Source organism: Paenibacillus sp. LBL, from assembly GCF_029893715.1.
Lineage (GTDB): Bacteria > Bacillota > Bacilli > Paenibacillales > Paenibacillaceae > Paenibacillus_AQ > Paenibacillus_AQ glucanolyticus.
This window is the reverse complement of record NZ_JARXYU010000008.1, coordinates 173,015-224,954: the sequence shown is the minus strand read 5'-3', so window position 1 is coordinate 224,954 and position 51,940 is coordinate 173,015. Positions and strand designations below refer to the sequence as shown.

At 47.1% G+C, this 51,940-nt stretch carries 49 protein-coding genes (1 of these 49 only partly in view); 3 read left to right on the top strand and 46 right to left on the bottom strand.

Annotation, left to right across the window (positions count from 1 at the left end; translation table 11 throughout):
* Positions 1–16 precede the first annotated feature (16 nt).
* The 6 genes from M2277_RS18780 to M2277_RS18755 form a co-directional block, all read right to left on the bottom strand.
* On the bottom strand, positions 17–475 hold the full coding sequence (locus M2277_RS18780) for a helix-turn-helix domain-containing protein (RefSeq protein WP_280755340.1): 459 nt from the start codon (positions 473–475) through the stop codon (positions 17–19).
* 9 nt (positions 476–484) lie between these two features.
* Positions 485–1,123 carry a hypothetical protein gene (locus M2277_RS18775; RefSeq protein WP_280755339.1) on the bottom strand — a complete coding sequence of 213 codons (639 nt, stop codon included), beginning with the start codon at positions 1,121–1,123 and terminating at the stop codon, positions 485–487.
* Positions 1,113–1,781, bottom strand: coding sequence for a hypothetical protein (locus M2277_RS18770; protein ID WP_280755338.1), 669 nt, complete (start codon positions 1,779–1,781; stop codon positions 1,113–1,115). The genes M2277_RS18775 and M2277_RS18770 overlap by 11 nt, the downstream gene beginning before the upstream one ends.
* Before the next feature lie 97 nt (positions 1,782–1,878).
* Positions 1,879–2,688, bottom strand: a complete 810-nt coding sequence (locus tag M2277_RS18765) for a BRO-N domain-containing protein (RefSeq protein WP_280755337.1) — start codon at positions 2,686–2,688, stop codon at positions 1,879–1,881.
* Between the two features lie 17 nt (positions 2,689–2,705).
* Complete coding sequence (locus M2277_RS18760; RefSeq protein ID WP_280755336.1) at positions 2,706–3,068, bottom strand: DUF771 domain-containing protein; 363 nt, start codon at positions 3,066–3,068, stop codon at positions 2,706–2,708.
* Between the two features lie 83 nt (positions 3,069–3,151).
* Positions 3,152–3,343: a helix-turn-helix transcriptional regulator gene (locus M2277_RS18755; RefSeq protein WP_280755335.1), complete on the bottom strand. Its 192-nt coding sequence runs from the start codon at positions 3,341–3,343 to the stop codon at positions 3,152–3,154.
* A gap of 134 nt (positions 3,344–3,477) precedes the next feature.
* Here M2277_RS18755 and M2277_RS18750 point away from each other — a divergent pair, with 134 nt between their 5' ends.
* Genes M2277_RS18750 through M2277_RS18740 form a run of 3 tightly spaced genes read left to right on the top strand, consistent with a single transcriptional unit; the run spans position 3,478 to position 6,241 of the window.
* Positions 3,478–3,876 (top strand): helix-turn-helix domain-containing protein, encoded by a 399-nt coding sequence (locus tag M2277_RS18750; RefSeq protein ID WP_280755334.1) that lies wholly within the window; start codon positions 3,478–3,480, stop codon positions 3,874–3,876.
* Entirely contained in the window at positions 3,860–5,005 is a 1,146-nt protein-coding gene (locus M2277_RS18745; protein WP_280755333.1) for an ImmA/IrrE family metallo-endopeptidase, read from the top strand. Before M2277_RS18750 ends, M2277_RS18745 begins: the two co-directional genes overlap by 17 nt.
* A gap of 48 nt (positions 5,006–5,053) precedes the next feature.
* Positions 5,054–6,241, top strand: coding sequence for a site-specific integrase (locus M2277_RS18740; RefSeq protein ID WP_280755332.1), 1,188 nt, complete (start codon positions 5,054–5,056; stop codon positions 6,239–6,241).
* A 37-nt stretch (positions 6,242–6,278) separates the two neighbouring features.
* Here M2277_RS18740 and M2277_RS18735 read toward each other — a convergent pair whose 3' ends face one another.
* The 40 genes from M2277_RS18735 to M2277_RS18540 all read right to left on the bottom strand — a co-directional run.
* Positions 6,279–7,280: a hypothetical protein gene (locus tag M2277_RS18735; RefSeq protein WP_280755330.1), complete on the bottom strand. Its 1,002-nt coding sequence runs from the start codon at positions 7,278–7,280 to the stop codon at positions 6,279–6,281.
* 473 nt (positions 7,281–7,753) lie between these two features.
* On the bottom strand, positions 7,754–8,176 hold the full coding sequence (locus tag M2277_RS18730) for a hypothetical protein (RefSeq protein WP_280755329.1): 423 nt from the start codon (positions 8,174–8,176) through the stop codon (positions 7,754–7,756).
* Positions 8,177–8,421: 245 nt separating this feature from the next.
* Entirely contained in the window at positions 8,422–9,144 is a 723-nt protein-coding gene (locus M2277_RS18725) for a response regulator (RefSeq protein ID WP_006213063.1), read from the bottom strand.
* A 4-nt stretch (positions 9,145–9,148) separates the two neighbouring features.
* Positions 9,149–10,303, bottom strand: a complete 1,155-nt coding sequence (locus M2277_RS18720; protein WP_006213064.1) for a sensor histidine kinase — start codon at positions 10,301–10,303, stop codon at positions 9,149–9,151.
* A gap of 45 nt (positions 10,304–10,348) precedes the next feature.
* A complete protein-coding gene (locus tag M2277_RS18715) occupies positions 10,349–13,051 on the bottom strand; it encodes a stalk domain-containing protein (RefSeq protein WP_148248890.1) in 2,703 nt (900 codons plus the stop codon).
* A gap of 454 nt (positions 13,052–13,505) precedes the next feature.
* On the bottom strand, positions 13,506–14,711 hold the full coding sequence (gene metK, locus M2277_RS18710) for a methionine adenosyltransferase (protein ID WP_006213067.1): 1,206 nt from the start codon (positions 14,709–14,711) through the stop codon (positions 13,506–13,508).
* A gap of 225 nt (positions 14,712–14,936) precedes the next feature.
* Positions 14,937–15,224, bottom strand: coding sequence for an alpha/beta-type small acid-soluble spore protein (locus M2277_RS18705; RefSeq protein ID WP_280755328.1), 288 nt, complete (start codon positions 15,222–15,224; stop codon positions 14,937–14,939).
* Positions 15,225–15,418: 194 nt separating this feature from the next.
* Positions 15,419–15,877: a hypothetical protein gene (locus M2277_RS18700; RefSeq protein WP_481857778.1), complete on the bottom strand. Its 459-nt coding sequence runs from the start codon at positions 15,875–15,877 to the stop codon at positions 15,419–15,421.
* Between the two features lie 131 nt (positions 15,878–16,008).
* On the bottom strand, positions 16,009–19,038 hold the full coding sequence (locus M2277_RS18695; protein WP_280755326.1) for an S-layer homology domain-containing protein: 3,030 nt from the start codon (positions 19,036–19,038) through the stop codon (positions 16,009–16,011).
* 368 nt (positions 19,039–19,406) lie between these two features.
* Entirely contained in the window at positions 19,407–19,751 is a 345-nt protein-coding gene (locus tag M2277_RS18690) for a hypothetical protein (RefSeq protein WP_006213071.1), read from the bottom strand.
* A gap of 250 nt (positions 19,752–20,001) precedes the next feature.
* On the bottom strand, positions 20,002–23,640 hold the full coding sequence (locus M2277_RS18685; protein ID WP_006213072.1) for an S-layer homology domain-containing protein: 3,639 nt from the start codon (positions 23,638–23,640) through the stop codon (positions 20,002–20,004).
* Between the two features lie 216 nt (positions 23,641–23,856).
* Positions 23,857–24,981, bottom strand: coding sequence for a glycosyltransferase family 4 protein (locus M2277_RS18680; RefSeq protein WP_006213073.1), 1,125 nt, complete (start codon positions 24,979–24,981; stop codon positions 23,857–23,859).
* 113 nt (positions 24,982–25,094) lie between these two features.
* A complete protein-coding gene (locus M2277_RS18675; RefSeq protein WP_036639955.1) occupies positions 25,095–25,853 on the bottom strand; it encodes a WecB/TagA/CpsF family glycosyltransferase in 759 nt (252 codons plus the stop codon).
* Positions 25,854–25,858: 5 nt separating this feature from the next.
* Positions 25,859–27,343, bottom strand: a complete 1,485-nt coding sequence (locus M2277_RS18670) for a polysaccharide pyruvyl transferase family protein (RefSeq protein WP_280755325.1) — start codon at positions 27,341–27,343, stop codon at positions 25,859–25,861.
* Positions 27,319–29,337 (bottom strand): DUF5693 family protein, encoded by a 2,019-nt coding sequence (locus tag M2277_RS18665; RefSeq protein WP_280755324.1) that lies wholly within the window; start codon positions 29,335–29,337, stop codon positions 27,319–27,321. Before M2277_RS18665 ends, M2277_RS18670 begins: the two co-directional genes overlap by 25 nt.
* Positions 29,338–29,455: 118 nt before the next feature.
* Positions 29,456–31,174 carry a phospho-sugar mutase gene (locus M2277_RS18660; RefSeq protein ID WP_006213077.1) on the bottom strand — a complete coding sequence of 573 codons (1,719 nt, stop codon included), beginning with the start codon at positions 31,172–31,174 and terminating at the stop codon, positions 29,456–29,458.
* 45 nt (positions 31,175–31,219) lie between these two features.
* Entirely contained in the window at positions 31,220–31,651 is a 432-nt protein-coding gene (gene fabZ, locus M2277_RS18655; protein ID WP_006213078.1) for a 3-hydroxyacyl-ACP dehydratase FabZ, read from the bottom strand.
* Between the two features lie 433 nt (positions 31,652–32,084).
* The gene (locus tag M2277_RS18650) at positions 32,085–32,285 is read right to left on the bottom strand and encodes a DNA-directed RNA polymerase subunit beta (protein ID WP_036639963.1); all 201 of its coding nucleotides are present in this window, start codon (positions 32,283–32,285) and stop codon (positions 32,085–32,087) included.
* Between the two features lie 9 nt (positions 32,286–32,294).
* Entirely contained in the window at positions 32,295–33,119 is an 825-nt protein-coding gene (locus M2277_RS18645; protein ID WP_006213080.1) for a flagellar hook-basal body protein, read from the bottom strand.
* A gap of 69 nt (positions 33,120–33,188) precedes the next feature.
* Entirely contained in the window at positions 33,189–34,070 is an 882-nt protein-coding gene (locus tag M2277_RS18640; RefSeq protein WP_036639966.1) for a flagellar hook-basal body protein, read from the bottom strand.
* Positions 34,071–34,358: 288 nt separating this feature from the next.
* A complete protein-coding gene (gene mreB / locus M2277_RS18635; RefSeq protein WP_063479709.1) occupies positions 34,359–35,357 on the bottom strand; it encodes a rod shape-determining protein in 999 nt (332 codons plus the stop codon).
* A gap of 195 nt (positions 35,358–35,552) precedes the next feature.
* Positions 35,553–35,837, bottom strand: a complete 285-nt coding sequence (spoIIID, locus tag M2277_RS18630; protein ID WP_009594246.1) for a sporulation transcriptional regulator SpoIIID — start codon at positions 35,835–35,837, stop codon at positions 35,553–35,555.
* 262 nt (positions 35,838–36,099) lie between these two features.
* The gene (locus M2277_RS18625) at positions 36,100–36,834 is read right to left on the bottom strand and encodes a M23 family metallopeptidase (RefSeq protein WP_040681076.1); all 735 of its coding nucleotides are present in this window, start codon (positions 36,832–36,834) and stop codon (positions 36,100–36,102) included.
* Positions 36,835–36,894: 60 nt separating this feature from the next.
* Positions 36,895–37,890, bottom strand: coding sequence for a stage II sporulation protein D (spoIID, locus tag M2277_RS18620; protein WP_481857777.1), 996 nt, complete (start codon positions 37,888–37,890; stop codon positions 36,895–36,897).
* A gap of 896 nt (positions 37,891–38,786) precedes the next feature.
* Positions 38,787–40,133 (bottom strand): UDP-N-acetylglucosamine 1-carboxyvinyltransferase, encoded by a 1,347-nt coding sequence (gene murA / locus M2277_RS18615; RefSeq protein ID WP_006213088.1) that lies wholly within the window; start codon positions 40,131–40,133, stop codon positions 38,787–38,789.
* A 508-nt stretch (positions 40,134–40,641) separates the two neighbouring features.
* Positions 40,642–40,896, bottom strand: a complete 255-nt coding sequence (locus M2277_RS18610; RefSeq protein ID WP_006213089.1) for a DUF1146 family protein — start codon at positions 40,894–40,896, stop codon at positions 40,642–40,644.
* Between the two features lie 337 nt (positions 40,897–41,233).
* Positions 41,234–41,512, bottom strand: coding sequence for a hypothetical protein (locus M2277_RS18605; protein WP_006213090.1), 279 nt, complete (start codon positions 41,510–41,512; stop codon positions 41,234–41,236).
* A 194-nt stretch (positions 41,513–41,706) separates the two neighbouring features.
* Positions 41,707–42,108 (bottom strand): F0F1 ATP synthase subunit epsilon, encoded by a 402-nt coding sequence (locus tag M2277_RS18600; RefSeq protein WP_036639978.1) that lies wholly within the window; start codon positions 42,106–42,108, stop codon positions 41,707–41,709.
* Between the two features lie 99 nt (positions 42,109–42,207).
* A complete protein-coding gene (gene atpD, locus M2277_RS18595; protein WP_280755322.1) occupies positions 42,208–43,608 on the bottom strand; it encodes a F0F1 ATP synthase subunit beta in 1,401 nt (466 codons plus the stop codon).
* Between the two features lie 113 nt (positions 43,609–43,721).
* Positions 43,722–44,579, bottom strand: a complete 858-nt coding sequence (gene atpG / locus M2277_RS18590; RefSeq protein ID WP_063478005.1) for an ATP synthase F1 subunit gamma — start codon at positions 44,577–44,579, stop codon at positions 43,722–43,724.
* Between the two features lie 267 nt (positions 44,580–44,846).
* Positions 44,847–46,361, bottom strand: a complete 1,515-nt coding sequence (gene atpA / locus M2277_RS18585; protein WP_006213095.1) for a F0F1 ATP synthase subunit alpha — start codon at positions 46,359–46,361, stop codon at positions 44,847–44,849.
* An 18-nt stretch (positions 46,362–46,379) separates the two neighbouring features.
* Positions 46,380–46,925 carry a F0F1 ATP synthase subunit delta gene (locus M2277_RS18580; protein WP_063478006.1) on the bottom strand — a complete coding sequence of 182 codons (546 nt, stop codon included), beginning with the start codon at positions 46,923–46,925 and terminating at the stop codon, positions 46,380–46,382.
* Entirely contained in the window at positions 46,922–47,410 is a 489-nt protein-coding gene (gene atpF / locus M2277_RS18575) for a F0F1 ATP synthase subunit B (RefSeq protein ID WP_006213097.1), read from the bottom strand. The genes M2277_RS18580 and atpF overlap by 4 nt, the downstream gene beginning before the upstream one ends.
* 99 nt (positions 47,411–47,509) lie before the next feature.
* Entirely contained in the window at positions 47,510–47,722 is a 213-nt protein-coding gene (atpE, locus tag M2277_RS18570; RefSeq protein WP_006213098.1) for a F0F1 ATP synthase subunit C, read from the bottom strand.
* A 96-nt stretch (positions 47,723–47,818) separates the two neighbouring features.
* Positions 47,819–48,586 (bottom strand): F0F1 ATP synthase subunit A, encoded by a 768-nt coding sequence (gene atpB / locus M2277_RS18565; RefSeq protein ID WP_063478007.1) that lies wholly within the window; start codon positions 48,584–48,586, stop codon positions 47,819–47,821.
* A 34-nt stretch (positions 48,587–48,620) separates the two neighbouring features.
* Positions 48,621–49,001, bottom strand: coding sequence for an ATP synthase subunit I (locus M2277_RS18560; RefSeq protein ID WP_006213100.1), 381 nt, complete (start codon positions 48,999–49,001; stop codon positions 48,621–48,623).
* Positions 48,994–49,227, bottom strand: a complete 234-nt coding sequence (locus M2277_RS18555; protein ID WP_006213101.1) for an AtpZ/AtpI family protein — start codon at positions 49,225–49,227, stop codon at positions 48,994–48,996. The genes M2277_RS18560 and M2277_RS18555 overlap by 8 nt, the downstream gene beginning before the upstream one ends.
* Before the next feature lie 175 nt (positions 49,228–49,402).
* Positions 49,403–50,560 (bottom strand): non-hydrolyzing UDP-N-acetylglucosamine 2-epimerase, encoded by a 1,158-nt coding sequence (wecB, locus tag M2277_RS18550; protein WP_280755321.1) that lies wholly within the window; start codon positions 50,558–50,560, stop codon positions 49,403–49,405.
* Between the two features lie 74 nt (positions 50,561–50,634).
* The gene (upp, locus tag M2277_RS18545) at positions 50,635–51,264 is read right to left on the bottom strand and encodes a uracil phosphoribosyltransferase (protein WP_006213103.1); all 630 of its coding nucleotides are present in this window, start codon (positions 51,262–51,264) and stop codon (positions 50,635–50,637) included.
* Positions 51,265–51,598: 334 nt separating this feature from the next.
* On the bottom strand, positions 51,599–51,940 hold the 3' end of the coding sequence (locus M2277_RS18540) for a serine hydroxymethyltransferase (RefSeq protein ID WP_006213104.1). 909 nt of this gene lie beyond the right edge of the window; the window shows 342 of its 1,251 coding nt (coding positions 910–1,251); its start codon lies off the right edge, out of view — the gene reads right to left on this strand; its stop codon occupies positions 51,599–51,601.

Genomic DNA, 51,940 nt, shown 5'->3' with positions numbered 1-51,940 from the left:
TAATTGTTAGATCGCCTTAACGTCCCGCCAAAGACAAGTTAAGGTGATTTTCGCTTTTTATAGACACAATACCGGCTTCCAGTTCGTTCATGATTGCTTCCTCTTCGTGACCAACATCATTTAACAAATCAATAAGATCTTCCAAAAGGTTATTTTCGGAGTATTGTCCGTCGTCGGTGACCGATAACATGATGGTTGACAGATTTTTCTTCATTTCCAGCAGAAAGGTCAATCGTCTGGAAGGTAGATAAATCTTATGAGGTTCAGCCTTGTCAGATTTAGAGCAGAAGTCTACTTCGTTTAGCTTAATGCCATACAGTTTGCACAAAGCAATTGCTTCAAGGCCTTCGATCTCGCTGGGATTGTCTTCATACCATCCCATTTTTTCCCTCGTAATTCCTGCTGCAAGTGCAGCATCCCCCAACGTCATACCTGCTCTTTCTCTAGCTTCTTGAATTGATATTTTACTTGTCATTTCGCTAACCTACCTTTCACTTAATAAATTCATGATGTCTATGATTTCGCGGCTATCGCTGATATATCGTTTATATGTCTTTTCGATCCATGCTATTGCTTCATCCTTGGTCTTTCTTCTTACCTCCTGCTTAATTGCAGCAACTGTCTTACCGTACTTCCTCATTGCCAACAGTTTGTAATATTCGTTCATGAACTGGATCGCTTTGGGGTTTTTTTCGTCCACCATCTCGATGTAAGTCCACTTAACAAGACCACGTCCAGAAAACAGATACTCACCCGGCAATTCGTCATGTTCAATTACATCAACACCCTTTTCTAAAAGAGGACGGGTTACATTTTCCTTCTTTAACCGGCGCATAACAACGTTCGGTGCATCGATCTGAGCTTGATAGGAAATGAGTCTAACATCCCGTTCGAAGTTTACATCCTCACCATGTTTTTGGAGCTGCTCAAGAACTGTCTTAACACCTAATGCGGCAAACGAAATGTCTTTAGCTTCCGGATAAACATGGTACATCCCACCCCAAAAAACAACTACTGCATAAGGTGAATATGGTTCTTCCTCATGGATCGGAAAGCCGAAAATCCTCCCGCCTTGTTGTTCCCGTATAACCTTGGCTTTTTCGCGGATTAACTCATTGTTCATCAGATTGTCCCTCCGGGTAGATGTGAGAACGATAATCTGAATTTGCGTCAGCTAAACATTTAGATAACACGACTAATGAAGTGCTACGTTGCTGCCAACCATTTGCAATTTCGTATTCCTTTGTATTGATTTTTTTAGAAGCGTTTTTCTGAGCCTCTTTAGATGCATTTATCAATGCATCTTCTGCGTCCAATAGGTCCTCGAATTCCAGGGAACGAACACATTCAATCAGTCTTTGCTCATGTGAATTTACGTAGAGCGGCAAGAGTTCTTCCGAATCCTCGAAATCCTCTGTATAAGCTCTAGCCTCGGCAATCCCTTCTGGAGAAATAACTCCGCCATTAAAGAACGCTGAATATTTACCATCAGTGATGCATATATCAACCTGACAATCAGAGATGTGTTTAAAAAACGAGGTTCCGAAAATATCAAAACATAATTCCAATTCTCCAAGGTGAACAACTATAGCGTCGCCACTCTCATCGTTAAAACGTTCAATGTACTCTGCCTTTACTGGTTGCGAAGTGATTGCCATAAAGGGATCGGCCATACCCTCTTTATTTAACTCCAAGCTACTGACAATATTGTGCTTCTGAAAAACATCAAATAAGTGAATTGTTTCAGAAGGGTCAATTTCGATCATTTTAATAGGTTCCATATTTAATTAGCTCCTTTAGATTGTTTTTTGATATTTCGGATAATGATTGCATGTTGCATCGGGTTCCTAAACCATAAGCGAGCCAGTTCAGGCAGCGTCACGATAGTAATCCCACCCGTCTTAACAAATCTGGAAACCGTTCAGGATAATAATGTGGTGCCGTTTCTCGCGGATTAGCTGGACTAATGATGTTTTTTCCATATTCAAGACCAGAATCAGTTAGGGACTTGAAAGTTTTGATCCTCCCTTTGCTGGATGGCCGCTCTCTTTCCTCCAATATACCGCCATTCAGGAGTAACGCATTAAATACCTTAGTTTGCATACCGATACTGTGTTTTTTCAGAAGCTCTGTCGCAGATTCCGTAAGAGGTTCGTCAGCATAACCCGGTAAAGGAACCGTTAGACCATATTGCCGATTGAAGTCTCCAAGCAACTTTAATCGGCCAGTATCAGGCAGTCTCAATACATTTGCCGCAACTTCAACCATATAGGCTGCCTTTTTAAAGTGGAGCAAGTCCGATTCCGTCCCGGGTAATGTATATTGCCCAGTCATCTGTATCGTCGGTAACATGTCTTCATAAAGCCAGTCTTGAAATTTTTCAGCTTTTGGCTTCTCTGATTTCCCTAAAACACGGTTCAAGGAAAGATTGGATATGAATGTTTCCCCTGTGTTGTTCAATTTCCGAATTCGGTGAATCGCCGAAGACGAGATTTGATTGTTCTTCACCAAAAAGACATGCTCTTTTTTGCAGAACTTGGATATTTCCTCGGTTCTTGCATACTCAAGAGAATTGGCTACGTTTTTTGCAAGGATTAGGAAGTCACCTTTGAACTGAAAATTAACATCTTCCGGAAGAAGGATTGTGACCTCTTGCCCTTCAAATAAAATCAAACTGTTATTGCTCATGCTTTTTCTCCTTTCATTTATGAGATTTTTCCCGACTTCACGGATCGGTTCAGGTGATGGAAATGCTTGTCCAAAAAATCTTTCATCAGGATTGCTCTAAACATCCAACGTCCGCCCTCACAGCCATTTGTGATCTCCTCCATCTCAAGTTTGAATTTTGGATTTAACAGAACGTTTGAGATAAGCCAGTCACGTTTACGACAAGTCTCATGCTCAAGTCTCTTCATGTCCCACCAAGTACCAGCTTCATCAAGAATTTTACCCATCTCTTCTTTAGCCAACTTTCTTACGAACTCATGATCAACAATTACCTGGACTGTTGCAGATGGTTCTTCGCCTTTAAATCTCTTTTTTCTGCATGGTGTTACACTGTTACTCATGCATTCCCTCCTATTCTGGTTTTATGTACACGAAATGTGATAAACAAAAGAAAAATACATTGCAAATAATCACTATATGTGATTTAATGGGTATAGAAAAGCTCTTCTATACTTTGATTATAGAACCTAGACACTTTCACCTTAGTTAAATCGCTACCTTTTCGTTTTTGTGTTTCTAACATAGCTAACATGCCATGAGATATTCCTATTTCCTTAGCGGCTTCAGAAATTGTCAAGCCCATCTTTTTTCGAGCATTAACCAATGTTTGATTCATTTTAATCACCCCCTTATCCTCACTAAATGTGATTGGTAAATCCATCTTACTTCACTATTAGTGATTCGTCAACTCTTTTTATCACTTTAAGTGATTTTATTATTTGTAATTATTTATTTAGGAGTGAATTCAAATTGAGAAACCTTAAAATCCTTGGGCCGAGATTAGCAGAACTTCGAAATAAAAGAGGTATGACACAAGCTCAACTTGCAACAAAACTTAAAAAATCAACAAGCACCATTGCTATGTGGGAGACAGGAAATAGAGATCCTGATTCAGATATGATTGTAAAAATTGCCATTGTATTTGATGTATCAACTGACTATTTGCTGGGTCGTACTGATGATCCAGACAACGGCTTAAAATATTCAGCGGGCAAAAGTGATAAAAATTGGAGCGAAAACTATCATAAAATTGAACGTTTTGCCAGAAAAGTATCTGAACAAGACCTAGAAAAAGCTGTGAAAATTTTGGACGCAGCTTTCGATCGTGCTTTTAGTGAAGAGCATAAAGAGGATGATGATGATATCTAAACCCAATTTTAAAAGAGCTGAACAGGCTGCTTATACACTACTGAAACAAAACCACATTAATCAATTACCAATCAAAGTAAAAAAGCTAACTAGAGGATTTAAAAATCTTCGGATTATTACTTACTCTCGGTTTGCAGAAGAGAATAACATGACTACGGATGAAGTTATCGTTTTTGCTGGAAGTGAAGAAGGCTGTTGTTATTACCGAAAGTCTGAACACAAATATATGATCTTATACAACGACTTAATTCAAAACGAAGGTAGAAGACGATGGACCATTGCTCATGAAATAGGTCACTACCTTCTAAAACATAATGAAATAACAAATAAGACGATATTATCAAGGAGTTCACTTACCCAACATGAATACAAAATATTTGAACAGGAAGCTGATTGTTTTGCTCGCTCTCTTTTAGCACCCACCAGTGTACTTTTAGCCCTTAAAAAGTTCAACGCTAATGATTTAAGCAAGTGGTGCTCACTTTCTATCAATGCGTCCACAAACATTTTAAAGTTTTTTAATAAGGGGATTGATTTGGGACGAAGACTAGACCCAAATGATAAGTTAGTCAAACTCTTTCGAGATTATATTTTTAAGAAGAATACTGAATACCAGTGTCTTCGATGCAAGGTTGTTTTTTACAGAACCTCACCTAGTTATTGTCCAGTGTGCAGAAGCAAAAAAATTAGTGGAAGGTTAGGGGAGTCACATATGATATACGAAGGATATGCATTAGATGAAAACGGACGAGCAAACCGTTGCCCTAAATGTGATAATGAGGAAATTATTGAAGGGGAATTTTGTAAAGTCTGCGGTGAATTTATAATAAATAGATGTGACAATAGATACCACGATAGAGATGGAGATCTAATAATTGAATGTGCGCAAGTAGCAGATGGAAACGCTAGATACTGTTTTCTATGCGGTCATGAAACAACATTTTTTAAAAATGGGTTATTACAGCAGTGGAAGATAGACTATAAGGATATAAAAAAATCCGAACTCCGGAGTGAACTTGAAGCTCTTGATGAAGAAGTTGAAATAGAAATACAAGAAGAAAAAGCTGAGAGGGATCGGGAACGAACTAGAGCTTCTCAGGTTGCTTTAAGATCCTGGTTAGATTCCTAAAGGGGGTGAGATTTTTAGATTTTAAACAAAGAGAAAGGGGAGGATAACATGGCTAGTTTTCAAAAATACACCACTAAAGACGGCGTTCGATGGATGTACAAGTATTACTCCACAATCGATCCAGTAACCGGGAAAAAGAAACAATCGACAAAGCGAGGATTTAAAACTAAAAAAGAAGCGCAATTAGATGCTGCAACAGTGGAGATAGAATTAACAAATGGTACATTTGTAAAGGAGAAGAATACAACCTTTGCAGAATTTGCTCCTAGATGGTTAAGTCTCTACAGTAAGACCCAAAATGTTAAGGATTCTACGGTCGCATCAAGACAAGTCTCGATTAACAGAATGTTAAAGAGTTTCAAGTATATTATGCTGAAAGATATTACTAGAGAAATGTACCAAGATTACCTGCTAACACTAAAGAAAGATGGCTACTCTAAAGAAACGATCATCAGCACCCATGCAACAGCCAAAATGCTATTTAAAAAAGCCAAGCAGATGGAAATAATTAAAATTAATCCGACCGTTGATGCAATAGTACCAGCATTCAATCAAACAATTGATGAACTAGAAAATGAAACGGAACTACCCAAATACTTTGAAAAAGACGAATTAATCAGTTTTCTTGAAATAGCTGAAAAACATGGAATGGATAAAGATTATGTTGTTTTTTTGACTTTAGCTTATACCGGGATGCGTGTAGGCGAACTATGTGCACTTAAGTGGAAGGATATAAACTTCGAAGAAAAAAGCATCAGCATAACGAAAACATACTGGAATAAAACGAACAATACCAGAAATTACACCTTGAATACTCCTAAAACTAAATCATCGAAAAGATTAATCTTAGTGGATGATGAACTAATTAATGAATTAAAAAAATATAAGACTCTTCAAAAAGAAATCATGATGCGCTATCGAAATTCATATCATGATCAAGACTTTGTATTTCCGAAGCTTACACAATTCCACGGTTACCCAGAAAAACCGAAAGTGATTGAGAACCGCTTGAAGAGGCTTCTAAGGCTTTCTGGACTAAATATGAACCTTACCCCTCACTCCTTTAGACACACGCATACCTCGCTGCTTGCAGAGGCAGGAGCGGAGCTATTACAGATCATGGAGAGACTTGGCCAGAAAGATGAGAAAATAACTCGTAATGTCTATATGCATGTAACTAAGAAATTGAAGAAGGATACCGTTGATAAGTTCCGCAAACTCATGAACGGCATTTAATTTCGGATATAATATGGTCAAAATATGGTCACAAACTTTATTCGTCGTCTAAGACCCTAATAAAACCGGGTTTATTTAATATCAGAGGAAATACCATTTCGGTTTTTCCGGCCCCGGTCACCGCCCAGATGAGAAACCGGGCGAGCCCCGCGGAGCCCCCTGCGGGCGGCTCCGCCAAAAACTGCAGCGCAGCGCCAGCGGCGGCGCTCTGCGCTGCGCTAAGCCCCCACCGGCCCAATGCCGCGGTGGGGGAACCCCCGGCCGTGCCCCGCACGGCCGACCCTGCTGCACCATGCAGCAGCAGGGCACAAGCGCGGCTGCGCCCCATGGCGAGGCAGGCCTCGCAATAGGCGCAAGCCGCCGAGCAGCACGCGGCGCATGCCGTGCGGCTACGGGCCTCGCTGCCGCATCGCCGGCAGCGGGGGGCCACGGCCCGGCGGCGGAGCCAGCCGGGCGAATGGCGCGGGGCGGGCTGTGCCAGTCCCGCTTCCAAGCGCAGGCGGCCCAGCAGGACGCCGAGCTGGGCCGCGGAGCGCCAGTCGCCGGTGTCCTCCCCGGCGACCTCCGCCAACAGAGCCTCGACCTCGCCTGCAAGCAAGGCTCGTCCTTCCATACACTGAATCAGCAGCTCTGCCTGCTGCATCAACACAGCTCCATGTTCAACAGTGCTTCCCATCTCCATCAGAGACCTTATTCGAGCTCCATTCAACAACTGTATCTCTTTGAACAAAGCGCCCCACTGAGGCCTGCTGACTTCAGGCTCTTGAAGTAAAGACCCCCTTAATCCAAGGAATACATAGTTCTGCCACTCTCGTACACTCCACTCATTCATTTCATTGATGGATCGAAATTTCTCGCGAATTTCAACAGCCCAGCCTAGCGGCATCTGGGAGGACAACAATACAAATATCGGATTATTTGCACTCTCATCCAACCATCGCTTCTTTCCATACCACCACTGAAAATCCACCCGCAGATCTAAGGAGAGACGACATTCCCATTTCTCGGATGTGCGAATAGCATATATAGCAATCTGCACGGACATCAACTCCAATATCAAGAGATATAAAGTGGGTAAAGGTCATGTGACTGATACTGTACTAGTAAGTTTAAGAAAGCCCATGTACCTATTCATTTTTTTCATTGTTTCAATTTGCTTTCAATTGCTATCAGTAGAGAACTAAGTTAGACAACATATCTAATCCTATTAGAGAGAAACATGATCATGAAGATGGACAGCCGATATTCACTCGAACCACTCGGCCGTTTCATATCTACAGCTGCACCTCCGTGCCAGGATCGTCACATCATCAATAGCTCCCCTTTTCGATGTCCTTTGTCGAATCCTGTCACAATATGTTTTTTTATAACACCAACGCACAATCCTATCCTCTAACAACTTTTTTGAAAAAATGCAAAAAGCACACCTCTCACCTACGCGGTCGGAGTGTGCTTCACGCCTTCAACAATATGAATATGATCCTGGGAGCTGAAACAACAACTTTTTGATGTCTAACCCTGTACATAAGGAATCTGAACTGCCTCCATCGAATGCCTCAGATCGATCCGTATCACTTCATCTTCATTCGAATCTGCCTCGGGTTCCCGTGATGCCTGACCATCGGATCTCCATGTCCCGTACACCAGTTCGATTCCGGACAAATGAGTCAGTCTTTGGACAATCTTCAGCGTATCATCATAAGACTGGTCATCAAGGACGGTGACACGCACACGCGTCCCGCTCAGCAGGGCATACCATGAAAGGGCTCTTAAATACCATTCCACCTGCCGCTCATGGTTGGACGTGATCAGCACATAATGCCTGCGCCGCCCCGTGCCTTCACCGGCTCTTCTAAGATGACGGGCATGCACGATATGAACCAGAGCAACAGCGATCCCGTACACCGCGAGTATCCACAGCAATTGGGCAACCATGAGACTCACCTCCTTCTCTTATCAACAATATATGCTGATCAGGAGGGGACGGTGACAGTTATGTAACCAGAGCCCACACTAAACTTGACGGGAACGGCTCTAACACAAATACACAGTTAGAATGTTGTTTTTGTTGCAATTATTGAGCTCGCTGAAAACTTATATGCTCTATAATATAACAAAAAGGAACCGCCCTTGGCAGTTCCCTCCCTATGTAAGACGCGTCCGTGCATTCGGATCGGCGATTACAACGTCACCCAGCCATATTTGATCGAGTTGATAACCGCTTGCGTACGGTCGTCCACTTCCATCTTCTGCAAAATGCTGCTGACGTGGTTTTTTACAGTTTTTTCACTAATGAACAGGTATTCTCCAATCATCTTGTTGCTCTTGCCTTCGGCCATTAGTCTGAGCACTTCCGCTTCGCGCCTTGTCAATGGGTTATTCTCGCCTGCCACAAACTTGACTCCCGCTTCGCGCGTACCGCTTTCCGCCATAGCGCCTGCTTCGTTTACATAAGTCATCCGACGAAGCTGTTGAATCAGCTTGCCTGTTACTTTTGGATGGATAAATGCATATCCCTCATGTACCGAACGGATCGCGTTAATCAGTGACTCGGCTTCCATATCCTTCAGGAGGTAACCGTTAGCTCCTTTGCGGAGCGTTTCAAACACATAACTTTCGTCGTCATGAATCGACAGTATGATAACCTTGATCTCAGGAAACATTTCACGTAGTTTCTCGGTCGCTTGAACACCGTTCTCTGTTGGCATGTTAATATCCATCAGCACGATGTCCGGTTTCACTTCGTTACAGAATTCAAGCACTTGAATTCCATCACCGCATTCACCGATGACGTCAATGTCGTCCTCCATATTCAGTATCCGCTTCAGACCCTCCCTAAACAGCTGGTGGTCATCGGCTAATAATACTTTAATAATCGCGTTCTCTTTCTCCATATGTTCCATCCGATTACTCCTTTCTCTTTTCTACGTTCGTCGGGATATGAATCACGATCTTGGTTCCCTGGTTCTCGGCTGAATCGATCTCCATTCTCCCTTCGAGCAGTTCAACCCTCTCCCGCATGCCAATTAACCCAAAGTGGTCCCTGCTTTTCTGTTCCAGCAATTCGACATTGAATCCCAGGCCATTGTCCTGTACAACGATTTTGACCAATTGCGCCTGGTAAGTAATCTCAACAAGCACATAAGTCGGGTAAGCATGTTTTGCAGCATTCGAAAGTGCTTCCTGCACCAACCGGTAGATGGCCGCTTCCATCGCAGAAGAGAGACGATGCTCTTTCCCCCGTGTCTCGAAGATCGTGCGGATTTTCGATTTCTCTTCATAATCATGCACATATTTACGCAGTGTGGGGATTAATCCTAGATCATCGAGTGCCATTGGACGCAGATTGAAAATGACTTTTCGCATTTCCTCCAGGCTCGAGCGAACCTGGCCCTTCAAATCTACTATTTCGTCCTGCACCATCTTAAATTCCTGCTTCGCGAGCATTCTTTCTACAATTTCCGTCCTAAGAACCAGATTAGCCAGAAGTTGGGCAGGACCATCATGAATCTCTCGGGATATGCGTTTCCGTTCTTCCTCTTGTGCCAGAATAATCTTCAGGCCAATCACCTGTCTGTTTTTCGCAGATTCAATGATTCGGGAAACCTGGCCCAGTTCTCCGGACAAGTATTCGAGCACCACGCCCATCTGAGATCCAATCGATTCTGCACGCTCCACCGAGTTCTCTACATTACGAACCCGCTTCTGCAGCTCGTCTCGTCTTGCCTTCAGATACATTTCCTTCTCCCGGTAAATCATGAGGTCAAGCTGAAGCTGCGTTGCTTTCTCATACGCCTGCTTGATATCCTCTTCCTTGTACCGGACAAAATCCCGGCTAACCTCGGTCAGCCGGATCCGGGAACGGCGATAGTTCAGCTCTAGCTGATCTACCTTCTCTAAAGTTTCCGTCGTTTCTTTTAATGTCCGCTGCAGTTCATGATTGAGAGACGCGAGCTCCTGCCGCGACGCCTCCAATATTTCGAACATCTGGTATTTGCTGTCCTCCATCACTTTGATGGCGTTTTTTATGACACGGTCGATGGCATCGGCTTGATAATCCACGCACTCTACTCCATTTCTAACGTTTCATATACATATCATACCATATCATGATTCGATCGTAACGGTCTTCGTGTTCTTGTCCCATTTTACTTTAAGGCCTAATTGCTCGGAAACGAGACGAAGAGGGACCAAAGTCCTACCACCTTGAACCATCGGTGCGACAGCCGCCGAACTGCGCTTACCGTTCAGGATGAATTCCTTCTTGCCTACCGTCAGTTCCATGAGCATACCGCCTCTCAACACACCTACCCGCTGAGCGGATTGGTTCCATGTTGCTTGCCCGCCGAAGGCATCTAGAACATGCTTAATCGGAACGTAGGTGGTTCCATTTTTCAAGATTGGCGCCGAATCAATTGCCACTTTGGAACCATTCAGCACGAGTGATTTTTGCCCAATAGTCATGACTGCTTTTCCAGTTGGAAGTCCTTCATTCCCTGATTGGGAAGGCATCATGAACCTTATATCGTCAAAAGATACTGAACCCGTCAAAGCGCGCTCATCCTGACCTTCTTCCACGTTGACCACATACAGTCGCTTCATCTGCGCCGGGAATGCAATGTTATATCCACTCAGATCCATGCTCAGAGTCTTCCAGCCGCTCCAATCGATCGCTTTCGCCAGATCCACATATACGGTTTTTCCGTTATTGTCCTTCAGTTCAGCGCGCAGCCAGTTCAGACTATTATCTCCTTCCACATCAATCGTCATGGACGTTGCTTGTGCAGGAATGGATTTCCCGGCTGTGCCGTTCAATTCCGCGTATGCGTACATTTTCTGTCCTAATCCGCCTGTCATATCATAGGACAAATTCAAGACCTTCGAGTTTGCTTTTGTTCCGCTGCCATTTTTAATTGCTGCAGTACCGGTAACTGCTGGCACATTCGTGGTGAACTTCACAGGGTAACTCACGTTCTCGAAGTTCTCCCATGTGCTCTCTCCTGCAGCAGATAAAATAACAACTGTGCTAAAGCCGTCATATCGTGCGATAGCATAACCAACCTTCGTATTGCTGTTGACGGAGGATACCGTCAGACGTCCGTCTTTTACACTTCCTTTAAATCCGATGAACTCCCATTTCAGTGCGCTGCTCGGCACTTCCAGGCTCTGACCATTGTTCGTTACGGCCGTGACCGGCACGGAAACGCTCGTTCCTGCCTGCAATGGAGCACTCGACACGCCTGTGGTCAATGCGGCGATATCGTCCGCACCTAACACCTTAACTTGCATGGTAGCTTTTGTGCTGCCGCTTACTGCTGTCAGAGTAGTTGTGCCCGGCTTGGTTGCCTTGATGCTTTGTCCGTTGACGGCCAGATTGCCGTTGCTGGCTTTCCAGGTCGGCTTAATGGAGCCGGCTTCTATAGGGTTATAATAGGTATCATAGCCTTTCAGTTCATACGTACCCATCTGCCCGATGAGCAGGGTGTTGCTTCCGCTTACCGTCAGACCTTTCAAGCTGCCCTTGGGTGCCGTTGAGAACACCCCAAGCGAGTTTACAATGCTGCGCTGCGTCGTGCCATATTCCGTGTTGAAGGTAAGCTCGGTATTGGTCTCGGCCAGTGGACGGTTGACCATCGTCGTCGAGCCGCCCCCGTCAAGGTTCATTCCCTTCCATACGCCAATCTTGGTCATGAAATCCTGCAGCTGCTGAAGGGTCATCCCCTTGCTATTGTCATTGCTCTCCGTAGCAATCAGATAGGCGTAACGTCCGTCTTTGGAGTAACCCACAGCTGTACGTGCCCGGCTTCCTCCAATCGAATTCACGTTTCTTGAGAATGACGTCGCCTTGCCGTTATCAACCAGAATGGTATGACCGCCAATCATCATTTGAAGTGTAGTTGGGTCCAGTTCCTTACCTGATTTTTTGGACACCAGCGCATAATTCGCGTCCAGCTTTTGGCCGACAGCCAGATTTTTTTTCACGAACTCTGCCGCAGCTCCATGGGTTCGCAAAATAAAGCTACCTTCCGGTATCGCTGTGGGCAATCCCGCCATCACTGAAATATCCGTAATGACGCCGTCCGTTACCATAACCTCCGTTGGCGTCGTCGAGCTGTTCTTAGGACGCTCAACCGCCTTCCATGCACTAGTGTAGATATAAGCTGTATTCGCATGGCTATACGTTGATCCGGTGCCTTCAGGCGCATAGGAGACTTTGTTCATGCCCGCAAGCGGGAATGAAGCTCCATTCTCAGCCGTAACACTCCCCGAAAATGCAAACTCGTCCAGAATCGGCGTTCCATCGTTCGTTACACCAAAAGCGTACATACCTTTCAGATCAGATGGCGTTGACATCAACAAACCACTCGATATTTGAGCACCCATCGGAGCCCCTTCGCTGCCGGTATTAAAAAAATCACCGTTAATCGCAGCAACCGCGCCGTTCTCCTTCGCCATTCCGCCCGTGCTTTGTCTCGTTGTAAATTGATTTCCTTGCCCTGTCATGACATCCAGCTTCACGTATTTGTTATTGAGATCCACGCGGATGACATTGGCTAGCGATTTTCCCCCAGTGCTGTTAATATACTGATATTTCATCAGAACAGCACCGGAAGTAATGATTTCTTCACCTAGTTTCTTGGCTGACGCGGATGCCGCATGAGCTACAGATGAAGACGATAGATTCTCTATAACCGGTATTCCGTTGCTAAGCGCAGGGCCTACCCAGATAACCCCTGCCAGTGTAATAATCAACCATTTTTTTCCTACGCCTGATTTCTCAGTCTTCAGTGTTTTCCCCTGACTAACCATGTATTCGTAACTCTCCCATCTCTCGTTCAACACGGATGCCGAACATTTAAAGTCTCTAATTAATAGACTTCATTTTTGAGAAAAAGTTACGATTTTGTTATAAAAAAAACACTTTCGCGTATCTTACATCAAGTTCTAGCAAAAATGTAGTAGCATTTTTTGAGAGTGTATGTAATTCAACCCTATGTTACTATAATTTCATCTAAAAGTAACTAGTTTGTCATAAACTATATTCCTCTTTTTCCAATAAATTATTAAAAAAAGCTGATACCCATAATAGGCATCAGCTTTATAATTGTTTCATTTTTGTAATAAGTCTGCGTCGGTTAATAGAGTAATGCTCTATTAATAAACGAATTAGCAGATATATAAGCAGTCGCTGACCATGATTTACTCTTCGAAAAGATGCCAAGGTTCGTAACTCAGCAGTTTAAAACTTTTCCAGATACGAAACTTAGTTCGCTGCAGCTTGTTCCTTCAAAGCTTCCACTTTATCTACGCGCTCCCAAGGAAGATCCAGATCGGTTCGTCCAAAATGGCCGTAAGCAGCTGTTTGCTTGTAGATTGGACGGCGCAGATCAAGCATACGGATAATGCCAGCCGGACGCAGATCGAAGTTGCCCCGCACAAGCTCCACCAATTTCTCTTCACTTACTTTGCCCGTACCGTAAGTATCAACACTAATCGAAACTGGATTTGCTACACCGATAGCGTAAGCCAATTGGATTTCACACTTGTCCGCCAGACCCGCTGCAACCAAGTTCTTAGCCACGTAGCGAGCCGCGTAAGCAGCGGAACGGTCTACTTTTGTAGGATCCTTGCCGGAGAATGCACCGCCGCCATGACGAGCGTAGCCGCCGTAGGTGTCGACGATGATTTTACGTCCTGTCAGACCGGCATCCCCTTGAGGACCACCGATAACAAAACGACCTGTAGGATTAATGAAATATTTCGTTTCTGCGTCCAGCAGCTCAGCTGGTACCACAGGAAGAATGACTTGTTCTTTGATGTCCTTCTGGATTTGCTCCAGAGTTGCTTCTTCAGCATGCTGAGTCGATACAACAATCGTATCTACACGCACTGGTTTATTGCCATCATACTCAACCGTCACCTGGGTTTTACCATCAGGACGCAGGTATTCCAGCGTACCGTCTTTACGAACCTCAGACAAACGACGAGCAATACGGTGGGACAATGCGATTGGAAGAGGCATCAGTTCTGGCGTTTCGTTGGTTGCAAAACCAAACATCAAGCCTTGGTCGCCAGCACCGATGTTCTCGGTCTCCTTGTCCACTTGGGAAGGATCACGATTCTCCAGTGCAGCGTTTACCCCCTGTGCAATATCAGCAGATTGCTCATTCAGCGATGTCAGCACCGCGCATGTATTAGAATCAAAACCGTATTTTGCACGGGTATACCCGATTTCCTTCACGGTATTGCGTACGATGGATGGAATATCCACGTATTCTGATTTAGTGCTAATTTCTCCAATGACCAAAACAAGACCCGTTGCCACGGAGACTTCACAAGCTACGCGTGCGTTGGGATCGTTAGCCAAAAATGCATCGAGTACCGCATCGGAAATCTGGTCACAGATTTTATCCGGATGTCCTTCAGTTACGGACTCAGATGTAAATAAACGTCGCCCTGTTAAAGACATGAGATCAACCTCCCATATGAATAGTATATGATATATCAAGAGGTCCTACACAAAAAATGAACCTTTTCCGATAGGAAAAGGTTTGAAATGTACAATCCTCAACATGCATATTAACTTATTTGTTACCAGGTGTCAATCCAGTTAGTGAGCTGATTCTCAAGGATTTTCTTGGTTTTTCATATCGAAGTTATTCAAGAATAAGTTCTTACCGAAATTATGAAAAACCTACAGTCTTCCCAGAATGCTTTGCTCGGCGTTCTGAACCAAACGCTTGGTAATTTCCCCACCAACAGATCCGTTCTCACGGGATGTCAAATGGCCCCATCCAGCACGGCGATTAGAGAATCCCCCTCCGATGGCTCCAAGTTCTGAACCAAATTCCGTATCCGCTCCATTTGAGCCGCCGCCGTAACCAACATGCAATCCAAACTCAGCTGCGATCTCATATTTCATCTGTTTCAGCATTTCACGGCATTCGGGTACCACTTGACGATTTCTACTACTTCGTGCCATGTTCAAACACCTCCTGTAATGGTATTTACAGAAGTTATTATTTGTCGAGATTACAGCCTTCACACGTATAAAACGTTGTCACTAATGGCAATAATTATGAGTAGGACTATACTGAATTAAAATCCAAATTCTCTGACATGTCTCTTGAAGGATGAAGCAATATCAGCAGGTACCTAACGCACACTAGTCGTTCGCTATTTAATGGTGTAACCGCCGCGTACCATGACAATCAGATTGCTGGTCTGTCCTTCTTTCACCTGAATGCCTCGGCCTTCACGTGGGAACGAGAGCAGATGATTCTTAGGCGCAGCTTGTCCATTCAATAAATCCTTACCATCTGTAAGGTCTGCAACGCCACTGGAGACTTCAGTGTAAATCACAGCATTACCTGAACGCACAATAAATTCTGTTCCAGCATCGGCAATTAATATCTTGCCAGGCTTCAGAGCAACGTTCTTGACTTCATCAGCACCTTGCGATGGCTTAGTTGGATTCGTTGGGTTGGTATTCCCTCCACTACCTCCATTCAGTGCTTGTTGAATTTGCTGATCTACGTAGCTCTTGGTGACGACTGGGTCATCGGTGGTGCCTGGAGTGGTGCCCGCGCCGTCGGCGGGGGTGTTGAGGTTATTAAATACCCAAAGGCTACCCATTAATAAAACTGCAGTTATAGTAAACTTCAAACGATTTGAACGTTTCATTATTCCAACCCCCTGATTTATGTAATAAAAAAACCGAATCCCCTTAAGAGGATTCGGTTTTGCTAAACATTTATTCCGGATTATTAGTCAATGTTTGTGTATTGACTAGCGATACGGAATTCACCAACAGCATTTTTGTTATGGTCAACGATACCTTTTGCACTTGTGTTTCTAGCTCCATCGAATACTACAGATACGATTTCAGTAGCAGCAACCACATGATCCGTGGATACACGAACGATGATTGTGTCACCCGAAGTACCAGTTGTACCGTAGGAAACTTTTTCCACTTTAGCCTCTTTGCCATCAAATTTAACAGTGAAGAGACCATTTACGAACTCATCAGTAACTGTACTGTTTTTGCTGACAACTTCGGAAGCATCAAAAGTAATATCGTAATATGTTGCTGAACCCACAGAGCTTGGTGCACTGATACGAGCATTAGCACCATCAACTTCTGGAGCAACTTTGTCAACTACATTACCAGAAACTGGCTTAATAACAACACCAAAGTTATCACGTGAAGTTGGGTCAGCCGCGGAAATAGTAGCTCCTTGCAAATCAGTTGGAAGAGCATTGGAACCAGTGAACTTCAAAGTTACTGTAGTTCTGTCACTGCTAAGAACGTAAGTGTTAGGTTTATAGTTCTTACCACCAGCATTAACTGTGAAGTCATTAGGGTTGACGTAGTTCAAAGCACCGTCGAATACCAGTTTGACGGATTCCTTATCAGTAGCTTCGATAGCTTCGCCATCTTTCAGACCAATCTCAGTTTCAACTGCATCTTTTTCAAGAATGTAGTTACCATTTTGAGTAAAGTAGTTTCCATCTACGTCAGCAATAAGATTAGCTTTTACTTTTTCAACTGTGGTTCTGTTATCAAGCGTAATACGAACAGTATTCGGAGAATACAGAATTACACTTTCATTACTACCCAAAGTTCTGAAGTCAGCAGATCCTTGTTGTTTCACAGTGTATTTTTGCTTAGAAGTAGCATCACCTACACCGCTAGTTGCTACATTCTTGTTATATTGAACATAAACATAGCTTTGAGTATTACCAACTTCAGTTTGCCATACGCGAGCGATAGCTCCAGAAGTAGCAACATTAGCATTTACAGTTGTAGTGAAAGGAAGCATTTGGTTAGGAACCCATGCAACGTCACGTACACCGGATACTTCCAACGTGTATGTTGCATTGTCAAGTTTGCTAGCCAGATCAATTGTCACTGTACGTTTTACAGGATCATAAACTGGTTTGATTACTGGGTTACCTTTGCTGTCCAATCCTACAGCTTCAGCTGCTTTACCATCGCTTTTCTTCAGCGTATAGTTAGCACGAGCTTCTGCAGATGCAGTTTCAACATTCTCACTGAACTCAATTACGAGTTGGTGATTACCGTTGTCTTGTTGTTTCAGCTCAGTTTTTGTAACTTCTGGACGAACAGTATCCAGTGTTGGAGTCACTTTAGCATCGCGGTTAGCAACATTGTTACTGAAATCTCTTACGCCTTCGATGTAAATTGTGTTCTCACTTACATTCAATGGGTTAGGGAAGTTAACAATTACTTTATTGTCGCGAATTGTGTATGGTACAGATGCCGTGTTGCCAGTAGTGTTAGCGTAGACTTTATCCACACTCTTAACAGTTTCGCTAAACTCGATTTCAACTTGTCTCAAGTCGTTTGTTTTAACGGAAGCAACCGTAGGAGCTTCAGTATCTTGAACAACTGTGAAGGACTTTTCAACTGGAGCAACTTTCAGACCGGAATAGTCTTCAACATTGCTTACTGTAACTTTGTGATCGCCAACAGTAAGACCAGTTTCAACGATTGCAATGTTAGGGTATTGGAAAGTTACTGTCGCACCGATAACATTACCATCTACACGGTAGTTGTTAGTAATGATTGCAGCAGACTCTTTAACTGGCTCGCTGAATACGATTTTGAAAGCTCCAGTTCCAAGACCAACTACTTCAGAAATTTCTGGAATAGCTACGTCAGTTGGAGTGAATTTAACCGTTTGATCAAACACTTTGGAAGCGTCAGAGTTCTTAACGTTTTTCAGTGTGATTTCTGTTTCGGTTTGGTTTGTAAGTGTTGCATTGTCAGCTTTAGCCAGCAAGATAGTTGCAGATTTCTTGTCATCTGCTACTTTAACACTGTCAATTGCCAAGCTGCCTTTAACTGTGTAGTTGTTTTTGTTGCCAGCACTTGCAGGATCTACAGTACCGTCAAATTTAACAACGATTTCTTTCAGGTTGGAAGCAGATACAGATTCAATCTTAGTAGCTACAGTCACAACCCAAGTTACATTATGTGTGTACTCGTAGTTGTTATGTGTAAATTTAACATCTTGTGCTACGTTAGCTTTCAAAGGAGTCTCAAGAGTTACTTTCACAACTTCATTATTAGCCAGTGTGAACTCAACTACTTTACCTTCTTCAGCAACTTTGTAAGAAACTACGGCTGGTTTTTGTTGAGCCAGGTAGATGGAGTAAGCAACGTCAACCAGTTGGGAACGGGAAGCGTTAGCTTTAGGGTTAGCTTTAGCATCTACCAAACCAGAGTTGATTGCTGCTTGAACATAACCTTTAGCCCAGTCAGAAGCGTTGTTGTTAGTTTCTGTTGGGATTTCAAGTTTTTGAGCAAGAACGAGAACTTTCGCCATTTCTTGAACGGTGATTTTACCGTTGAAGTCGAAGATCATTTTCGTTGTGTTTTTACCTTCCATCAGACCAGCAGCGTAAACTGCTTCTACATAAGGAGCTGGCCATTTGTCAGCTTTGTAGTTTTTGTCTTTGAAAGATGCTTTACCTTCGATTGGCTCAAGACCCATGATACCAACCAAGACTTTAGCAAACTCAGCGCGAGTCATGTCTTTGTCCAGACCAGCAGTTCCGTCTGGGTAACCAGTGAAGATCCCTTTTTCTTTCAGTACATCAAATTTCTGTTGTGTGTTAAGCGCATCGTCACCGAATGCAACAGAAGCAAACATGGAGAATGCCATTGCTGTAGACAGTGCTACGGATAAAATTTTCTTCATAACCTTTTTTTCTCCTCCTTGAATCATCACTTGATTATTTTCTTTAATTTGGTAGCTCTTATCACTCATTTGTCCTGCACCTCCTTTCTAGAGTTGAGCATAAATCATAAATGATGTCTGTGACGATATCACAGAATCTTGTTAACGAATGAACACTACATACTAGAATAGATTCCTAATCCTACCTAGGTATTATACAACGAGTCCCCAACACCGTAAAGAACATTTTTCTAATTAATAGACAAGTTTCTTGTTTCGGATAATCTTGGTTACCTCGTTGGGCTCTACATTATAAACGTTTGAATTTCCAAAAAGTTGCGGCTGTTGCAAAGTTTTTTTTAAAATATTTTTCGGAGTTTCATCACTTCGTATAACAATTGTCCATTTACATATAACGACAACAAAAAAAGACGCCCTCTGGGCGCCTTTGTAGAATACTAGCGAATCTTCATAGCAAGCTGGATGATTCGTGCTCGCATTTCCGGGTTACTATGCAATGTACTGTACATCATGTCAATTTCGGATTTATTCGTACGATAAGTCTTATCATGTTTAATTGTAGTGTGTGACCATTGGATCAACGCATTCTCAGCCGCTGTCATTTCGTTAAATGAATCATGAAAGCCTGTCTCAACAACGAGTCCCTCCATGACTTCCTGAGTTATCTCATCATGAGCGGCACGAGCCAGCTCAATTTTCTTCTCCATCACTTTGGCTTTTTCCTCGAACTTGGTCTTCGCCTTCATGTAGTCGAGCTGCGCTTTTGATAATATCGGCTTCATAAATTCATCTTCACCCTCTAAAAATAGTATGTGCTCCCGCTATTGTAGCGTATTCTACATGAAATTACAAAACAATAGATATTGGTAAACGGTTTCGTGTACCCTAACAGCACCCATAAGATCTTGTTATTTATGTTATAAATACCCTTTTCTTACGGATGCTACACAAATATAAACGAGAGCACTGCCATCAGAAATTGGGCGGGTGCTCTCGTTCCTTTTGTCATGCAGTTCTACTTATTAATATAACTTACAGCATTTTGAGCTTGCTCATCATGCGTTTCACGACGGTTGCCGTATCTGCACGATTCAGCACAGCATCCGGGTTAAAGTTGTACGTCGGCTTTTTCTCGCCCTCTTTCAAACTGTTGGCAATGCCCGTCAGAATACCGGCCTTGTTCACGGCAAGAATGGCAGGATAGGAGTAATTCGACTTGATATTGCCAACATCTTCGAACTCCTTCTGAAGTGCCGCTTTATCTTTCTCGATTTCGCCCATCTTCAGGTTCAATGCACGTGCGATGATGTTCGCCGCCTCTTCCCGAGTCAGTTCCATATTCGGAGCAAAACTTCGTGGGGCGATGCCACGAATGATTCCTTTTCTGGCCGCTGTCTCGATATAACGATAATCCCACTGCATGCTGTTAACTACACTTTCCTGATAAATATCATCAAAGGTTAACTTGTTCTTATCCGTGTCGTAATCCAACGGGATATCCAGCAGCTTCACTACAATGGTAGCAAACTCACCGCGGGTCATCGGATCATACACGCCAAACGCATCTTGCTTGGACGCCTTCATGTATCCTCTGGCCAACATCAACTCAATATCGTTGCGGGCCGTTTTGTGCGAGATCGCATCGGAATAGCTGTAACGCAAGGATTTAACTGCATAATAACCAAAACCTTTGAAAGGTGCCGTGATTGTTTTTTTCTTGGCATCTACTTTTCCGCCAATGTTAATCCAAGTGCCCTGGGAAGGGTTATACCACCAGATTCCCAGGTTACTGGATGCCGAGTTTACCAGCGCGGAATCGTATTTCAAGGTAATCGTACCTTTTTGGGACAGCTCCATCCAGTTCTGCGGAATCAGGCGTTGATGGAACTCGTGCCCTTTCGCATATGGATGAGTTGCCGCTTTTACATTAAAGTCTTCCACGTTGCTGCTGTAAGCATTAAGTGAACCTGCATCCAGCCAGTAAAGCGGGGAAGCATATCCGAAATGCGCAGCTGGCGTGAAACGGAATGCATTGTTGTTATCCCCTGGGATCAATGCCAGGCGTCCGTCCATTTCAACACCGTTCTCGATTTCTCCGATTCGGTTATAGGCCTTAATGGTCCGTCCATCAATCTGATTCGCGATACCGAACAGGATGTCGTGTTCACCAAGAAGGTTGATGGTCGGTACTTCTGCATTTGGACTTGATTTTGCCTGCTGAAGCACGGTGCCTTTAGGTAAAGAGAGCGATACGCCGCCTTTAAATACCGATACTTTGCCCGATTTTGAAATATTCGTTTTAAACTGGGAACCCTCTGTTGCATCATCTGTGTAAGTTACAACAAACTGTCCATTGGTCTTTTTGGTGCCTTGTTCAATCGTGAACTTAATCGTGTTTTTGCCGTTTTTCAGGTTCTTGACCTCAAGACGGAAGATGTCGCTGGTCTCGGATTTCACCATTGGCGTCTTGCCGATCAGAATCGAGTCGGCTCCCTCTGCCTTGATGCTCACCTCTACAAAGTTCTGTTTCAACACGCCTTCGTTAGGAAGCTTAGGAGACAGCACTTGGTAAGGAGCACGCTCACGTGTAATTTCGATGGTATCCGTAGTCGTGACGGATTGATAACGCGAACCGATGCTAATCGCCTGCAGTCCAACCTCTGGAAGAGCAAGCTCTTTAAATACAACGCGGGCAGAGCTGGAGTTAGCTCCGTTGACAATCGAATAGTACAGACTGTGATCCGCTTGGTTGATAGCGTCCAATTGAGTCTTCAGTGCCCCACCTGAAAGAGTCCATGTGCCAACATTATTTTTCGTGAATACTGCAAAAATGGTTGGTGTTGGATGACTGAGGTTGACCGTAATTTCGTCGGTGTATTCAACTTCAAAGCGAAGACCCAGGGCCTTCTCATATGTGTTATAAGCATTTTCAGCCGTTTCTCTGAACAATCCATCTGGATCGGATTCCGTTGCGGAGCCAACCGGGAATGGAATCATGTTTTTGATTACCGAACGGGTATCGCTAAAATAAAGCAGGGTCAGCTTCGTCGAGATTTTCCCGCTCTTGTCAGCGACAACCAACGTATTCGGACCTGGAATCAGCTGCAGGAATGTCGTATCCGTGAAACTGAACTCACCATTTCCGCTCACCGGCAAATCGCGCGTGTTACCATTCAAGGAAATGGTAAGTCCTGCTGTACCCGTGTAGTTGACAATACGTCCTGTTACTTGATTAAAATCTGAACTGTTCTTAAATACCTGATTGTTATACAAGTTAAAAATATCGATATACGTGGAAGACAGGAACGTTACCGGAATCACCTTGGTATCGGAAACGCCCGATCCATTGCTGGCCTTGATGATCAGATTTTGCTGACCTGTAGGCAGGTTTGTGATCTTGAAGACCGTGTTACCGTTGTAGGTGAATTTCTGGGCAATCGTCCCGCCGCCCTTGCTGGATTCAATCTCAACGTTACCTGCGTTCACTTGGTCCACCATTAAATAAATAGGCAGTTCGTTTAAGACTGTATCGTTACCACTCGGGAAAATGGATTGGGAAGTAGCTGATACCGCACCGCCACTCTCCGTTACGCCATATAGCTGGTACACCTGCTTGATTGTAGGTGCGTTAACATCCCGATAAGTAAAGGTGTTCTGCACGTCAAACCCTGAATTATTGTCCTTAATATAAACAACGTACTCCCCGCTCTGTGTGATGTTCACCGAGCCAGTGGTTGTAAAAGGGTACATCAAGGTACTGCCCAGCACGCTTGCTGCACCTACAGATGCCGGCGAGTTCATGATTGGCACCGTGGATCCTAGTGGAAATACGGAGACATCTAGAGTTGGAGCTACTGCAGGCGTACCAGCAGGAGGGGCATCCACGATAATATAACCGGAGATAACGCCGTTGACATTACCGGTTACCACGGCCTGCCCATCGATATTGGTGCTGCCGATCTTCAGTTGATTGACCGTCAAAGAGCCTGTCGGATGATAAACGACCTGTCTGTTGATGGTTTGGGATTTCGATTCGGAGTTCACAACAATTACCAAATCGTTAACACCCTTCTTCAATGGGAGCCCTGCGGAGTAATACGTGTCCCCGCCGCCGGCATACATAGCCATACCGTTAACGGTCACGCCCTTCGAACCGTTGGTTGCTTTGACCGAGATACTAACAGTCTGCGTGGTCACCACAACCGGTTTGGAGGCGTTCTCTTCCAACACGCGTCCATCGCTGAGCGCTACTTCATACACAGCAGGTACATCGGAGAACTTCACATAAGCCGTGGCACTCATCTGCTGGCCTTGCGTGCTCATACCGGACACGATGATTTTGTTCACGCCTTGATTCAACTGCACATTCAGAAACTCGAACGTATTCGCTGCTTCGTTCAGGATCGGCTTTACGCCGGTACCGCCCGTAGTTGTGTCATCAAAACGTTTGATCTCATACTGAATGGTATTCGGATTAATGCCGTTGTAGGTACCTGAAACCGAAATAGAGCTCCGGTTCTCCGGCGTTGGTGAATTCGGATCCGTGCTTAAATTAGAAAAGTGAAAATACAAAGCTCCATTAGCAGCTGAAGCCGGTAAAGCCGGGATTAGGGAAAAGAACATAGCTACAGCCAGTAACAGGCTTGCTATAGTACGGAAATTTTTCTTCAACGGTCGTGCCTCCTTGATCATTCGGACGTTGGAGTCCGTTTTGGTTGTTGCGTCGTTCACTGGGTCCCCTCACTTTCACTGACAGATTGGTTCTAGCGCATAGTTCATATATCGGAAGCGCAGGTCCTATTATTTAGCAAAACATACAAAAAAGCCTCACCTTTTTAGGTGAGGCAGACTTGTCTTATTCGGACGCAATATGAAAAAGAATAAGTTCTACTTGGTGCGGCTCTCGGTATTAGCCTTCATCCGCATTCGGTTAATCAGGCCAAGAATCGGCCGCTTGGTTTTGCCGACCAAGCCGATAACCTCAGCACCGATCTGCATGAAACACATCATGACGCAGATGACAACAAAGGTCACCCAGTTCGCTTCATACATAGCGGCAGAGGATTGAATGACAGCCAGCACACCGAAAAATGCAGCAATCACATAAATGATCAGCACCGTCTGGCGGTGACTGAATCCAAGCTCTCGCAAGCAGTGATGCAGATGTCCTTTATCCGGCGCAAAGATCGGCTTCTTCTGAATCTTGCGGCGAATGATAGCAAAAAATGTATCAGACAACGGTACGCCGATGATTATCAGCGGTGTAATGAAGGACACAATCGCAATCTGCTTAAAGCCGAGCAAAGACAGCATGGCCAAACTGAATCCGAGGAACAGCGAGCCCGTATCCCCCATAAAAATCTTGGCAGGATGGAAGTTAAAGAACAGGAACCCGATAATGCTGCCAAGCAGCAGCAGGCAGAGCAAGGCTACGGTTGTATTGCCCATCAGAATAGCCATGACCAGGATTGTGCTGATCGCAATACCTGATACGCCGGCAGCTAAGCCATCGAGACCGTCAATCAGATTAATCGCATTGGTTACACCGACAATCCAGAAGATGGTCAATGGAATCGACACCCAGCTCTCCAGCATGGAGTACCGATCCTGAAATGGTATATTTACAAAGTCCACAGTAATGTTAAATCCGAATACAACTACACAAGCAGCTGCAATCTGAGCCAAAAGTTTAACCTTGGCAGAGAGTTCAAATCGATCATCCAAGGCTCCGATCAACACGATCATGGAACCGCCGATCAGAAATGCCTTCATAAAGTTGGCATCACGAGCCGACAAGCTGTCTGGCAAAAAAGGAAGAACTGCAATCAGTCCAAGAATAAAAGCCAGATAAATGCCGAGTCCCCCGAGTCGGGGCATGATCCGCGTATGAACCTTGCGGGCATTAGGAACGTCAACTGCACCAACCTTAACAGCAAACTTCTTCACAAGCGGCGTTAAGAGCAGGGCGAGCGCGAGCGATACGATAAACCCGATGATGTATATCATTAACATGTAATCATTCGACCCCCAATATTGTCTACCGGTTGAATTATACTCCCTTCGGGTCCGAAAACCAATGCCAATTTCCGGTGATATCCCGGATTTTCCCCACAGAAATGAGCCATTTAGCCCGTTTTCGTTACATTTTCTTTCTCGCGCAGCACTTTCACTACGAATTTCGGCAGCGCAAGCATTCTTTTATAGCGGGTAGGCTCCTTCAGAAGGCGATAAAACCATTCGAGACGCAGCTTTTGGAACACTTTTGGTGCCCGTTTCAGTTTACCGGAGATAATATCAAAGGATCCCCCGACTCCCATAATCACAGGGACATGAAGCGCTTGTTTATGCTGGGCAATCCAAGGTTCCTGGTTGTCCGCACCGCGAGCCACAAACAAAACATCCGGAGAAGCTGCACGGATCTCCTCGATCACGGCAGAATCCTCATCAGGTCCAAAAAAACCGTCCCGGTGGCCGCATATAATCGCAGCCGGATATTGCATTTGTAACCGCTCGGCAGCTTCCTGAATCACTTCGGCGGTTGTACCCAGCAGATAGAACTTCCATCTATAGGTTTCCCCGACCTTCAATAATTCATGTAAAAGTTCGAAGCCGGTTACGCGTTCCTCAATCGGCTCGCCACCCACACCAGCAGCCCAGACGATACCCGTTCCGTCCGGAACGATCATTTCCGCGGTGCGCATCATCTGTTTGTAATCCGGATTATTTACGGCCGTCATCACCATAATCGGATTTGCCGTAATGACATGGTGGGGCTGCCTCGATTGCACAGCCTCGGTCAAGTATTTTACCGTATCCTTCATATTCAGTTTAGAAAAAGGTACTTCGAACACCGATACGGTAGGAAATGGATAGGTCTGTTTCATGTTTATCATCCTCTATGGCGTAAATATTGGGCAATGTGACGCGCAGGTTTAGCCGCCTCCTGTTTCAAAACAGCAATCTGCTCACCGTGCTCCGCTCTCCATGCCAGTGCACCGTCCAACAACTGCAGCATCTGGTCCTTCAACACATCTCCATCAAGCGACTCACTGGTTCCGACAGGCTCGCTGCCAAGCCGCTTCAAAAAGTGATTAATCTTCGGATCGTAGGAAATGCCGAGCAGCGGCACACTCTGATTCGCTGCATAGATCAGGCTGTGCAGTCGCATGCCCAATATCAAATCACAATGACTGACCTCACGCAGCATGTCCTGCGGCTGCTTCTCATCATGGTAGAAACTGATCATAGAGCCATTCCGGGAGATATCACCAATCTGGCTCACAATAAACTGCGAAGCCTCTAGGTCATCCGGCTGATGAAAAGGAAGAAAACGAAGGTGTACGGGGCGCTGTTCGGCTAATGCCTTTAAACCTTCCCCAATAGCCTTCAGTTCTTTTCGCTCCGGATTCCAGTATCTAACCGAAATGCCGATGATCGGCAGAGCATCTCCCGTTTCATGACTTGTTGATGATAACTGTGATGGCATTTCTTCACCGGAGTACTCGTGCACTTGTTGCGATCGTACTCCTTCACCGGTACTCTGGTGTATTTCTTGCGTTGATACCCCTTCACCAGAATCCTTGTGAACTTCAATAGAAGAAACAGAAGCAACGTCGGCTTTTTCCGACGACAATGGTGTATTCGCAGTCTCTTCAGTTGAGGAAACAATGCCCTGTCTGATCCCATCATTAGTGTCAACATGGACTTCAAGTTCTGTCTTATCATGATGATCTTCAGCAAAAGCCTCATCTGGATGCAGCTCTTGCTTACCTGCATCCATCTCACGCAACGACCTGTGATGTACTGCATTATTGTCGATGCAAGCATTTTCGCCTTCTGGCAGCGGCAAGCCCATAACCGGATCCGGTACGACGTGAATCGCTTCAGCTGATATTCCCATGGACTGAAGCAGCTCGCCCGACTCGATGTCACGCACGGAGATGTAAGTGCATTTGCGGAAAACGGAGCGGATCATGGGATAAAAGAGTTTACGATTCACCGGGCCTACGCCCTGAGCATAAATAAATGTAGGTTTGCCGAGCCATTGAGCAATCTTAAGAACGCCCAGATAATAAGGAATCGTCTTTGGACTGGTTGCATCCTGCAGCAGACTTCCTCCACCGCTGATCAAGCCGTCACTGGCCTTGATCGCTTGACGAACCTCTCCAAGTTTCATCCGATGTACGGACTTTACGCCGTAGGCAGCGGATGTCCATTCTGGGTCGATGGAGAGTACAACGGGGTTGATCTCAACTCCCGCTGCCTGTCCTTCATGTTCCAAAGCGGTCAGAATCGATTTCAGCACCGCTTCATCACCGCTATTTTTAAATCCGTAATATCCGGAAATGACTATCGTCTTAGAAGTGGAGACCATCGTTTCCAGATCCTTTCTGCCACTTGCCATACCAATATTGCGATCAATCCGATAATCAGACCAAGTCCAAGACCCAGCAGGACCCGAATAGCTGAAATATAGAGTGGCGTGTGAATATGCGTGAATGTTCCGACCATCGACAGCTGCCCCATCACACCGATAATGAGCAGATAGACAGCATGGCGATACTTAAATGACAGGAATACGCCAAGCACCATCATTGGATGGGCCAGCAAGAACTCCTTGTTACGAGGGCGTACGCCGAATATATTCTCCAAGAAAGATCGGAATGCCATCTCGATGGATGAAACGGAGCCTGAATTACCTGTACGGGTGAGATAATACCAACCGACGATCGCCACAATGCCGGCTGCAATGACCCAAGTCAGCGTAATCGGAGACTTTAGCAGCTTCAAGATCGAGTGGTACGTAGATCCGCCGCGGTACAGAATCACGTAAACGGCAATGAGCGCAATCGGTGCCGCGGCAAGCAAATTGACACCACGGAACTGCTCCAGAACAAGCATATACGTTACATTGTTTAATAGAGCTACAACGATCGGTACGGCTGCAAGCGACAGAATAGAGGTCTTCACCAGCAATACGATGGAATGTGTCACTCTTCTGCCAGGAGTCATGTCCGGTATGGTTTGCTGCGTTTCATTGACTTTTCGAATAGCTAGAATGACAGCTACCGTCGGAGCACTGATGGCGGCAAATAAAGCAAGCGCCTGCTCTAGCAATGATGCATTAAGAACATACAATCCTGCACTGCCCACCAGGCCGATCAGGAAGGCTGCGATGGTAAGGAACGGAATGAAGTGGGACACCATCAGTGAGATCAAAGCCACGGCTCCGACAACAGCTCCAAGCTTAAAGTATCGCTGCAAGGACGAGTCGGTCACTTGGAACGGCTCTGCAGGACCCATCGTGAACCCATTGTCCTCCATCTGTTTGATGGCTTGACCCGATCCGGTCAAACTGTCAATCAGATTATCGAGCGGATGGGTGACGGATGCTTTGGTCATATCCCGGCTCGGCTCGGCATTCAAATAAAACATCCGGATGTTACGGTCTTTGGACGCTAAAGCAAAGCGGTCCCCAATAACCTCCGGTTCGAGATTAGCATCCCGCTCACTAAGGGAATAAATACGGGTTACATTGTAATCCGTTAAATAAGCCAGTTTCGTGAACCCTTTTTGCGGACGTTTAATGTTCTCAATGGCCACCAGGCCGATATCATATTGGTTCAATAGCTGTGCAAAGGAATCCAGGCTCTTCTCTTCCGCATTATCATTGAAACCTTTGGCAGATTCGCCTTCAAACAGAATCCGTTTCACACCGTTTTCCGCGAAATAAGCCATCAGGTTCTCCATATAGGCCTCATCATATGGAAGACTGTCAGACAGACGCGGCACAATGTTAAAGCCCTTGTCCCGAAGCATGCCAATGGTAATCGGATCTGGAGACAACGGCTTAATGACCGCATTGGAGCGTGGGGTTTCCAGAACTAGGCCATCCACTGCACGGTCGAACTGCCATGGTCTTACCGGAATATCGAGTCTCGTAAAGGTTTCCTCAATAATCGGTTTAATTAAAGCTGCGCTCTCCTCGTTCAGAAAAGCAACATACGTAAAATTCTCGTTCGGAGAAATCGTCGTGCCTGTCAGATCAGCAACCTGCTGCCCGTCATAAACCGAAATCCGCCGCGATTTTGCCAGCTCGTCCAGCGTGCTTTCATACAGTGCCATACTGATCACGCCGGCGTCTTTCAGGCGATCCAGCTGCTCGGAGACAAAATCCTGCGGCTTAGACTGATACGCCGCGACATCCAACAAATCCCGATAATCGAACACCAACTCAACGTTGTTTGATGTCGACTCTGTTTGCAGTCGGTCATAACCTACAGGCAGGGCCGCTGCAACGCCAAGAACAACCAGAATCCACAGCCACTTGCGGGCTGCCGTGTTCCAGCGTTTCCATTTCTGAACCACGAAAGTACCTCCTCATCGAACCTATAGGAATTTACGATGGAGGGCAACAGCCCTTAGGCCTTGCAGCAACCATCGTAAATCCCCTTCGTTCTCTTCTCTCATTAAAATGTATCTATGGTTAAGCGTCTACCCGGGCCATGACATGATCCGAGAGCGATTGAATTTTGGCCTTGGCATCGGCGAGGGATTCACCTCGCACGGCAAAATACACTTTGATCTTGGGCTCGGTGCCTGAAGGTCTCAAGCAGAACCAAGAACCGTCCTCAAGCAAATATTTTAACACGTTTTCCTTCGGCAGCCCGTCCAGGCCCTCCGCATAATCAAGCACTTGCTTGACCAGTACGCCCCCGACTTCCTCCGGTGCATGATTGCGCCAATCGGACATCTTCGCTTGAATCTGCGCAACGCCGTCTTTGCCTTTCAGCGTACGGGACTCCAGTGATTCGAGGAAATAACCGAACTGCTCATACAGCTCCTGCAGCACATCGTATAAGGTTTTGCCTTGACCTTTGTAGTATGCCGCAGCTTCGCATATCAGCATCGAAGCGAGTACAGCATCCTTATCGCGTGCATAATTGCCTGCCAGATATCCGTAGCTCTCCTCATAACCAAACAAATACGTATGACTCCCGGACTCTTCGAATTGGGTCATTTTCTCCCCAATGTATTTAAAGCCCGTCAATGTATTCAGCACGGCTGCACCATAATGCTCGGCAATTGCCGCTCCCATCTCACTGGTAACAATGGTCTTGATAACAGCTCCATTGCTTGGCAGCTTCCCTGCTTCCTTCAATTGACCCAGCAAATAATGAATCATAATGGCACCGGATTGATTACCAGTCAGCACAACGTATTCGCCCTGGCTGTTCTTCACAACAGCCCCCATGCGATCTGCATCCGGGTCTGTCCCGATCAGAATGTCAGCCCCCACTTCCTCGCCAAGCTTCATTGCGAGTGTGAACGCCTCCCGCTCTTCCGGGTTCGGTGACTTTACGGTGGAGAAATTGGCATCCGGCTTAGCTTGCTCCGGAACGACATAGATATGCTTGAAGCCGATGTTTCGAAGCACGCGTTCGACGGGGGCTTGCCCCGTTCCATGCAGTGGGGTAAAAACAATCTTGAAATCCTCGCCAAGCTTGGACGCGATAAGCTCCCGGTTCACACTGACATTTGTCACCGTATCGGCAAAAGCCTGATCCTCCGCTTCGCCAAGCCATACCAGCAGACCCTGAGCCTCGGCATCAGCCTGTGACAGCCTCTTCACGGCGGAAAAAGAATCCACTTCCTGAATTCGGGCAATCACGTTCTCAGCTTCGCTTGGTACCAACTGACCGCCCTCGCGGTTGTATACCTTATAACCGTTATACTCCGGCGGATTATGGCTGGCCGTAATGACAATTCCTCCGGTAGCACCCAGATGGCGCACACTGAAGGATAATTGCGGTGTAGAGCGCAAGGAAGGATACAGCTTCGCTACAATTCCGTTGCCGGCCAGTACCAAAGCCGCCTCCAATGCAAACTCAGGCGAAAAATGGCGGGAATCATGGGCGATAACAACAGACGGCTTCCCATCTGCAGCCCCGTGCGCCTCCAGAATATAGCGTGCAAAGCCTTGTGTAGCCCGACCTACCGTATATTTATTAATCCGGTTGCTGCCTGCGCCGATGACACCGCGCAAACCGCCCGTTCCAAATTCCAGATCACGATAAAACCGTTCCTCCAGCTCCTTCGCATCGTGCTCAAGTGAACGAAGCTCCTGCTTGGTCTCCTCATCAACATAAGGATCATTCAACCAACGCTGTACCGTATCGATTGTTCTCTGACTCATCTCTGACATGAAAAAAAGTCTCCCTTCCTCATCCAAACAAGAATAGTCTGAAGATTACTCCTTATCCGCGAGAGCAAACATAATCTCTCCCCCGGCAACTACACGCCCATCAACCGTTGCGGTCGCTTTCCCCTTACCGATCATGCCCTTCAGACGGGTAATCTCGACTTCCAGTCGCAGCGTATCGCCCGGCACCACTTGTCCGCGAAAGCGGAACCCGTCAATACCCGCCAAAAAGCCAAGCTTGCCCCGATTGCTCTCCACGTTGAGAATCGCTACAGCGCCCACTTGCGCCAAAGCCTCTACAATCAGCACGCCTGGCATAACCGCATATTCAGGGAAATGTCCGACAAAAAAAGGCTCGTTGATCGTGACGTTCTTGATGCCGACCGCACGTTTGCCATCCTCAATCTCCACGATCTTATCGACCAGCAAAAATGGGGGACGATGCGGAATAATCTCTTGAATCTGTTTGATGTTCAACATAGTATTAAAATCCTCCTTATGTACGTACCCGCCAAGCATAGTGTTTGAAAAGGGCAGTCTGTTCCATATGCTTCCGTTATGCCATATACGTATAGCTGCGGGCAGTGTTGTTGATGTTCTATCATGCTTCATCTTTGAGGTTAGCTACATGAATTTCAAATCATATGCATAAAAAGAAGGATCTGCGGTAAAAATGATGGATATCCTTCACCACTGCAGAAGTGAAGGTTTCAGATAAGGGGCTTTCTCCTTTCGGACATTCGTGTTCAAGGAGAGGGCCCTTTTGATATACATCCGTCCATCGTCATGAAATGACAAAGTTAATACGCAAGTCCCATCCCATTATACCGTTTAACCCCAAAAAAAGAAAACTCCCCTAGAGGGAGTTCGGCATCGCGGTACAATTCAATTGTTAACTCGCCCTGACATTCCGTCATGGCGCAAATATCAAATCAAAAACATGCTTCCACGTGCTCCATTCAAACACTTCACTGAACTCCTGATGCCCAAGCACAACATAACCGAAGACCATTCCTCCGAATAATGCCAATATAAGCAATACAGGAATCATGATGCGGACGGCTAGTTTCCATCCGGAAGTTTTGGAGCGCTTCTTGGCTTTTGATTCACTCATGATGCCCACCTACCCTCGCATTGTGTTGGCAAGGTTCATCATGGTATCGCTGGAACTTAGCGCACGTGCCATGAGCTGGTAGGCTCGCTGAACTTCCATCATCTTGGTCATTTCATCGGTCAGATTGACATTGGATTGCTCAACAAAACCGGAAAGCACCGAAGATTTCGGAGGCTCGCCCGGAGCAGGAGGTGTTAAATCAAACACATCTCCTTCCGTCAAGCCTTCCCCAACGACAAACAAGTTATCGCCCACAGCAACCAAGCCTTCCGGACGCTCGAGCTCAACCACCTTCAAGGTAGCCACAATCGAGCGGACGCCTGCGAAGGTCTCCAATATAATCTGACCTTTCTCATTCACGGCAACTTTCCCTTTGGACGGGAACGAAATGGGATTATTGTTCACGTCGAGCACAGGGTAGCCCTGCGAATTGGCCAGCAGCAAGTTGTTAGGGTTACGGGCATCCGGGGTTACATGAAATCCGCCTTCGCGGGTGTATCCAATTGCGCCATCTCCCTGAACCGCAAACATGGCTTGTCCATCAATCATCAGATCGAAGGGATTCCCCGTTTCCTTCATAGCTCCCTGCTCCATGTTCTGCACAACGGAAGATAGTCTCATGCCATACCCGAGAGTATAGCCTAGCGGTGTCGAACGGCCCGTCCGGTCAAAATCCTTATGATGACCCTGAACCTGAGTCAGCACATCATCAAAGGAGGCTTCCTTTTTTTTGTAACCAGCCGTGTTGACGTTTGCCATATTGTCCGCAATGACATCCAGTCTCTGCTGGAGAGCATTCATCGACACCATAGCGCTAATCATCGAGTTGTTCATCACTTACCTCCCGTGGGCTCACATATTCATACGGCAGCACGCTGCTGCCTGCCAACCTGTAGACACTGCTTATACTCGGCCAATCTCATTGACCGCCTTCTCCAGCGTCCTGTCATAATATTGAACGATTTTCTGATTCGTTTCATACGCGCGCAGCGCAGCGGTCAATTCCACCATCGATTGCGTCGGATCCACGTTGGACCCTTCAATAAATCCCTGACGAACCACTCCGTTATCGGCCGGTGTCATGAACCGCACTTCCCCGTCCGGATCGGACATGCGGAACACGCCATTCCCTTCGCGAATCAGCCCATGAGGCTGGCTTACAATGCTGACTCCCAGGATGATGCCTGTCCCGTTGCCAGCGGCGTCCATGATTTCTCCTTGCTCATTCACTGTAAAGTCAGACGCCGAGCCTGTCAATATAATCGGTCTGTTATTGTTATCCAGAACCTGATAGCCACTCTCGCTGAGCAGGTTACCTTCCGGGCTCACCCGAAAGCTCCCGTTACGGGTATACCGGGTATCCCCATTCTCGTCCTGAACCGTGAAAAAACCTTCCGGTCTATAGATAACCTCGCCGTTCTCATCGACATATCTGCCGGAAGCATCGAACGGATAATCCTGACCCGTTGCCGGATTCTGAACGGTAAAGGAGGATACCAGCGCGAAGTCTGTGTTCTTGCCGGTTTCCCGAAGCGCGCCTTCGGTATAAAGCGAGATGCTCTCCTCCGCATACACGCCGGTATTAAACTTACCCAGCTTCCGGCCTGCGTTCGACGAATCGTTGCCCCCAATCATGGAGACAAGCACTTCAGGAAACGAACGCTGCACGCTGTTTGTTGCCTTGTAGCCTGCTGTGTTGACGTTGGCGATGTTCTGCGTCACCGTATTATGTCGCTGCTCCTGGGTCATCATCCCCGAAGCTGCTGTATATAGACCTCTTAACAATGAAGGCACTTCCCTTCCATTAACGAATCATAACAACCTTAGTCGATATAACGATCGCTACGATGACGGATTGTACTTCCAATCGCTGTTGTTTTTGGATTTCTTGTAACTATGTTGGATAGGGTTGAAATCCAAAAACAAAGGCGACCGCTTCGCTTTTCCATTACAATTCCGCCCTCTCCGCTGTTGTCAACGTGGGCGTATTTCGAAGCAGATCGCTAATCTCATCGTGGTGATTATACCGATTCATTCCATGCTCATGTTGTTCCTATCATCTATATCGGAAGGTTAGAACTTTTTCTTAACGACCTTGTCCAAATTATCGAGCATAATTCCCGTTCCTTTTACCACACAGTGCATCGGATCCTCTGCAACGAGTACCGGAACCCGAAGCTCGTCCGTCAACAACTCGTCCAATCCATGAAGAAGTGCACCGCCGCCCGTTAAAATAACGCCGCGATCGATGATGTCCGCCGACAGCTCTGGCGGTGTCCGTTCCAACACGGATTTCGCCGCGAGTACAATCGATGAAACCGGGTCCCACAAGGCTTCTTGTACTTCGGCCGAAGAAACCGTTACGGTAAACGGCAGACCGGATACCATATCGCGTCCGCGAATATCCATCTCAGCTTGTCTACCCCCAGGACGAACCGTGCCGATCGCCACCTTCAGATCCTCTGCCGTCCGTTCACCGATCAGCAATTTATATTTATGCTTCACGTACTTCGTAATCGCTTCGTCGAACTTGTCCCCTGCCATCTTAATCGAAGAAGCGGTGACTACATCGCCCATGGACAGGACGGCCACATCCGTGGTGCCGCCCCCGATGTCCACAACCATGTTACCGCTTGGCTGGAAAATATCCATCCCTGCGCCAATTGCCGCTGCCTTCGGTTCTTCTTCCAGGAACACATCTCTTGCGCCGCTGCGCTCAGCCGCTTCCCGGATCGCCTTCTGCTCCACCGAAGTAATGTTGGTGGGAGCACAGATGAGGATTCGGGGCCGGCTGTGCCAACTGCGCGCGCCCACGCGATCAATAAAGTACTTCAGCATCGCTTCTGTAATTTCGAAGTCGGCGATGACCCCGTCCCTCAGCGGGCGGATCGCCGTAATGTTGCCGGGAGTGCGCCCGACCATGCGCCGTGCTTCCTCACCGACGGCAAGGACTCGCTTGGTGTCGGTCTCAATAGTGACAACGGAAGGTTCGTCTAACACTACCCCCTTCCCCTTAACGTGAATGAGCACGTTCGCCGTTCCGAGATCGATTCCAATATCCTTGCTCAACATCATGAAAAGCCCCCAAAGTGTTATTTTATGGTAAGGGTCACTGTTCGCTGCGCCAATGCATCAATCGACAAAATCCAGCAATTCATGATGATCTTCGGCAAAACAGGTCCCATATTTCGATCCTATACCAGCTTTTAACATATCATACTTTAGGGGAGGGATTCAACGCCAATCTAGTGACCTAAGCCCTAAATATCAGGATTTGGCCGTGGCCACCGGTTCACGATTGCTGCCGGTTTTTTTGTACTTGATCTTGGTAGCTTCCCCGCCTCTCAGATGGCGGATGGATTTGTGATATTCGAGAATGTGCTTCACCTGATCCGCCAGGTCCGGGTTGATCTCCGGCAGACGTTCGGTTAAGTCCTTATGCACCGTGCTTTTCGACACGCCAAATTCTTTGGCTATGGTTCGAACCGTATGCCTCGTTTCCACGATACAGCGTCCGATCTTAATGGTCCGCTCCTTGATGTAATCGTGCACGCTCCCGCCTCCCTACTGTGTGGATAGTTTGGTACATTATATGAGGGGCATGACGGGATATTCGCGGTTTCACGGGCTGACAAGCTTACTTGGACTCATTTATTTTCTGGACATGCTGGTCATGGACAAGTATGAAACGTCCATAATACAAGGCGCGGCAAGGGTTGGACTTGCCTTCGAAACCCTAAACAAAAAAAAGACAGGATCTCAAGATCCTGCCCTCTTCAAGTGCGCGGTGGGCGCATTGTACGAAGAAATGAAATTATTTTTGCGGAAGCACACTCACAGGGTTGACCAGTTTCCCGCCCTCATACACTTCGAAGTGCACGTGGTTGCCGAGATCCTTCTCAAACTCACTGCGTCCGGCAGTTGCGATGGAATCGCCCTGCTTCACTTCAGCGCCTTCCTTAACTTTCACTTCGTTCAAGCTTTGGTAAACCGTCTTCGTATCACCGGAGGTAATCTCCACTACGTTTCCGTTAAGCGGATGATTCTCAACGCGAGTCACTTTTCCTGTAAGCGCGGCTCTGACTTCAAACATCGTGTCATCTGCAGTGGCCAGGTCGATTCCCAGGTTCGGCGTGAAGGTGTCATTATATTGAACCATCGCCTCCTGATGCGTTTCCGGGTTCGTTTCGTCAAAATAAGGTTTGACAATGCTCACAGCTACGTCGTCGGCTACCGGCCAGATCATCGATTGTGCATTGGCGGTTACTTCTACTGCTTCTCCGTCTTTACCTTCTGTTGCAGGTTTCTCCGAACTCTGTACAGACTCCGAAACATTGGCTTCCCCTTGTGGCTTCAGCGTTTTTTGGCTGGCGTCCTGGTAGACCCACACGAGGGTTAGTATAATTGCCGCTGCTGCTAAGTATGCTGCCGGGAACACCCACCGTTTGGATAAAGCTTTCTTCCACGAAGATGACGGTACCGTCGAATCTCCTTGCACAGTTTTAGGAGCTTCTTCGTGGGGTTTACTATTTTTGTTTTGTTCATTCATTTGCAATCACCTCAGTAACCATTGTTACCGGGGTCAACTCTTTTATACGTAATCTCACTATTATTTTTTTGAAGAGAGAAGATTTGAAGTTTTGTCAAAAGAAATATTCGTATAGTAGTGCTTCAGAATCTCTTTCGCCTCATATCCCTCGCGGGCCATGCCCTCTGCTCCATACTGGCTCATGCCAACGCCATGGCCGTTGCCATAGGTGGTAATCTCTATCTCGCCATTTTTCATCACCAGGCTGAACTGACTTGATCGGAGGCCCAGCTTCTCTCTTACCTCGCGACCGGTAAATGTCTTGCCTCCCACCCGCACACTCTCAATCCGATGCCCCTGCGTATAGGAGAGTACTTTCAAAAAAGAAGAGGCGTTCCCGTCCCCGCCCGCCGATACCGGTACCGCACCGTCCGCCAGACCGAGCTTCCCTACGAATTCCGAGCGCGGCATCGTGACCGTCGTTTTATACTTGGGCGAGATTTGTTTATCCCATGGACTTTCCACACTGCGCAGATAAGGAATTTCATTCTTCCAATAATCCTCTGAATTTTCGGTATAGCCGTTGCTGGTAGAGAAAAAAGAAGCCGTGATCGGCTTACCCTTGTATGTCATTACCAATCCCGCCGTTTCCTTTACCGCCTGCTGGAGCTTCCCCAGCTCGGCTTCCTTCCCCAGCCGCCGCCATTCCTCGGTCAGCTCGTCATGAGCGATATATGCCTGGTGACTGACCGTGTCGGTCACCATGGCCTTGCCGTCCGGCACGCCGCTGCGGTCGCCGGACGCCAGCCGCTGCACGATATAGGTCCGTGCCGCAATGGCCTGGGCCTTGAGTGCCTCCAGCTGGAACTCGGCCGGCATCTCGGCGGCCAGAACGCCGACGAGGTATTGTTCCAGCGGCAGTTCCTCCACGGTGTCCGTCTTGGTTAAATAGACGGACACCGTGGGCTCTTCCGCCGCCCCCGGCTCGGCGGAAGGCAGCGGGGCGGGCCCCGGCGGCAGCGGCTCCGGTGCGTTGTTGCCCGGGGCAACAACCAGCAGCGGCAGCGCCAGTGCCAAGGCCAGCAGCACGGCCACCGCCCAGATGGCGGGGTGCACCCGCACCCGCCGCCCCCCGGCGGCCGGACGCCGCGCGGCAAAGCCGCGGCGTCCCCAGCGCGCGGGCCGCACACGGAACGTGCGACCTCCGCGCGGTGCGCGGCCTGCAGCCGCCTGCGCATAGCGCTGCGGCTCGGGCGCGGGGTGCGGGCCCTGCGGCATGGCCGCTGGCCCGCCGGGGGCTGGCGCGGCGCCATGCGCAGGGGCGCCAGCGGGGCGGTCGGGCGGCGGCGTATGCGCCGCCCGCGGGCCATGGCCGGACTGGCCGAAGGCGTCCGGCCCTCTCGCCGGGCCGCGGTGCCCGCGCGGCCCGGGCTCCGATTCTTTTTTGTCCGATATCGAATCATGGTTATGTGCTTTGTCGAATTTGGATGTCTTCTCAAGTTCTCCGGGAAATTCCCATTTCAACACGGGAGCCGCCGACCCTTCCGCTGGAACTTGATAGGGTTGCCCAGTTGCCCCTTCCTCCGGGGTGGTCTTCGGATCCATTGCTCGTTCTTTCCCTGCAATGCCCACCTTCACCCGAACCTTAGAATCTTTCATTTGTTTTTCCCTCCTGTGCCTTCTCCCCTGGTATGTGCCGGATTACTCTCATTTCCGTCATGCTCTACTTATACTTATGAGATACCGGCATTTGATAGAACCCTTCTAAGAGAAAGGAGGAAAAGACATCGAAGGCTGCAAGCCAGTTAGCAAATAGATTCTGCCCTCTCATGGTGTTCTGTAATCTTTATATAAGAGAATTCACGTCAACCGTGTGCCCATACCAAAAGAAGTGGCTTCGCAATTAACAGCGAAGCCACTTCTTATTCATTCTATCCTGTCCATCCTGTAAAGATGGATAACAATCGTACGTATTATACCCAAGTGGGTTGGACTTTAAACAGTTTCGCGTCTTCGGTTTCGCTTGCCACTTTCTTCGAAACCTTCTCCGTACTCTGATCTTCCGTCGAAATGCGCCAGATATCCGCACCCAGTCCAGACAGCTTTTCCGCTAAATGAACATAACCGCGATCAATATGCTGCACACCACCAACTTCAGTCGTACCCTCAGATACAAGCCCTGCCAATATTAAAGCAGCTCCTGCACGCAGATCGGTTGCAGTTACCTTGGCTCCCTTAAGCTCGGCGCCACCAGTTACGATGGCAGAACGTCCTTCGACTTTAATCTCCGCATTCATCAGCTGGAATTCATCCACATGCATGAAGCGGTTCTCGAATACCGTTTCTGTAACCACACTTGTACCTTCCGACACCAGCAAAAGCGCCATCATCTGCGATTGCATGTCAGTTGGGAATCCAGGGTATGGCAATGTTTTAACATCAACCGACTTCAAAGGTTTGTCAGCGATAACGCGAATCCCATTCTCATCCGGTTCAATGGTAATCCCCATCTCTTCCATCTTGGAAATGACAGGTCCGAGATGATCGGCAATGGCACCTTCTACATAAACATCCCCGCCTGTGATCGCTGCAGCCGCCATAAAGGTACCTGCTTCAATCCGGTCTGGAATCACGTTATGCTCGACGCCATGCATCTTCTCCACGCCCTCAATGCGGATTACACCTGTGCCCGCACCGCGAACTTTGGCACCCATGGCATTCAGGTAATTCGCTAAATCGACAATTTCCGGCTCTTTTGCCGCATTTTCGATTACCGTAACCCCTTCAGCCAATGTAGCAGCCATCATAATATTTTCGGTAGCACCAACGCTTGCGACGTCCAAGTAGACCTTCGCTCCACGCAATCTGCCGTTGCTCTTCGCTTCAATATATCCTTGTCCGAGGCTAATCTCCGCCCCGAGAGCTTCAAATCCTTTTAGGTGTTGATCAATAGGTCTCGTGCCGATAGCACATCCCCCTGGAAGTGAAATCCGGGTTCGTCCACAACGTGCCAATAAAGGTCCCATGACCAGAAAAGACGCTCGCATCTTCCGCACCCATTCATAAGGCGCTTCACATGTCGTTATGTGCTCTGCATTCACACGTATCACTTCATCTTGATATGTAATGCCCGCACCAAGCGACTCCAATACTTTACTGATTGTAATTACATCGTCAAGAGGAGGTGCGTCAATGATAACACTTTCCCCAACTTCCCCTAGTAGAGAGGCAGCGATGATCGGAAGAACTGAATTTTTTGCTCCGCTGACTTTGACGCTTCCGGTCAGTCTTTTGCCACCGCGGACGATAAATTTGCTCATCATGGTTTCCCTCCGCGTCCATAATTTTCCTGATATGCTTGTGTTCGTTTTAGTTGTTGCTAATTCCCTAACTTTCATCTTAACATTAGTGATTTCCGCCAAACAAGCGATTTTTGAACTATTTATGACATCTGATATGGTGTCTACACCAGGAACCGGACATCCATAATGCCACCTTATGTGAAACATCTGTTATCCGCAGTATGGACCTACGAAAGGTACCATGACCGACCAGCTCTTGTCAATGCATAACAATTACCGGGTGAACATTATAGTCCGGAAGTCACCGTCCGCCCGATCAAGTCCTTAATCTCAGTGTTAACATAATAAAATGCGTTTATTCGACATCTTATTTCAAGCAACCTAACAGTGATATAACCAATCATACAATAATTAAAACAGACGAGTAAAATATCGCCAAACATACAGATCATGCAACAGCTTTCTTTAAAAGACGCCTTGCTGCATACCCCTTTGTGTAATGTACGAACTTACAGCCATACCCGTGCTAAAACATATATCGGATCATTTGACTCCATGTAATATAGTCAATTAGGAATTCAGCAACGAATCGTCCAAGCACCACAGCCAGCAGTAAATGCAACAACTTACCCTGTGGTCCTTTGGGATGGCGGACAACCAAATCCAGCTTTACTTGCTGCAGTGCCCACCAAGCCAGTGCGATACAGATCAGTGAAATAACAATGGAGAGTAATCCATTGACACCGACTGCACTGATGGAATTAGATAAATCCTGGTTCATATTCCCTCCCCCTACATATATTTATCATGCCCTATTCAGGACCGACTCTTCTATAATACTTGGCTGGAGGCTAAGAATCCAGCACTTTCTAGCCACATTTCCTCGGAAATAATAAAGTCTTGTCCACATCTTCTATATTTGAGCGTTTACACACTATTATATGAAGCCAATATTTCCAACATTTTCTCTCCAAATTATTACAATTCCTTGCTCTAATCCCATAAAATCTTCCTTAGACTTCTATTTATACCACTCCAATATCAAAAAAATACCCGGACTCCAAAATATAGTCCAGGCATAATAAACCTATCTCACTCCTACTTCAACTCCCCTTACACTATTCCGTCGTTGCCACAACAATCGTTCCGTAAGCAGCTGACGAGCCGGTTAACAGTGCGGCCATCTGCAATAACTCGATGCTAAACACTCGTCGGTCATGGGCTTCTATTACATAGGTTAATGCAGGAGCTCCGACCCGGGTGATGACCAAAGATATAGGTTCGTCCGAAAAATTGCTAATCGTAACAGAAGCATCGACACCAGCTTGATGTTCATAGAAAGATTTTCCGACACTGGGAGCCAAGGAGAAGATTTGTTCCGGAAGCAGTATAGCCATAGGGATGACCTCCCTTCTCTCTTTAATACTACATCATATGTAACGAATCTATTAAAAGCGATAGTTAACAGCGTATGATAAACGCCTGTTTCATAGATTTGCCTCCCCATTCCCGGTTATTCTTCATTTCATTGGATGCTTCTCAGGAATAAAAAAACAGCCCGCTGCTATTATAGCATCGAGCTGCCTTATGATTAATTGGAGATCTTGATCCGGTTCATGGCTCTTTGCAGGGCCAATTCCGCGCGACGATGATCAACTTCGTCCTGTCTTCCCTTCGCATTCAGGCGAGTTTCCGCTCTTTCCTTCGCGGCTTCCGCACGCTCCAGATCGATTTCTCCCGCTCTCTCTGCGCTTTCCGCCAGGATGACAATCTTATCTTTACGGACTTCGACGAAACCGCCTTGTACCGCAAACGGGGTTCTCTCGTTGCCGATCTTCACATAAACTGGCGCTATCTGAAGCGGTGTAACGAAGGAAATATGACCAGGCAAGATGCCCAGTTCTCCCTCGACCCCACGCACCGTAACACTGTTCACCTGCTCGGAGTAGACCAGGCGGTCCGGCGTTACGATTTCCAACAAAATGGTGCTCACTTCCATCCCTCCTCACCGTTTTCCGCAGAAAACTCGCGCAGCAGACCTCACAGTCCCGTTCTGGGCACTGTCTCGGTCTGCTGATCACGGAGCGTCAGCTTACAATGTTTTTGCTTTTTCAACTGCCTCTTCAATCGTACCTACGAACAGGAAAGCCGCTTCCGGAAGGTGGTCGTGCTTGCCTTCCAGGATCTCTTTAAAGCTGCGTACGGTTTCTTTAACCGGTACGTATTTACCCGGAATGCCGTTGAACTGCTCGGCAACGTGGAAAGCTTGGGACAAGAAACGTTGAACACGACGAGCACGTCCAACAATTGCTTTATCTTCCTCACTCAACTCGTCCATACCAAGGATTGCGATGATATCTTGAAGCTCGTTGTAACGAGCAAGAATTTTCTTAACGCCTTGAGCAACATTGTAATGCTCTTCACCCACAATTTCAGGAGCCAAAATCCGGGAGCTTGATGCAAGTGGATCTACCGCAGGATAGATACCCATCTCGGAAATTTTACGCTCCAGGTTGGTCGTTGCATCCAAGTGAGCAAACGTTGTAGCCGGAGCTGGATCCGTATAGTCATCCGCCGGTACATAGATAGCCTGGATGGATGTTACAGAACCTTTTTTCGTAGAGGTAATCCGCTCTTGCAGACGTCCCATTTCGGATGCCAGCGTTGGCTGGTAACCTACCGCGGAAGGCATGCGGCCCAGAAGGGCAGATACTTCGGAACCCGCTTGAGTAAAGCGGAAGATGTTGTCGATAAAGAGAAGCACGTCTTTACCTTCTTGATCACGGAAATATTCCGCCATTGTCAAACCGGTCAACGCTACGCGAAGACGGGCACCCGGAGGCTCGTTCATTTGACCGAATACCATCGCGGTTTTATTAATAACGCCGGAATCGCTCATCTCGTGGTAAAGGTCATTACCCTCACGAGTACGCTCACCTACGCCTGCGAATACGGAGATACCGCCGTGCTCTTGTGCGATATTGTTGATCAATTCCTGGATCGCAACGGTTTTACCTACGCCCGCACCACCAAAGAGACCGATTTTTCCGCCTTTTTGGTATGGAGCAAGCAAGTCGATTACTTTGATACCCGTTTCAAGCATTTCTGCTTGCGTGGAAAGCTCATCGTATGGAGGAGCTTCACGGTGGATCGGGTTATTAATTTCGGATACAACGTCACCTGCATTATCGATCGGCTCACCCAATACATTAAATACGCGGCCAAGTGTAGCGGAACCTACAGGAACCGTGATCGGTCTACCCAAATCCACAGCTTCGATACCGCGAATGAGACCGTCAGTGGATGACATCGCGATACAACGAACCAGATTATCACCCAAATGATTGGATACTTCCAAAGTCAAATCAACCGAGCGGTCGCCTTCCAGCGTTGCTTCAATCTTGACAGCATTAAAAATCTCGGGAAGATGACCGCGTTCAAATTCAATGTCAACTACAGCACCTGTAATGCTGACAACGCGTCCTTTTTTCATTGATTCGTTTTCCCTCCTACCCGCTCACCTCTAGCGGTGAACGATGATCGTAAAAGCGGCTCATGACATTGCCGCATATCCGTTAAATACTAAGTTAAGAATTCCATCGTGCATTATTGCTGAGCGTTAGCTCCGCCCACAATCTCGGAAATTTCCTGCGTTATGGCAGCCTGACGAGCACGGTTGTATGTGAGGTTGAGCTCATTGATCATCTTGCTCGCATTCTTCGTTGCTGCTCCCATAGCCGTCATTTTCGCACCAAGCTCACTGGCCTTGGCATTCAGCATCGCACTGAAAATCAACGTTTCTGCATATTTCGGAAGAAGAACCTCAAGCACGCCCTCAGCAGACGGCTCATACTCATATTGCGTCACGTTCCCACCACCAATGTTCTCCATCGGCAGCAGCTTGGAAACCTCTTGGATCTGAGTCAAGGCATTCACGAATTGGTTATAACACACGTATAACTCATCAATCTGACCCAGCTCATATTGATGAACCGCCGCGTTAGCGATGGTCTTAATATCTGCATAGGTCGGACTGTCGGATAGATCGGTGAGCTCCTCAACAACCGGAAGTCCACGACGGCGGAAATAATCCCGCCCTTTGCGTCCGATTACAAACAGGCAATACTCGTCCTTGGACTGATGGCGTTCTGCGATAAAATTCGATACTTTACGCAAAATGTTGGAGTTTGATGCACCCGCAAGACCACGGTCCGAAGTGATAACCAGATAGCCGGTTTTCTTCACTTCACGCTTCTCCAGCATAGGATGGCTGATTCCATTGGTTCCAGCAGCGATGCTGCCGACCACCTCTTTCAGCTTCTCAGAATATGGAAGCGCAGAGGTTGCCTTCTCTTGAGCTCTTCTCAGCTTGGCAGCCGCAACCATTTCCATCGCCTTGGTGATCTGCCTGGTGTTCTGAACACTCTTGATCTGCCGCTTAATATCACGTAATCCTCTTGCCATGTTTTCACCACCTTAAACTTTGGCAAAGCCAAAGTTACTTCGTAAGCATAAGCCTAGCTTTGGCGAAGCCAAAGCTGACTTCGTAAGCAACACATAACTTCGGGTACAGCCAAAGTTACTCCGTACGCGTAGACCAAGCTTTGGCTAGGACCAAAGCCACACCTTTTGTAAAAATCACTTTGGTCACAGCCAAAGCTACATTCCATATGATGAAAGAGGATGCCGGGCATAACCCGGCTCCCCTCCTATTAACTTGCCTTAAGGAACTTAAACCGAAGTGGCAAAGCCCTTCTTAAATTGATCAATAGCTGCTTTCAATGCATTCTCGTTATCGGACGTCAGATCCTTCGTATCCGTAATAGATTGAAGAATTTCCGGCTTATTGCTACCAATAAACGCGAGGAATTCGCTCTCGAAACGACGCACGTCTGCAACCTCGATATCATCAATATATCCTTTAACAGCTGCGTACAAGCTAACCACCTGTTGTTCAACGGACAACGGCTGGTTTACACCCTGCTTCAGGATTTCCATCAATCTTGCACCACGATTCAAGCGAGCCAAGGTTGATTTATCCAAATCGGATCCAAACTGGGAGAAAGCCTGGAGCTCACGATATTGCGCAAGATCCAGCTTCATGCCGCCTGCAACCTTTTTCATCGCTTTGATCTGCGCGGAACCACCGACACGAGATACCGAAATACCGACGTTAATCGCTGGACGCTGACCGGAGTAGAACAACTCGGACTCCAGGAAGATCTGTCCATCCGTAATCGAGATTACGTTGGTTGGAATGTAAGCAGATACGTCAGAAGCCTGTGTTTCAATAAATGGCAGTGCGGTTAATGAACCACCGCCAAGCTCATCGCTGAGCTTCGCTGCACGTTCCAGCAAGCGGGAATGCAGGTAGAATACGTCACCCGGATAAGCTTCCCGGCCCGGAGGACGACGGAGGAGCAAGGACAACTCACGGTAAGCTGCCGCTTGTTTGGACAAGTCATCATAAATGATAAGTGCATGTTCGCCCTTGTACATGAAGTACTCACCCATTGCGCAGCCTGCGTATGGAGCGATGTACTGCAGTGGAGCCGGCTCAGAAGCCGAAGCCGTAACAACAATGGTGTACTCCAGCGCACCATGACGGCGAAGAGTTTCAACAACCTGTGCTACAGTGGATTGCTTTTGTCCGATAGCTACATAAATACATTTAACGCCGCTGCCTTTTTGATTCAGGATCGTATCGATCGCAACGGTGGTTTTACCTGTTTGGCGGTCACCGATAATCAGCTCGCGCTGTCCACGGCCGATAGGTACCATCGCGTCGATTGCTTTAATACCGGTTTGCATCGGTTCATGAACAGATTTACGGTCGATAACGCCTGGTGCGCTGCTCTCAACCGGACGGAATGCCGCTGCCTCGATTGGCCCTTTACCATCAAGCGGTTGACCCAATGGATTAACAACACGTCCAAGCAGAGCTTCACCAACAGGAACCTCCATGATCCGTCCTGTACGTTTTACCTGATCGCCCTCCTTGATTTCGGAGTAAGGTCCCAGGATAACGACACCGACATTGCTCTCTTCAAGGTTCAGCGCCAGACCGAACACGCCGTTCTGGAACTCCAGAAGTTCCCCGGACATCGCGTTCTCCAAGCCGTACACGCGAGCAATACCATCACTTACTTGAATAACCGTACCTACTTCAGAGACAGTGATATCGGATTTATATTCTTCAATTTGACTTTTGATTAAAGTACTAATTTCTTCAGGTCTGATACTCAACGTTTTCACCCCTATCTACTATGCTCGTCTATTAAAAGACTTTTCAAGACGTTCCAGCTTCCCGGCAAGAGTTCCGTCATACAGCTTGTCGCCAATGACTACTTTCAGGCCTCCGAGCAAGCTCTCGTCCACCACATTGGTAACCCGGATATTCTGATTCGCTAACTGTCCGAATTCCGAAGCCACCTGTTCTTTTTCCTGATCGCTAAGCGGGTAGGTAGAGAATACTGTGGCGTCCGCCATTCCTAAGCTCGCACCTTGTATCTTCACATAACTGTTCAGCAGTTCGGCGAACATTTCTGTACGCCCTCTGTCAAGAAGCAATTCAATCGTGTTCAATACAGGCTGCGATACTTTCCCTGCCAGCGCCTGGCTGATTACGTTCATCTTCACGGACTGGGGAATATTCGGTGTGGAGATGAATTTCTGAATGTCGGAATCGCCTTCAATGGCAGATACGACAGCCCGCAACTCCTCTTCCACTTCCAGACCCTTCTGCTGCTGAGCCGCCACTTCGAACAGCGCCCGCGCATATCGCTTGGCTGCTACTGTATTTTGGCTCATGGTCTGCCTCCTACCTCTTTAAGGTATTGATCCACCAGTTCTTCTTGGGCTTTGTCATTCTTTACTTCCCGCTCAATCAGCTTGGATGCAATCCTTACAGATACGCTTCCCAATTCGCTGCGAAGCTCGGCAACGGCTTTGTTCTTCTCGCTTTCGATGTCGCGCAGAGCATCAACTTTGATGCGATCCGCTTCCTCCTTGGCGAGCTCAACAATTTGCTCAGCTTGCTTGTTGCTGGTCTGTCTTGAACGCTCGATGATATCATGTGCCTCTTGTCGTGCCTGATTCAGCGCCTGTTTTTGCTCCTCAACATAGACATGTGCCTGTTCACGAGTCTTAGAAGCCTCGTCTATTTGATTAATAACCAATTCTCGACGCTGCTCCATGATTGCAAACAATTTGCCGAAAGCAAATTTATGAAGCAACACATACAGAACGCCAAATGCAAGAATTGAAATTACAATATTCTCCCAAAGTACAACCATTGAATGAAGTCACTCCTTTCCGTTAATGCGAAGTGCAGTTCTTAACAAAACGAAGGCGCGGATGGCATCGGCCCTCCCCGCCAAACCGTAGTATTCTTATTAAGAAAACATGATCAAGAAAGCAATAACGGTAGCAGCGAGTGGAACTACCTCGACGATACCAACACCGATAAACATCGTCGTTTGGAGCGGACCGCGAGCTTCCGGTTGACGAGCGATAGATTCTACTGTTCTACTTACGATCATACCGTTACCCAAACCTGCGCCAAGTGCACCCAAACCTACTGCAATAGCTGCTGCTAAAAATTCCATTGATAAATATCCTCCTTAAGATTGGTTCAATTTTTGGTTAATATAATATATCTCTTTCGAAATTGCCGAAATGTCGGCACGTTTCGGCCGAGTTTATTAATGCGCGTCTTCTTCGTGAATCGTTGTTTGTGCGATGTAAACCATAGTCAATATGGTAAAGATGAACGCCTGCAATGCACCAATAAAAATACTGAATCCTTGCCATACAGCCAGGAATGGAATACCGAAGTAACCCATTTTCAGGATTACCGTAATCAGTACCTCACCTGCAAAGATGTTGGCAAACAAACGAATCGCCAGTGCGACTGGCTTCGCCAAGTTCTCAATGATGTTCAGTGGTAAAAACACCGGGAACGGCTCAATATAGTGTTTTAGGTAATGCTTGCGGTTCAGCTTCAGACCGAGATAATTCATAAGGAAGAATACAACGATCGCCAAACCTGCTGTAACGGATATGTCCGCCGTCGGTGATTTCCACCAGAGAACATGAGCCATATGGCCATCATGAAGACCTCTCGTTGCTTCAATCGTTTGCCCGAACACTGTAAAGTCAGCAGGCAAATCTGTGATGATAGCAAACGGCAATCCGAGCACGTTAGCTACAAAGATGAATGTTATCAAAGTCAAACCTAATGAGATATAAGGCTTTCCTTTCTTCAAATCCATAGCACTTGCTACGATACCTTGCACAAATTCTACGACCCACTCCATGAAGTTTTGCAATTTGGAAGGGTTTTCTACAGATAGATTTCGAACGGCCAAGCGTGCCAGTACAAAGACGATAATCCCCGTGACAAGCAGCATAATGACGGCTGATAGGTCAAGTCGAAACCCACCTAAATCAATAATCGGTGAATCATGCATGAAATTGTTTTCACCCCTTTCCAATTAGCGCTAATCAATTCTTAGATTTCAAGCTAACAATAATGCTGACTGGAATGGTCAACAATTGGGGAATGAACAGACCGACGATGGTCGCTCCGAGCGACACTTGTTCAAGCTTGGCCGCCATCATTACAATCAAGAACGCGATGCAAAGTCTCGTGACATATCCAAAGCTGAACCGTCTGCTCTCTTGACTGACCGCCAAATCGGCAAGCTGCCTCACTTTAATGGAAAGGAAGCGTACGTTGAACAAGCCACCAACCATACCCAGTATCAGTCCTGATACCTCAGGTCGATAATCCGGATAAAATGCCCACCCCATAAATAGAACAGATAATAAGAGTATAGATACTCTGGTTACACCGTTCACAATGGATGTTGTCAAATCATTCACTTTGCGCCCCCAGAAATTTCTTAATGAGTAGAGCGATATTCAAAATCCCTAGAAAGAGCCCCGAAAGCGTACCAATGGCAAGCCACACTCTGGGCCCGTCCCACTGATTCATAAGCCAGCGCCCGGTAAAAAAACCGATGAGAATGTAAGCGGCAAGCAAACCGCCCGCCCCGCTAATGTATAGCGCTATCAACCAAGGGTTATCTTGACTTTTCGGATTTTTCATATGAACCTCTAATCCCAACTCATTTTACTGAATATTGCAAGAGTTTGTCAATGAATCGATTTTATTGAATTACCGTGTAGAAACGGCGTTTTGAGCAGTCTAAATTACCCAAAACGCCGCGGTAACCGTACAGTTCAACTGTATGCTGTACCCTTGCCAATCAGAATACACTAAACTATGCCTTTGTGAACATTCTGTGAAATTCTTCGGGACGGTCTTTTCGGATACCGAAATGGTGCAAAATCGCATTGACAATCCGCTGCGAAGCTTGTCCATCGCCATACGGATTAGCGGCTTTGCTCATCTTCTCATACAGTTCCTGATCCGTCAGAAGAACCTTGATCCGATCGTACACATTCTCTTCTTGGGTACCCACCAGCTCCAAAGTTCCCGCTTCAATGCCTTCCGGGCGTTCCGTTGTATCCCGAAGCACCAGCGTCGGCACGCCGAATGACGGAGCTTCCTCCTGCATGCCGCCGGAATCCGTAATGATGAGATGCGTATGAGTATACATATTGTTCATGTCCACGACATCCAGCGGGTCAATCAGCTTAATCCGCGGATGATTCCCCAAAATACGGTGAGCCGGTTCCTTCACGGCAGGGCTCGGATGCACAGGATAGACGATAGCGATATCCTCGAATTCGTCGGCTATGCGCTTGACTGCCTCAAAAATCTGGCGATGCGGCTCCCCTTGGGATTCGCGGCGATGCGCCGTCATCAGGATCAAGCGCTTGCCCTTCGCCCAGTCCAGAACCGGATGGGTATAACCTTCGCGCACCGTGTATTGGAACACGTCCGTAGCCGTATTACCCGTAACATAAATGCGGGATTCCGGTTTGTTCTCCTTGCGGAGATTCTCGGCGGACCAGTTCGTCGGCGCAAAGTGAAGATCAGCAAGCACGCCGGTCAACTGACGGTTCATCTCCTCCGGATAAGGATTCAGCTTGTTCCAGGTTCGCAAACCTGCCTCTACGTGGCCTACCTGTATCTGCTGCAGGAAAGCGGCATAGCTAGCCAGGAACGTTGTCAGCGTGTCACCATGCACCAGCACGATATCCGGCTTGGCCTCACGCAGGACAGGCTCTAGCCCCTCCAGAACGCGAACTGTGATTTCGTTCAACGTCTGGCGGTCCTTCATCACATCCAAATCATAATCCGGGACAATCTTGAACACATCGAGCACCTGATCGAGCATTTGACGGTGCTGTGCAGTTACACAAACCACCGATTCTATATGCTCAGGGTGACGCTGAAGCTCCAGAATAAGCGGCGCCATCTTGATCGCTTCGGGGCGGACCCCAAAAATAGTCATCACTTTCACTTTTGACATGATTGAAAATACCCCTCTTTTTCATGCTTGTTATTCTCATTATTCAAGTTGCACAAATGGCTCAGGCTTGTCTCCTATTTCGTTCCGTACAAGCGATCCCCTGCATCGCCAAGGCCCGGTACGATATAACCATGGTCATTCAGCCCTTCGTCAAGAGCAGCGACGTAGATGTCCACGTCCGGATGAGCATCATGGACGGCCTTCACGCCTTCCGGTGCAGCCACAAGATTCATCATCTTGATCTGCGTGCAGCCGCGCTTCTTCAGCACGTCGATCGCAGCGATCGCAGAGCCGCCAGTCGCCAGCATCGGATCAATCACGATTAATTCGCGCTCCGTAACGTCTGTTGGAAGCTTCGTGTAATATTCGACAGGCTGGAGCGTTTCCGGGTCACGGAACAATCCGACATGGCCTACCTTTGCTGCGGGGAGCAGTTTTACAACCCCGTCCAGCATACCCAGGCCAGCACGCAGAATCGGCACCAGACCGAGCATTCTGCCGGAAATGACTTTCCCCTGCGTTTCCGCTACCGGCGTCTGCACGGATATCGACTCAAGAGGAACCTCCCGTGTAATCTCATAAGCCATCAAAGTCGCGACTTCGTCTACTAATTCGCGAAAATCTTTGGTGTTAGTCCGCATATCGCGGATAAATGTAAGTTTGTGTTGAATCAACGGGTGATCACAAATCACCAATTTTCCCATGTCAGGTCCCTCCGGTTTGAATGCAAATGTTATTTCAATATGGGCATAAATCGTTGTGAGCTCCATAAATCCTGTCTATTATATCATTCCCTCTAGTCAATTGACACCTGCACCGGTTATGTTTATTTCCCGCTTGTTTCGACCTTGTGACGGGACCGCCACCGGCTAGACCTAGGTTTTCCATTTTCGCCTATATTGATGCTATCCGCAGTCGCCTGACTGGAAAAATATGAGCAAAGCAATCTGGCCAGAATGTTTATAGCTCTGAAAAGGACCCCACCTGCATCAGGCGGGGTCCTCTTATCATAAGCCTCTGGAACGGACTAAACTGTGATTAATATTTCATTTCGGCATAGAGAGGGTATTGATCTGTAAGCTCAGCCACCATACGGCCTGCTTGTTCAAGGGTCGCCTCGTCTTTAGGCTGCTTCAATGTCATGGCAATAACCTTCGCGATGGTAACCATCGCCTTCTCATCCATGCCGCGGGAAGTTACCGCAGGCGTACCGATGCGAATACCGCTCGTTACAAACGGACTCGTCGGATCGAACGGGATGGCGTTCTTGTTCACGGTGATGCCGATGGAATCCAGCACCTTCTCCGCGTCCTTGCCTGTGATATCCAGATTGCGGGTATCAATCAGCATCAGATGGTTATCGGTTCCGCCGGAAACGAT

What these genes read in the sequence shown, in the direction of transcription:
- atpF (WP_006213097.1), bottom strand. Translation starts at nt 47,410, where the DNA reads ATGGTTGTACTTTGGGAGAATATTGTAATTTCAATTCTTGCATTTGGC.
- M2277_RS18650 (WP_036639963.1), bottom strand. Translation starts at nt 32,285, where the DNA reads ATGAGTGAATCAAAAGCCAAGAAGCGCTCCAAAACTTCCGGATGGAAA.
- M2277_RS18695 (WP_280755326.1), bottom strand. Translation starts at nt 19,038, where the DNA reads ATGAGTGATAAGAGCTACCAAATTAAAGAAAATAATCAAGTGATGATT.
- M2277_RS18680 (WP_006213073.1), bottom strand. Translation starts at nt 24,981, where the DNA reads ATGTTAATGATATACATCATCGGGTTTATCGTATCGCTCGCGCTCGCC.
- M2277_RS18780 (WP_280755340.1), bottom strand. Translation starts at nt 475, where the DNA reads ATGACAAGTAAAATATCAATTCAAGAAGCTAGAGAAAGAGCAGGTATG.
- M2277_RS18610 (WP_006213089.1), bottom strand. Translation starts at nt 40,896, where the DNA reads ATGAACCAGGATTTATCTAATTCCATCAGTGCAGTCGGTGTCAATGGA.
- upp (WP_006213103.1), bottom strand. Translation starts at nt 51,264, where the DNA reads ATGGGAAAATTGGTGATTTGTGATCACCCGTTGATTCAACACAAACTT.
- M2277_RS18740 (WP_280755332.1), top strand. Translation starts at nt 5,054, where the DNA reads ATGGCTAGTTTTCAAAAATACACCACTAAAGACGGCGTTCGATGGATG.
- M2277_RS18775 (WP_280755339.1), bottom strand. Translation starts at nt 1,123, where the DNA reads ATGAACAATGAGTTAATCCGCGAAAAAGCCAAGGTTATACGGGAACAA.
- M2277_RS18580 (WP_063478006.1), bottom strand. Translation starts at nt 46,925, where the DNA reads ATGAGCCAAAATACAGTAGCAGCCAAGCGATATGCGCGGGCGCTGTTC.
- M2277_RS18645 (WP_006213080.1), bottom strand. Translation starts at nt 33,119, where the DNA reads ATGAACAACTCGATGATTAGCGCTATGGTGTCGATGAATGCTCTCCAG.
- atpD (WP_280755322.1), bottom strand. Translation starts at nt 43,608, where the DNA reads ATGAAAAAAGGACGCGTTGTCAGCATTACAGGTGCTGTAGTTGACATT.
- M2277_RS18670 (WP_280755325.1), bottom strand. Translation starts at nt 27,343, where the DNA reads ATGGTCTCCACTTCTAAGACGATAGTCATTTCCGGATATTACGGATTT.
- M2277_RS18760 (WP_280755336.1), bottom strand. Translation starts at nt 3,068, where the DNA reads ATGAGTAACAGTGTAACACCATGCAGAAAAAAGAGATTTAAAGGCGAA.
- wecB (WP_280755321.1), bottom strand. Translation starts at nt 50,560, where the DNA reads ATGTCAAAAGTGAAAGTGATGACTATTTTTGGGGTCCGCCCCGAAGCG.
- metK (WP_006213067.1), bottom strand. Translation starts at nt 14,711, where the DNA reads ATGTCTTTAACAGGGCGACGTTTATTTACATCTGAGTCCGTAACTGAA.
- fabZ (WP_006213078.1), bottom strand. Translation starts at nt 31,651, where the DNA reads ATGTTGAACATCAAACAGATTCAAGAGATTATTCCGCATCGTCCCCCA.
- M2277_RS18725 (WP_006213063.1), bottom strand. Translation starts at nt 9,144, where the DNA reads ATGGAACATATGGAGAAAGAGAACGCGATTATTAAAGTATTATTAGCC.
- M2277_RS18755 (WP_280755335.1), bottom strand. Translation starts at nt 3,343, where the DNA reads ATGAATCAAACATTGGTTAATGCTCGAAAAAAGATGGGCTTGACAATT.
- M2277_RS18730 (WP_280755329.1), bottom strand. Translation starts at nt 8,176, where the DNA reads ATGGTTGCCCAATTGCTGTGGATACTCGCGGTGTACGGGATCGCTGTT.
- murA (WP_006213088.1), bottom strand. Translation starts at nt 40,133, where the DNA reads ATGAGCAAATTTATCGTCCGCGGTGGCAAAAGACTGACCGGAAGCGTC.
- M2277_RS18745 (WP_280755333.1), top strand. Translation starts at nt 3,860, where the DNA reads ATGATGATGATATCTAAACCCAATTTTAAAAGAGCTGAACAGGCTGCT.
- M2277_RS18690 (WP_006213071.1), bottom strand. Translation starts at nt 19,751, where the DNA reads ATGAAGCCGATATTATCAAAAGCGCAGCTCGACTACATGAAGGCGAAG.
- M2277_RS18675 (WP_036639955.1), bottom strand. Translation starts at nt 25,853, where the DNA reads ATGAAACAGACCTATCCATTTCCTACCGTATCGGTGTTCGAAGTACCT.
- M2277_RS18705 (WP_280755328.1), bottom strand. Translation starts at nt 15,224, where the DNA reads ATGGCACGAAGTAGTAGAAATCGTCAAGTGGTACCCGAATGCCGTGAA.
- M2277_RS18765 (WP_280755337.1), bottom strand. Translation starts at nt 2,688, where the DNA reads ATGAGCAATAACAGTTTGATTTTATTTGAAGGGCAAGAGGTCACAATC.
- M2277_RS18555 (WP_006213101.1), bottom strand. Translation starts at nt 49,227, where the DNA reads ATGAAAAATCCGAAAAGTCAAGATAACCCTTGGTTGATAGCGCTATAC.
- M2277_RS18700 (WP_481857778.1), bottom strand. Translation starts at nt 15,877, where the DNA reads ATGGGTAGCCTTTGGGTATTTAATAACCTCAACACCCCCGCCGACGGC.
- M2277_RS18605 (WP_006213090.1), bottom strand. Translation starts at nt 41,512, where the DNA reads ATGGCTATACTGCTTCCGGAACAAATCTTCTCCTTGGCTCCCAGTGTC.
- M2277_RS18770 (WP_280755338.1), bottom strand. Translation starts at nt 1,781, where the DNA reads ATGGAACCTATTAAAATGATCGAAATTGACCCTTCTGAAACAATTCAC.
- M2277_RS18660 (WP_006213077.1), bottom strand. Translation starts at nt 31,174, where the DNA reads ATGTCAGAGATGAGTCAGAGAACAATCGATACGGTACAGCGTTGGTTG.
- atpB (WP_063478007.1), bottom strand. Translation starts at nt 48,586, where the DNA reads ATGCATGATTCACCGATTATTGATTTAGGTGGGTTTCGACTTGACCTA.
- M2277_RS18715 (WP_148248890.1), bottom strand. Translation starts at nt 13,051, where the DNA reads ATGGTTAGTCAGGGGAAAACACTGAAGACTGAGAAATCAGGCGTAGGA.
- atpE (WP_006213098.1), bottom strand. Translation starts at nt 47,722, where the DNA reads ATGGAATTTTTAGCAGCAGCTATTGCAGTAGGTTTGGGTGCACTTGGC.
- M2277_RS18625 (WP_040681076.1), bottom strand. Translation starts at nt 36,834, where the DNA reads ATGAATGAACAAAACAAAAATAGTAAACCCCACGAAGAAGCTCCTAAA.
- mreB (WP_063479709.1), bottom strand. Translation starts at nt 35,357, where the DNA reads ATGTTGAGCAAGGATATTGGAATCGATCTCGGAACGGCGAACGTGCTC.
- atpG (WP_063478005.1), bottom strand. Translation starts at nt 44,579, where the DNA reads ATGGCAAGAGGATTACGTGATATTAAGCGGCAGATCAAGAGTGTTCAG.